General features: G+C 67.0%; 55 protein-coding genes (2 of these 55 running past the window's edge). 30 read left to right on the top strand and 25 right to left on the bottom strand.

Features of this window, described 5'->3' with window-relative positions:
* A protein-coding gene (locus ACQVDU_RS06520; protein ID WP_443476583.1) for a zinc-dependent alcohol dehydrogenase crosses the window boundary here: on the bottom strand, positions 1–287 show its 5' portion. 700 nt of this gene lie to the left of the window's left edge; 287 of the gene's 987 nt are visible here — the first part of the coding sequence; the start codon lies at positions 285–287; its stop codon lies off the left edge, out of view.
* Positions 288–402: 115 nt separating this feature from the next.
* Between ACQVDU_RS06520 and ACQVDU_RS06515 the strand changes: the two genes are divergently transcribed.
* The 10 genes from ACQVDU_RS06515 to ACQVDU_RS06470 all read left to right on the top strand — a co-directional run bounded on the left by ACQVDU_RS06515 (position 403) and on the right by ACQVDU_RS06470 (position 9,839).
* Positions 403–1,236, top strand: a complete 834-nt coding sequence (locus ACQVDU_RS06515) for a hypothetical protein (protein WP_443476582.1) — start codon at positions 403–405, stop codon at positions 1,234–1,236.
* Positions 1,233–1,520 carry a hypothetical protein gene (locus ACQVDU_RS06510; RefSeq protein ID WP_228177426.1) on the top strand — a complete coding sequence of 96 codons (288 nt, stop codon included), beginning with the start codon at positions 1,233–1,235 and terminating at the stop codon, positions 1,518–1,520. Before ACQVDU_RS06515 ends, ACQVDU_RS06510 begins: the two co-directional genes overlap by 4 nt.
* Positions 1,517–3,289 carry a thiamine pyrophosphate-binding protein gene (locus tag ACQVDU_RS06505; protein WP_443476581.1) on the top strand — a complete coding sequence of 591 codons (1,773 nt, stop codon included), beginning with the start codon at positions 1,517–1,519 and terminating at the stop codon, positions 3,287–3,289. The genes ACQVDU_RS06510 and ACQVDU_RS06505 overlap by 4 nt, the downstream gene beginning before the upstream one ends.
* Positions 3,290–3,343: 54 nt before the next feature.
* On the top strand, positions 3,344–4,231 hold the full coding sequence (locus ACQVDU_RS06500; RefSeq protein WP_443476580.1) for a MarR family winged helix-turn-helix transcriptional regulator: 888 nt from the start codon (positions 3,344–3,346) through the stop codon (positions 4,229–4,231).
* Positions 4,232–4,425: 194 nt separating this feature from the next.
* A complete protein-coding gene (locus ACQVDU_RS06495; protein WP_228177423.1) occupies positions 4,426–5,583 on the top strand; it encodes a sugar ABC transporter substrate-binding protein in 1,158 nt (385 codons plus the stop codon).
* Complete coding sequence (locus tag ACQVDU_RS06490) at positions 5,580–7,133, top strand: sugar ABC transporter ATP-binding protein (protein ID WP_443476579.1); 1,554 nt, start codon at positions 5,580–5,582, stop codon at positions 7,131–7,133. The genes ACQVDU_RS06495 and ACQVDU_RS06490 overlap by 4 nt, the downstream gene beginning before the upstream one ends.
* A gap of 5 nt (positions 7,134–7,138) precedes the next feature.
* Positions 7,139–8,176, top strand: coding sequence for an ABC transporter permease (locus ACQVDU_RS06485; RefSeq protein ID WP_443476578.1), 1,038 nt, complete (start codon positions 7,139–7,141; stop codon positions 8,174–8,176).
* On the top strand, positions 8,173–8,730 hold the full coding sequence (locus ACQVDU_RS06480; protein WP_443476577.1) for a VOC family protein: 558 nt from the start codon (positions 8,173–8,175) through the stop codon (positions 8,728–8,730). Before ACQVDU_RS06485 ends, ACQVDU_RS06480 begins: the two co-directional genes overlap by 4 nt.
* The gene (locus ACQVDU_RS06475; protein WP_443476576.1) at positions 8,727–9,512 is read left to right on the top strand and encodes an SDR family NAD(P)-dependent oxidoreductase; all 786 of its coding nucleotides are present in this window, start codon (positions 8,727–8,729) and stop codon (positions 9,510–9,512) included. Before ACQVDU_RS06480 ends, ACQVDU_RS06475 begins: the two co-directional genes overlap by 4 nt.
* An 18-nt stretch (positions 9,513–9,530) precedes the next feature.
* Positions 9,531–9,839 carry a putative quinol monooxygenase gene (locus tag ACQVDU_RS06470; protein WP_443476575.1) on the top strand — a complete coding sequence of 103 codons (309 nt, stop codon included), beginning with the start codon at positions 9,531–9,533 and terminating at the stop codon, positions 9,837–9,839.
* 99 nt (positions 9,840–9,938) lie between these two features.
* On the opposite strand, the gene ACQVDU_RS06465 is transcribed toward ACQVDU_RS06470, so the two are convergent.
* A complete protein-coding gene (locus ACQVDU_RS06465; RefSeq protein ID WP_443476757.1) occupies positions 9,939–10,553 on the bottom strand; it encodes an IclR family transcriptional regulator in 615 nt (204 codons plus the stop codon).
* A gap of 39 nt (positions 10,554–10,592) precedes the next feature.
* Between ACQVDU_RS06465 and ACQVDU_RS06460 the strand changes: the two genes are divergently transcribed.
* Positions 10,593–11,396 carry an SDR family NAD(P)-dependent oxidoreductase gene (locus ACQVDU_RS06460; protein ID WP_228177417.1) on the top strand — a complete coding sequence of 268 codons (804 nt, stop codon included), beginning with the start codon at positions 10,593–10,595 and terminating at the stop codon, positions 11,394–11,396.
* Positions 11,386–12,189: an SDR family NAD(P)-dependent oxidoreductase gene (locus ACQVDU_RS06455; protein ID WP_228177416.1), complete on the top strand. Its 804-nt coding sequence runs from the start codon at positions 11,386–11,388 to the stop codon at positions 12,187–12,189. The genes ACQVDU_RS06460 and ACQVDU_RS06455 overlap by 11 nt, the downstream gene beginning before the upstream one ends.
* Before the next feature lie 181 nt (positions 12,190–12,370).
* On the opposite strand, the gene ACQVDU_RS06450 is transcribed toward ACQVDU_RS06455, so the two are convergent.
* Positions 12,371–13,177 (bottom strand): ABC transporter permease, encoded by an 807-nt coding sequence (locus tag ACQVDU_RS06450; RefSeq protein WP_443476756.1) that lies wholly within the window; start codon positions 13,175–13,177, stop codon positions 12,371–12,373.
* 50 nt (positions 13,178–13,227) lie between these two features.
* On the bottom strand, positions 13,228–14,205 hold the full coding sequence (locus ACQVDU_RS06445) for an ATP-binding cassette domain-containing protein (protein ID WP_443476574.1): 978 nt from the start codon (positions 14,203–14,205) through the stop codon (positions 13,228–13,230).
* A gap of 83 nt (positions 14,206–14,288) precedes the next feature.
* Between ACQVDU_RS06445 and ACQVDU_RS06440 the strand changes: the two genes are divergently transcribed.
* The 3 genes from ACQVDU_RS06440 (at position 14,289) to ACQVDU_RS06430 (ending at position 16,218) form a co-directional block, all read left to right on the top strand.
* Positions 14,289–15,161, top strand: a complete 873-nt coding sequence (locus ACQVDU_RS06440; RefSeq protein ID WP_292709461.1) for a GTP-binding protein LepA — start codon at positions 14,289–14,291, stop codon at positions 15,159–15,161.
* A 205-nt stretch (positions 15,162–15,366) separates the two neighbouring features.
* Positions 15,367–15,582 (top strand): hypothetical protein, encoded by a 216-nt coding sequence (locus ACQVDU_RS06435; protein WP_443476573.1) that lies wholly within the window; start codon positions 15,367–15,369, stop codon positions 15,580–15,582.
* A gap of 6 nt (positions 15,583–15,588) precedes the next feature.
* Positions 15,589–16,218 (top strand): LLM class flavin-dependent oxidoreductase, encoded by a 630-nt coding sequence (locus ACQVDU_RS06430; protein ID WP_443476572.1) that lies wholly within the window; start codon positions 15,589–15,591, stop codon positions 16,216–16,218.
* A 143-nt stretch (positions 16,219–16,361) separates the two neighbouring features.
* Here ACQVDU_RS06430 and ACQVDU_RS06425 read toward each other — a convergent pair whose 3' ends face one another.
* The 3 genes from ACQVDU_RS06425 to ACQVDU_RS06415 form a co-directional block, all read right to left on the bottom strand.
* Positions 16,362–17,387 carry a methionine synthase gene (locus tag ACQVDU_RS06425; protein ID WP_331790802.1) on the bottom strand — a complete coding sequence of 342 codons (1,026 nt, stop codon included), beginning with the start codon at positions 17,385–17,387 and terminating at the stop codon, positions 16,362–16,364.
* A complete protein-coding gene (locus ACQVDU_RS06420; RefSeq protein WP_331791050.1) occupies positions 17,384–18,403 on the bottom strand; it encodes a putative oxygenase MesX in 1,020 nt (339 codons plus the stop codon). The genes ACQVDU_RS06425 and ACQVDU_RS06420 overlap by 4 nt, the downstream gene beginning before the upstream one ends.
* A 184-nt stretch (positions 18,404–18,587) precedes the next feature.
* Positions 18,588–19,850, bottom strand: a complete 1,263-nt coding sequence (locus ACQVDU_RS06415; RefSeq protein WP_443476755.1) for an alpha-hydroxy acid oxidase — start codon at positions 19,848–19,850, stop codon at positions 18,588–18,590.
* 266 nt (positions 19,851–20,116) lie between these two features.
* Between ACQVDU_RS06415 and ACQVDU_RS06410 the strand changes: the two genes are divergently transcribed.
* The 4 genes from ACQVDU_RS06410 (at position 20,117) to ACQVDU_RS06395 (ending at position 23,246) form a co-directional block, all read left to right on the top strand.
* A complete protein-coding gene (locus ACQVDU_RS06410) occupies positions 20,117–21,154 on the top strand; it encodes an FUSC family protein (RefSeq protein ID WP_331790796.1) in 1,038 nt (345 codons plus the stop codon).
* Between the two features lie 26 nt (positions 21,155–21,180).
* On the top strand, positions 21,181–22,509 hold the full coding sequence (locus ACQVDU_RS06405) for an MFS transporter (RefSeq protein WP_443476571.1): 1,329 nt from the start codon (positions 21,181–21,183) through the stop codon (positions 22,507–22,509).
* A gap of 61 nt (positions 22,510–22,570) precedes the next feature.
* On the top strand, positions 22,571–22,795 hold the full coding sequence (locus tag ACQVDU_RS06400) for a three-helix bundle dimerization domain-containing protein (protein ID WP_300590457.1): 225 nt from the start codon (positions 22,571–22,573) through the stop codon (positions 22,793–22,795).
* A gap of 46 nt (positions 22,796–22,841) precedes the next feature.
* The gene (locus ACQVDU_RS06395; protein ID WP_292709475.1) at positions 22,842–23,246 is read left to right on the top strand and encodes an HsmA family protein; all 405 of its coding nucleotides are present in this window, start codon (positions 22,842–22,844) and stop codon (positions 23,244–23,246) included.
* A gap of 3 nt (positions 23,247–23,249) precedes the next feature.
* On the opposite strand, the gene ACQVDU_RS06390 is transcribed toward ACQVDU_RS06395, so the two are convergent.
* From ACQVDU_RS06390 to ACQVDU_RS06365, 6 genes are all read right to left on the bottom strand, one after another.
* Entirely contained in the window at positions 23,250–23,567 is a 318-nt protein-coding gene (locus tag ACQVDU_RS06390; RefSeq protein WP_292709477.1) for a YbjQ family protein, read from the bottom strand.
* Between the two features lie 54 nt (positions 23,568–23,621).
* Entirely contained in the window at positions 23,622–24,023 is a 402-nt protein-coding gene (locus ACQVDU_RS06385; protein ID WP_443476570.1) for a hypothetical protein, read from the bottom strand.
* A gap of 99 nt (positions 24,024–24,122) precedes the next feature.
* A complete protein-coding gene (locus tag ACQVDU_RS06380; RefSeq protein WP_443476754.1) occupies positions 24,123–26,393 on the bottom strand; it encodes a beta-xylosidase/alpha-l-arabinosidase in 2,271 nt (756 codons plus the stop codon).
* A 110-nt stretch (positions 26,394–26,503) separates the two neighbouring features.
* Positions 26,504–27,373: a carbohydrate ABC transporter permease gene (locus ACQVDU_RS06375; RefSeq protein ID WP_443476569.1), complete on the bottom strand. Its 870-nt coding sequence runs from the start codon at positions 27,371–27,373 to the stop codon at positions 26,504–26,506.
* Positions 27,370–28,383 (bottom strand): carbohydrate ABC transporter permease, encoded by a 1,014-nt coding sequence (locus ACQVDU_RS06370; protein ID WP_300593144.1) that lies wholly within the window; start codon positions 28,381–28,383, stop codon positions 27,370–27,372. The genes ACQVDU_RS06375 and ACQVDU_RS06370 overlap by 4 nt, the downstream gene beginning before the upstream one ends.
* 2 nt (positions 28,384–28,385) lie before the next feature.
* Positions 28,386–29,672 (bottom strand): ABC transporter substrate-binding protein, encoded by a 1,287-nt coding sequence (locus ACQVDU_RS06365; protein WP_300593141.1) that lies wholly within the window; start codon positions 29,670–29,672, stop codon positions 28,386–28,388.
* A 193-nt stretch (positions 29,673–29,865) separates the two neighbouring features.
* Here ACQVDU_RS06365 and ACQVDU_RS06360 point away from each other — a divergent pair, with 193 nt between their 5' ends.
* Complete coding sequence (locus ACQVDU_RS06360; protein WP_300593138.1) at positions 29,866–30,882, top strand: LacI family DNA-binding transcriptional regulator; 1,017 nt, start codon at positions 29,866–29,868, stop codon at positions 30,880–30,882.
* On the opposite strand, the gene ACQVDU_RS06355 is transcribed toward ACQVDU_RS06360, so the two are convergent.
* The 4 genes from ACQVDU_RS06355 to ACQVDU_RS06340 form a co-directional block, all read right to left on the bottom strand.
* On the bottom strand, positions 30,868–31,212 hold the full coding sequence (locus ACQVDU_RS06355) for a DUF202 domain-containing protein (RefSeq protein ID WP_300593136.1): 345 nt from the start codon (positions 31,210–31,212) through the stop codon (positions 30,868–30,870). The genes ACQVDU_RS06360 and ACQVDU_RS06355 overlap by 15 nt on opposite strands.
* A 10-nt stretch (positions 31,213–31,222) precedes the next feature.
* The gene (locus ACQVDU_RS06350) at positions 31,223–31,582 is read right to left on the bottom strand and encodes a YidH family protein (protein ID WP_300593133.1); all 360 of its coding nucleotides are present in this window, start codon (positions 31,580–31,582) and stop codon (positions 31,223–31,225) included.
* 53 nt (positions 31,583–31,635) lie between these two features.
* On the bottom strand, positions 31,636–32,037 hold the full coding sequence (locus ACQVDU_RS06345) for a DUF4259 domain-containing protein (RefSeq protein ID WP_300593130.1): 402 nt from the start codon (positions 32,035–32,037) through the stop codon (positions 31,636–31,638).
* A 120-nt stretch (positions 32,038–32,157) separates the two neighbouring features.
* On the bottom strand, positions 32,158–34,185 hold the full coding sequence (locus ACQVDU_RS06340) for an ATP-binding protein (protein WP_300593127.1): 2,028 nt from the start codon (positions 34,183–34,185) through the stop codon (positions 32,158–32,160).
* A 98-nt stretch (positions 34,186–34,283) separates the two neighbouring features.
* Between ACQVDU_RS06340 and ACQVDU_RS06335 the strand changes: the two genes are divergently transcribed.
* Positions 34,284–34,673: a response regulator transcription factor gene (locus ACQVDU_RS06335; protein WP_300593124.1), complete on the top strand. Its 390-nt coding sequence runs from the start codon at positions 34,284–34,286 to the stop codon at positions 34,671–34,673.
* On the opposite strand, the gene ACQVDU_RS06330 is transcribed toward ACQVDU_RS06335, so the two are convergent.
* The gene (locus ACQVDU_RS06330) at positions 34,627–35,823 is read right to left on the bottom strand and encodes an ROK family transcriptional regulator (protein WP_300593121.1); all 1,197 of its coding nucleotides are present in this window, start codon (positions 35,821–35,823) and stop codon (positions 34,627–34,629) included. The two genes, ACQVDU_RS06335 and ACQVDU_RS06330, sit on opposite strands and share 47 nt — an antisense overlap.
* Before the next feature lie 91 nt (positions 35,824–35,914).
* On the opposite strand from ACQVDU_RS06330, the gene xylA reads away from it, so the two are divergent.
* Positions 35,915–37,102: a xylose isomerase gene (gene xylA, locus ACQVDU_RS06325; RefSeq protein ID WP_300593119.1), complete on the top strand. Its 1,188-nt coding sequence runs from the start codon at positions 35,915–35,917 to the stop codon at positions 37,100–37,102.
* Positions 37,103–37,106: 4 nt separating this feature from the next.
* Positions 37,107–38,426 (top strand): xylulokinase, encoded by a 1,320-nt coding sequence (locus ACQVDU_RS06320; RefSeq protein ID WP_300593116.1) that lies wholly within the window; start codon positions 37,107–37,109, stop codon positions 38,424–38,426.
* On the opposite strand, the gene ACQVDU_RS06315 is transcribed toward ACQVDU_RS06320, so the two are convergent.
* Genes ACQVDU_RS06315 through ACQVDU_RS06305 form a run of 3 tightly spaced genes read right to left on the bottom strand, consistent with a single transcriptional unit; the run spans position 38,399 to position 41,617 of the window.
* Positions 38,399–39,571: an MFS transporter gene (locus ACQVDU_RS06315; protein WP_300593114.1), complete on the bottom strand. Its 1,173-nt coding sequence runs from the start codon at positions 39,569–39,571 to the stop codon at positions 38,399–38,401. The genes ACQVDU_RS06320 and ACQVDU_RS06315 overlap by 28 nt on opposite strands.
* The gene (locus ACQVDU_RS06310; RefSeq protein ID WP_443476568.1) at positions 39,568–40,836 is read right to left on the bottom strand and encodes an aminotransferase class III-fold pyridoxal phosphate-dependent enzyme; all 1,269 of its coding nucleotides are present in this window, start codon (positions 40,834–40,836) and stop codon (positions 39,568–39,570) included. The genes ACQVDU_RS06315 and ACQVDU_RS06310 overlap by 4 nt, the downstream gene beginning before the upstream one ends.
* A 4-nt stretch (positions 40,837–40,840) precedes the next feature.
* Positions 40,841–41,617, bottom strand: a complete 777-nt coding sequence (locus ACQVDU_RS06305; RefSeq protein WP_300594297.1) for a hypothetical protein — start codon at positions 41,615–41,617, stop codon at positions 40,841–40,843.
* A 233-nt stretch (positions 41,618–41,850) separates the two neighbouring features.
* Here ACQVDU_RS06305 and ACQVDU_RS06300 point away from each other — a divergent pair, with 233 nt between their 5' ends.
* The 6 genes from ACQVDU_RS06300 (at position 41,851) to ACQVDU_RS06275 (ending at position 50,869) form a co-directional block, all read left to right on the top strand.
* On the top strand, positions 41,851–42,555 hold the full coding sequence (locus ACQVDU_RS06300; protein WP_443476753.1) for a GTP pyrophosphokinase: 705 nt from the start codon (positions 41,851–41,853) through the stop codon (positions 42,553–42,555).
* Positions 42,556–42,672: 117 nt separating this feature from the next.
* Positions 42,673–44,883 (top strand): glycogen debranching protein GlgX, encoded by a 2,211-nt coding sequence (gene glgX, locus ACQVDU_RS06295; RefSeq protein ID WP_443476567.1) that lies wholly within the window; start codon positions 42,673–42,675, stop codon positions 44,881–44,883.
* Positions 44,884–44,885: 2 nt separating this feature from the next.
* Positions 44,886–47,342 (top strand): malto-oligosyltrehalose synthase, encoded by a 2,457-nt coding sequence (gene treY / locus ACQVDU_RS06290; RefSeq protein WP_443476566.1) that lies wholly within the window; start codon positions 44,886–44,888, stop codon positions 47,340–47,342.
* Positions 47,339–49,138, top strand: a complete 1,800-nt coding sequence (treZ, locus tag ACQVDU_RS06285) for a malto-oligosyltrehalose trehalohydrolase (RefSeq protein WP_443476565.1) — start codon at positions 47,339–47,341, stop codon at positions 49,136–49,138. Before treY ends, treZ begins: the two co-directional genes overlap by 4 nt.
* A 35-nt stretch (positions 49,139–49,173) precedes the next feature.
* Positions 49,174–50,364 (top strand): cation:proton antiporter, encoded by a 1,191-nt coding sequence (locus tag ACQVDU_RS06280; protein ID WP_443476564.1) that lies wholly within the window; start codon positions 49,174–49,176, stop codon positions 50,362–50,364.
* Positions 50,365–50,368: 4 nt separating this feature from the next.
* Positions 50,369–50,869, top strand: a complete 501-nt coding sequence (locus tag ACQVDU_RS06275) for a glutaminase (RefSeq protein ID WP_300590656.1) — start codon at positions 50,369–50,371, stop codon at positions 50,867–50,869.
* Between the two features lie 9 nt (positions 50,870–50,878).
* Here the strand turns inward: ACQVDU_RS06275 and ACQVDU_RS06270 are convergent, their stop codons facing one another.
* Positions 50,879–51,538 (bottom strand): LysR family substrate-binding domain-containing protein, encoded by a 660-nt coding sequence (locus tag ACQVDU_RS06270; protein ID WP_300590657.1) that lies wholly within the window; start codon positions 51,536–51,538, stop codon positions 50,879–50,881.
* Between the two features lie 86 nt (positions 51,539–51,624).
* The gene (locus ACQVDU_RS06265) at positions 51,625–52,032 is read right to left on the bottom strand and encodes a transferase (protein ID WP_443476752.1); all 408 of its coding nucleotides are present in this window, start codon (positions 52,030–52,032) and stop codon (positions 51,625–51,627) included.
* A 189-nt stretch (positions 52,033–52,221) separates the two neighbouring features.
* On the opposite strand from ACQVDU_RS06265, the gene ACQVDU_RS06260 reads away from it, so the two are divergent.
* The gene (locus ACQVDU_RS06260) at positions 52,222–52,923 is read left to right on the top strand and encodes a YitT family protein (protein WP_300590659.1); all 702 of its coding nucleotides are present in this window, start codon (positions 52,222–52,224) and stop codon (positions 52,921–52,923) included.
* Positions 52,924–52,952: 29 nt separating this feature from the next.
* Here ACQVDU_RS06260 and ACQVDU_RS06255 read toward each other — a convergent pair whose 3' ends face one another.
* On the bottom strand, positions 52,953–53,726 hold the full coding sequence (locus ACQVDU_RS06255; protein WP_443476563.1) for a DNA-formamidopyrimidine glycosylase family protein: 774 nt from the start codon (positions 53,724–53,726) through the stop codon (positions 52,953–52,955).
* A protein-coding gene (locus ACQVDU_RS06250; RefSeq protein WP_443476562.1) for an Lhr family ATP-dependent helicase crosses the window boundary here: on the bottom strand, positions 53,719–55,599 show its final stretch. Its footprint extends 2,880 nt past the window's final position; 1,881 of the gene's 4,761 nt are visible here — the last part of the coding sequence; its start codon lies beyond the right edge, outside the window — the gene reads right to left on this strand; it ends in the stop codon at positions 53,719–53,721. Before ACQVDU_RS06250 ends, ACQVDU_RS06255 begins: the two co-directional genes overlap by 8 nt.

Raw genomic sequence — 55,599 nt, 5'->3', positions numbered from 1 at the left:
ATGTGGCCTGTCACGCACTCGCCGACGACCCGGTCGCCGATGGAGAAGCGGTCTGAGCCGGGTCCGACGGCCGTCACGACGCCGACCCATTCATGTCCGGGCACGATCGGGTAGTTCACGGGAGCCCAGGAGTCGAAGTCTCCGTCGAGGAGCTCCGTGTCGGATCTGCAGATCCCGAACCAGAGTGGTCGGACGTGGACGGACCCGGATGGCGGCTCGGTGGCCAGGGGGACATCTCGCAACGCCACCGCGTGCGTGCCCTGGTCGATCACTATTGCCTTCGGCATCGTATGCTCCCTTGCTGTTCGCGCCGGCCACATCGCCGGGCTATGAATTCGCTGCTGTACAAACTAAACGGAGAAACGTACTCTTACAACCGGAAACTTTACGAAGGGAGTACACGTGGCAGCGCTGACAGGGGTCTTCGGGGTTCCACACACCCCTGCCTTTCCCAAGTTGGTCGACGATGGCGTCGGCCCAGCGGCAGAGATCCGCGAGATGTACGCGCGGGTGCGTGCTCGCGTCGAGGCGGCGGAACCGAATGTGGTGATAGTGGTCGCCGACGACCACCTGAACACCTTCTTCCTGGACAACTTCCCCTCGATCGGGATAGGCATCGGAGCCGAAACCTGGGGGCCCAATGACGGCACCGATGGGCTACCTCCCCGCAGCATTCCATCCGACCCCGACTTCGCGAGCCACCTCCTCGCCGAGCTCATCGGACGTGGTTTCGAGCCGTCCGTCGTGCAGGACTTCGCGATCGATCACGCCATGGTGGTGCCGATTCACTTCCTTCTCGGCGATCCGACGATTCCGGTCGTCCCGCTGTGGATCAACGAGCTTGTCCCGCCGATCCCCACATCTGAGCGTGCCTACGAGCTCGGACGCTGCCTTCGTGCCGCGATCGAGAGCTACGACCATGAGCGAAACGTCGTCGTGATCGGCTCGGGCAGCTTCTCACTGGAGGTCGGAGGGGTGCACATCGCACCGGATCAGAACTACGGCGTACCCGATCCGGAATGGACCGAGACGGTTGTCGATCACATGAAGACGGCGCGTGCGGCCGAACTCGTAGCCCGCGCGACGCCGGAGCGACTCCACCGCGCCGGCAACGTCGGAGGAGAGCTGCTCGCCTGGCTCGTGGCATGGGCCGCCGCCGGCGGAGGAGCACCCGAATCGATCACTGTCCAACCGCAGTTCGGCCACGCCTACGCCTCGTGGGAGGTGCTCTCATGAGCGCGTACGAAGGCTCGCGATTCCTCCACGAACTCTCGGTCGACCCGAGTCTTCGGGAGCTTGCGCGAGTGTCACCGCGACGGGCGCTGGCCGGGTACGGGCTCACCGATCGCGAGACGGATCTCTTCCTCGCGGGAGAGGTGGGCGAGCTCTACCGGCTAGGCGTCAATGACTTCCTGCTCCACAACGCGCAACGTTTCGGTCTGTTCGGGCTCGATATGTCATCGTTCTCTGCGCGGATGCGTGCCGTCGCCACGTCCGCTGCGGATGGAGGGAACGCGTGAGCGAACTCGGCGCCCTGCCCTCGCCCGAGTGGGGCAGCGATGCGATCGCCGCGTTCCTGCGAGAGACCGGAGTCGAGTACATCGCACTGAATCCGGGTGCGAGCTATCGCGGGCTCCACGATTCGCTCGTGAACTATCTCGGCGACAGTGGCCCGACGATGCTCATGACGCTCCACGAAGAGCACGCCGTTGCCATCGCGCACGGATATGCGAAGCTCAGTGGACGCCCGCTCGCGGTCGCACTCCATAGCAATGTCGGGCTCATGCACGCCGCGATGGCGATCTACAACGCGTACGCGGACCGTGTTCCGATGCTCATTCTCGGGGCGGCCGGCCCGGCCGACGCCGACCGGCGGCGGCCCTGGATCGACTGGCTCCACACAACCGCCGACCAGCCGGCGATCGTTCGGAACTACGTGAAATGGGACGACTCGCCGCTCTCCGTGGCGGCAACGCTCTCGTCGCTGTCGAGGGCGTGGGAACTGACGTCGGCACCACCGCAGGCTCCGACGTATGTCGTGCTCGATGTGTCGGTTCAAGAAGAGCGGATCACGGAGCAGCCGAAGCAACCGAGGGTGTTCGAACGCGCGGGCTGGGCCCGACCCGTGGCGGCGCAGGACGCTGTGAAAGAGGCGATGGGCCTGCTTCGCGGGGCGCAGCGCCCGGTCATCCTGAGCGGCCGCTCGGGGGCGGGTGCCCAAGAGTATGCCGATCGCGTGCGGCTGGCTGAGATGCTGGGCGCGCGGGTGGTCACCGACCTGAAGGCGAACTCCAGTTTCCCCACGCGACACCCGCTTCATGTCAGCGGCGCAGGGTTCTTCCTTTCTCCGGAGGCGATCGAGGCCCTCGGCGAAGCCGACGTCGTGGTGGCGCTCGACTGGATCGATCTCGCAGGCGCGTTGCGGCAGGCTCCGGCCCGAGCGGCGCGGGCCGTGGTTGCCGTCACGCTGGACCCATATCTCCACAACGGGTGGTCCAAGGACCACGGTGATTGGCCGGCGGTTGATGTCTGGCTCCCTGCGGTCGCTGAGGACGGCGTGCGTCAGCTGATCGAAGCGGCCGATGATGACCCCGTCTCGTCCGGGGCGGTGATCAGTCCCCGTCTTCCTCAGGAGTCGAGCGGGGGAGCCGAGTCGCGTCCTCCACGCGACCAGATACCGCTTGCCGAGTTGGCGGACGCGCTGCGCTCAACGGTCGCCGCCGACGAGGTCGTCCTCGCCCGACTCCCTTTGGGGTGGGACAGTGCATGGTGGGACTTCTCCTCACCCACCGACTACCTGGGCTACGACGGCGGGGGTGGAATCGGATCCGGTCCGGGAATGGCCGTCGGTGCCGCGCTGGCGGCTCGACATGACGAACGGATGGTGGTCGCCGTGCTGGGCGACGGAGACTTCCTGATGGGAGCCACAGCCGTCTGGACAGGTGTGAAGTACGGCGCAGCAGCACTTGTCGTCGTCGCGAACAACCGCTCCTACTTCAACGATGAGGTCCACCAGGAGAAGGTCGCGCATCATCGAGATCGCGACCCGTCGCGAAAGTGGGTGGGACAGCGGATCGACGATCCAGCGCCGGATATCGCGATGATAGCCCGGGCGCAGGGAGCGATCGGGCTCGGGCCGGTGATCGACCCCGCACAGCTTCGGCCAGTTCTCGAGGAGGCTGCCGCCCTCGTGAGAAATGGGGCGCTCGTCGTCGTCGACGTGCGTGTGGGCGCGGGCTACTCCGAGCTCATGGCGGGAGGTTTGGTGCGCGAGGTCACACCCGGGTAGCGTGTGTCGGGCCCGTGCAGTGGCGGGCATCCGAGAGGAGCGGCTGGAGGTTCCGTGAGCTTCGGTGGTCGGCCCCTCCCCGTCGAACAGGCGCCGGGGTTCGCCCTGCGAGTGGCGGAGCAGTTCCGTATCGCCACGTGGAAGAGCGTCGTCGGCGATTTTCCCACCACGCCTCAGCTCGCGCTGTTGTTGGCCATCTCGGAGAGTGGTTCCTCGCACCAGCAGGAGCTGGGTGATCGGATCGGGGTCGACAAGGCCACGTTGACGTCCCTCATGGTGATGCTCGATGAGCGCGGACTGATTCGCCGGGGCACGGATCCGCGGGACGGTCGGCGTCGTCTGGTCGAGTTCACGGTCGACCTTCAGCACCTGATCGACGGCGCGATGCTCGGCGCCGCACGAGTCGACGAGGAACTCCTCCGTCCTCTCTCCGAGTCCGAGTCGGACGAAGTCGCTGAGATCTGGGGCGCGGTTGCTGCGGGCAACGAGTTGGATGGGACGGCACTCGCGAGCGACTCACCCGATTCGAAGCTCCAGTCGACCCCGGGCTGGCGGCTGCGGCGGGTTCGGCAGATCCATTCCCGCCTGTGGTCGGCATTCGTTCCCGCGCTGACGCCTCCGCAGTACGCAGCCCTCGATGTCCTGTACTACTCCGGGCCGCTCGAGGTGCTGGCGACAGCGCGGCTGGCCGGTCTCGAGGTGTCCAACGGTGCGCGAATCCTGCACCGCGCTGCTCGGAAGAGTCTCGTTTCCCGCTCCCGGGTCCGGGGCGACGCCCGTCGTATCCAGCTTGAGCTGACGGATGAGGGACGCCGCGTGCTTCTGGATGCGACAGCCGGTGTGCGTCTCGTGCAGGAGACGCTGATGCGACCCATCCCCGACGCCGGAGCGCGACGTTTTCATGAGCTCACAGCGCGCGTAGCGCGGCTGGATCCCCAATGACAATCCTTTCTTCGCGGTTCACGTAGACGGACCGAGCGGGCTGTGCTAGCTTCACAGCACGGGTGCGACTGACTATCCACCATGCAGAGCAATTTTCTTTTCGCCAGATGATTGCATCCCGAACGAATTGCAGCTGCAGGGAACTTCCGGACAGATAGTTGCATCCCGAACGAATCGATTACGAAGGAGTAATGATGCACACAGCACGACCTCGTCGGATGGTCGCCCTCGTGGCGGCCGGCGTCGCCGGCGCCCTCATCCTCGGCGGATGTGCCTCGAGCACGGACGACGGCGGCGAATCCAACACTGCCGATCGAGCGGCCGGGCTCGCCCATGCCCAAGAGCAGATCGCGCCCTATCTCGAACGGGCCGTGAGCATGCCCGACCTCGAGCCGCCGATCCCGGTGGATCAGCCGCTGGCAGAGCTGCCCACGGGCAAGAAGTTCGCGTACGTCGAGTGCAACGTGCCCGAGTGCGCGGTGGTCGGGGCGCAGATGAAGGTCGTCATCGAGGAGCTCGGCGGCGAGTTCATCTCGTTCAAGCAGGGGACGGATACCCAGAGCACCGCCGAGGCATTCCAGGCCGCGTTCGACTCGCGTCCCGACGTCCTCATCCAGGATGCGATCGAGCCGCAGACCTGGAACGCGCAGCTCACGCAGTTCAAGGACGCGGGGATCCCCGTCGTCTCATGGACGATCCCCAACGACCCTCCCGCAGAGGGCATCTCGGCGGTGTTCAACGGCGGAGACACCTTCCGTCTCGTGGGCCGGATCATGGCCGACTATGTCATCGCCGAGTCCGACGGTGAGGCCAACGCCGTGATCTTCTTCCCGCCGGAGTACACCGTCTTCAGCGGGCTTGCGGAGGACTTCGTCGACGAGATCCAGACCCAGTGCCCGGACTGCACCGTCGAGGCGGTGTCGGCTCCCGCGTCGGAGATCGGTTCTCAGCTGCCGAACCGCGTCGTGAGCTACGTCCAGGCGAACCCCGACACTGATTGGGTCGTCGGAGCGTTCGGATCGGTCCTCATCGGGGTTCCACAGGCGCTCGCTGCGGCGGGAATCGAGGGGATCGACACGCTGTCGCAGGCCGGTGGGCAGGTCAACTTCCAGTACATCGCGGACGGACTTCAGACCGCTGATCTGTCGAACGATCTGAACCAGGAGGCATGGATCGCCGCCGACATCGCAGCCAAGCTCGCCACGGGCCAGGCGGTCGACGAGGTGACGATCAACTCGCGGTCTGCGCAGAAGTTCATCACGCGCGAGAACCTCGACTTCGCGCCCGAAGACGGTTTCGCCTCGTACCCCGGATACCAGGAGTACTTCCTCGGCCTCTGGGGGCTCGAGTGAGGGGAACCCACCAGGGAGCGGACGTCCTGCTGGACGTCCGCTCCCTCTCCAAGACTTTCACGGCGACCAAGGCGCTCGACGACATCGACATCTCGATCCGCCCGGGTGAGATCGTCGCCCTGTGCGGGCAGAACGGCTCGGGAAAGTCGACGCTCATCAAGATCCTCGCGGGCTTCCATGACCCGGACCCTGGGTCGACGATCACTATCCAGGGTCAGCCGTTCGACCCGAGGCGCAGCACGACGGGCAGGATCCACTTCATCCATCAGGATCTTGCGCTGGTCGACACGCTCTCGGCCATCGAGAACCTCGCACTCTCCCGCCATGTCTCTCGGCCCTTGCTCCTCCCGAGCCAGGTTCGCGCCGAGACCGAGCGCACTGAGCGTGTGCTGCGCCGCCTCGATGTCGATGTGCCGCTCAACGTTCCCGTCGCACAGCTGACCCAGGCGGAGCGGACCATGATCGCGATCGCCCGGGCGATCGACGGGTGGAAGCGCGACGACAACATCCTTGTGCTGGACGAGCCGACGGCGTCTCTCCACGAGGGCGAGGCGCGGGCGCTCTTCCGCGCCGTGCGCTCGCTCGCAGACAAGGGGGCCGGTGTCCTCTTCGTCTCGCACCGGCTCGACGAAGTGATCGCGCTCGCCGACCGCGCGGTGATCTTCCGAGACGGACGCGTCGTCGCGGCTCTCGAGAGCGATGAGCTGGAGCCGGACGCGATCGTCTCCGCCATGATCGGTGAGCGACCCCAGCCGCTCGAGCGAACGCGCGAGCGCTCGGGCGAGGTGGTGCTCTCGCTGCGCGAGCTTGCGGGAGAGCGGGTGAACGGCGTCTCGCTGGAGGTCAAGGCGGGAGAGATTCTCGGCGTGAGTGGGCTCATAGGTTCGGGGGTCGAAACGCTCGGCGCGATCGCTTCGGGCGCTCGACACCGGTCACGGGGAGAGGTCGTCCTCAACGGCAAGCCGCTCCCCTCGGGCGACATCTCCGTGAGCATCCGACGCGGCTACGCGTGGGCGCCGGCGGAGCGTCAGCGTATGGGTGCGGTGATGACCCAGACGATCCGCGAGAACGTCTCTCTGCCCAAGCTTTCCCCCATCACAGGTCCGTTCGCCGACGTGCGGGTGCGAGAAGAACGCGCCGACGTCGACCGATGGATCGGGAAGCTTCAGGTCACCCCTGCCGACGCTGAGCTCTACATGACGCAGCTCAGCGGGGGGAACCAGCAGAAGGTCGTGCTCGCGAAGTGGTTGCGTACCGATCCATCTGTTCTCTGGCTCGACGAACCGACCCAGGGTGTCGACGTGGGGGCGAAGGCAGCGATCCATCAACTCGTGGCGGATGCCGCATCCGAGGGCAAGGCGATCGTGGTCGCCTCCACCGACAACTCCGAGCTCGTCGCGCTCTGCGACCGCGTCCTGGTCATGGACGCCGGTCGGGTCGTGGCGGAGCTCTCCGGAGAGCAGCTCACCGAGGAGCAGCTGCTCACAGAGTCCATCCGGCAGCACGGCGCATCGGCTGGTCCGGCCGCAAGAGGGGAAAAGACAGCATGATCGACATGGACACGACGGCCAAGACGGAAGAGTCCGCGTCGCCGAGGGAGCGGCCGCAACGGCGGTGGCTGGAGGCGATCTCGTTCCAAAACGCCAGCGCGGTCTACATCGCCGTGATCCTGGTGATCGTCTTCGCCTTGTGGGTACCCGACACCTTCCTGACGGCGACCACCTGGAAGAGCCTGCTCGACACCCAAGTGATCACCGCCCTTGTCGCGATCGGCCTCTGCGTTCCGCTCGCCACAGGCGTCTTCGACCTTTCTATCGGTATGACGCTGGGCGTCGGGTCGGTCGTCTCCGCGTTCATGCTCGTGAAGGCGGGTCTGCCGACGCCGGTCGCGATCCTTATCGCGCTCGCCGTCGGGGCTCTCATCGGTCTGGCCAACGGTCTGATCGTCACGCTCCTCAACGTCGACAGCTTCATCACCACCCTCGGGATGACGGCGCTCCTCACCGCATTCGTCCAATGGATCACCAGTGGTCAGCAGATCCTCGGGCTGCCGTCGGACTTCCAGGCCCTCGCGGCCGGACAGCTCTTCGGTGTCACCTATCCCGTGTACATCCTCCTGGCCGTGGCGTTTCTGCTCTGGTATGTGCTGGAGCGCACGCCGCTCGGTCGGCAGTTCTATGCGACGGGAGGAAATGCGGAGGCCGCGCGTCTCGCGGGGGTCAAGACCAAACGCCGGATCGTGATGTCGTTCATGATCGGCTCGACTGTTGCGGCCGGAGCGGGTGTCCTGCTCGCTGGACGGCTCGGGACCGGTGACCCGACGATCGGCGGCGACTACCTTCTCCCCGCGTTCACCGCGGTCTTCCTGGGAGCCACCCAGTTCAAGCGGGGACGATTCAACATCTGGGGAACCCTCGTCGCGGTCTACGTCGTTGCACTCGGCGTGAAGGGAATTCTGCTTGCGGGCGCACCGACGTGGATGCCGTACCTGTTCAACGGCGCGGTGCTGATCATCGCGGTCGCGCTGAGCAAGGTTCAGACCAGTCGGCGCCTCCGGGGCCGTAAGCGCGCCGGGACGGAGGCGCAGGCATGAGCGAGTCACCGATCCCCGGCCTTCGCGCTGTCGACCACGTAGCCGTCACGGTGCCCGACCTTGAACAGGCGATCGACTTCTTCACCGAGGTCGTCGGTGGAGAGCACGTCTACACGACCGGTGAATTCGCAGACGACGCCGGCGACTGGATGTACACCAACATCAACGTGCATCCTCGCAGCAGGCTCCGCATCGGAATGGTGCGGCTCGGCGCCCACACCAACCTCGAGCTCATGGAGTATCGCGCTCCAGACCAGGAGAAGGATCATCCGCGTAACTCCGACATCGGCGCGAGCCACCTCTGCTTCTACGTCGACGACGTCGATGCGGCGGTGGAGTACTTCCAGGGAATCGAGGGTGTGCGTGTCCTCGGTGCTCCGACCGATGTCGGTGAAGGACAGCCGAATCACGGAGCCCGCTTCGTGTACGTGATCACGCCGTGGGGGTACCAACTCGAACTGATCAGCGTGCCGCACGGCATGGCCTACGAGAAGCCTGGTGCGGCGCGGCTTGCACAACCGGGAATGTGGAACAACAGAGAGGAGACCTCATGACGGGGTACGGATTGAAGGACAAGGTCGTTCTGATCACGGGCGGCGGCTCGGGAATCGGCTTGGCGACAGCGACAGCCTTCGCCGAGCAGGGAGCACGCGTCGCGGTCGCAGATCGGAATCCGGCGGCGGCAGCTGCGATCGCCGGCGATCACGCGGTCGACACGACGGAGCTCGATGTCACCGCCGACGGTGCGATCGCAGGGTGGGTCGACGCCGTTGCAGACAGGCTCGGTGGTGTCGATGTGCTCGTCAACAATGTGGGCCTCGCGCCTTTCCGCGAGAGCTTCCTCTCGGTGACGGACGAGGACTGGCGTTCGCTGCTCGATGTCAACTTCTTCGCCGCCGTCCGCGCATCCCGCGCCGCGATCCCGTACATGATCGAGCGCGGCGGTGGCGCGATCGTCAGCTTGGCAAGCGACGCAGCCACGCAGCCGGACCCGTTCTTCGTCGACTACGCCGTCTCGAAGGCAGCCGTGCTGAGTCTGTCCAAGTCTCTGTCGATGGAGTTCGGCCCGCGTGGCATCCGCTCGAACTGCGTCGCACCGGGGCCGACAGCGACTCCCGCTATGGACAGCTTTATATCGAGCCTGTCGACAGAGCTCGGCAAGGGGTTCGAGGAGACGAAGGAATACTTCGCCAAAGATATGCGGAAGCTTCCGCTGGGAAGGATGAACGACCCCGCTGACGTCGCCGCAGTCATCGTCTTCCTCGCGTCCGACCTCGCCCGGCAGGTCACCGGCGCGTCATACCGGGTCGATGCCGGCTCGCACGTCTATCTGTAGGAACGAAGGGAACACGACATGACGAAGGTTGCGAAGTACGTCGAGCTTCCGTTGCGCGCGGACAAGGTCGAGGAGTTCCGCGTCCTCCTGGAGGCGAACCGGCAACACACGAAGATCGAACCGGGAACTCTTGAGTGGGCCATCTACGCCGTCGACGGCAAGCCCTCCAGTGTCGCGATGTTCGAGGTATACGAGGATGAGTCAGCCTCTGCCGAGCACGACACATCGCCCGCGTTGGCGCCCATCCTGGAACGGCTCGGCGAGTTCCTCGACGGAGATCCCGTGATCGTCAACCTGCGCTACGAGCGAGGCAAGTACGACGACTGACCTGTATCTCGGGCGTTGTGTCGCCGGAGCGAGGGGCCCTCGTACACACGCGAGGTCCCCTCGCTCCGTGCATGACGGCAGCGGCCTGGGCGGCGGGGCCTACCGCAACGTCTCGGACAGCCGTCCCGCTGCGTCCATCAACTCGCCGGCGATGGACTTCGTTAGCGAGGTCGGCATCCGGTAGGACGGTGCCGAGACGTTTATCGCTATCCGCAGGCCCAGCTCATTGGGCACCATGACAGCGACGCCGGCCACACCCTCGTCGCCGCTCTCGCCTCTGCTCACGGCGTAGCCAACGCGGCGAACGCGGTCGAGCTGTGCGGCGAGCTGGGTCCGAGTTGCGACCGTCGCCGGTGTCAGTGCCTCCAGGGCTTCTCGGGGGTAGAGCGTTCGGAGCTGTTCCGTCGTCAGGCCGGCAAGGAGGGCCTTGCCGACGGCCGTCGCGTGGGCGGGATAGTCCTTGCCGATACGGGAGACCACACGCACCGGGGCCGCCGATTCCGTGGCGATGAGGTACCGGACGCGGGTACCCTCCAACGCTCCCAAGTGCGACGTTTCGCCGAGGGTCTCGCTCAGCTCGTCGACGATCGGTTGTGCCGATGCGACCAGGTCATTGCGTCGCCGCGCCGAGTAGGCCACCCGGGCAAGACTCGGCCCCGGCATGTAGGCCTTCGTGTGCGAGTCCTGGCGGATGAAGCCGCGCCATGCCAGCATCGCAAGAAGCCGGTGGGCGGTTGAACTCGCAACACCGAGATGACTGCTCACTTCGGTCGGTCGCACCTCGCCCAGCTCCTCGAGGAGGAGGAGGATCCGCTCGTCACCGGTGCGGCCTCAGGCATAGGCGCGGCAGTCACCGACCTGCTGCTGGCGAAGGGGCTGCGGGTCGTCGGTGCAGACATCACACCGCACGAAGCTCTCGGCGAGAATCACCTTCCCGTCAGCGTCGATCTGAGCACGGAGCGTGGTGCGGAGGACTTCGTCAACGCCGCCGCCGAGCGCTTCCAGGGAATCGACGCGCTCGTGAACTGTGTCGGAGTGCAGCTCAACCGGGAGGACGGATTCGAGACGATCGACGATGACGACTGGGCGAGATCCTACGAAATCAACTTCGCAACAGCGATGCGCTGCATCCGGGCGGTTCTTCCCGAGATGAAACGGCGCGGGGGAGGTGCGATCGTATCCATCAGCTCCCTCGCCGCGTCGGAGCCCCAGCCGCCCAACATCGACTACGCCGCCTTCAAGGCGGCCCTCACGACGGCGAGCAAGGCGCTCTCGCGCGAGGTGGCTCTCTCGGGCATCCGAGTGAACACGGTCTCCCCTGGGCCCGTCGACACACCACAGTTCCGTCGGTGGTTCGAAGGCAGTCACCCCGGCACTCCCGCAGATCTCGACGAGCGGATGCGGCGATACGCCGTGGACGAGCGGGGACTTCCCTTTGGCCGGCTCGGCACGGCGAGGGAGGTCGCCGCGGTGATCGCGTTCCTGCTCGGTGACGACGCGTCGAATGTGACAGGAGCGGACATCCGAGTCGATGGAGGAGCATCTCGTGGCCTATGAACGGCTGGAGGGCGGCGGAGCCCCACCCTCTGCCGCTCTGGTGACCGGTGGCGCTTCGGGAATCGGCGCGGCCACCGTCGCCGCGCTGAGAGCCGACGGGACCCGTGTGGCGGTGCTCGACCGGACGCAGCCGTCGCACGAGACCGACGGCGTGCGGTCGTTCATCGCGGACCTCGCAGACCCCGATGCGGCACGCGACGTCGTCGACACGATAGCTGCCGAGTGGGGGCGCCTTGATGTCCTCGTCAACTGTGCGGGCATCTCGGGTGCGATGCCCGTGCATGAGACAACGGACGATGCGTGGGCCCGGATGATCGATGTCAATCTGTCTGCGGCGTTTCGGACGAGTCGGGCCGCCCTCCCGCATCTCGCACGCACACGCGGCTGCATCATCAACGTCGTGTCCACGATCGCCCTTCGCGGCTATCCCGCCCAGGCGGCCTACGCCGCATCGAAGGCGGGTCTTGTGGGGCTCACCCGGCAGATGGCGGCGGATTACGGCGCGGACGGTGTGCGTGTCAACGCGGTCGCTCCGGGCGTCACCGATACGCCGTTGACGAGTTCCCGGTTCCTTTCCGATCCCGAATGGGTCGCCGACGTCGTCGGTCCGGTACCCCTCCAACGCGCCGCGCGAGTCGAGGACATCGCGGGCGCCATCCGCTTCCTCGCCAGCTCAGAGGCGGCCTACATCACCGGTCAAGTGCTCGCCGTCGACGGGGGAGTCTCCACGTCGTCGCTCTCTGCGGTGCCCCGTCGTCCGCAGTTCGCATCGTCTCTCACGGTGTCGCCGTAAGAGTGCTCGTCCTTGGGTGCGGTGATGCCAGTGATCATGTGCGCGTCAACCGCATCGCTTGTCTTCGTTGCCCGAGCAGGGCTCGCCGTCGCTGGTGCGACGCTGTCAGCGCGATCGACGGCTGGATCTGGGGGACTGACGACCAGCCACCGGGCCGCCATCGCGCGGTGGGAGCTGTGCGCTACCGGCTGAGAGTTGCGAAGCGGCGGATCGAGAGCGGCACGAACACGACGAGCATCGCCACAGCGAACAGCAGGACGTAGACGACTGGATGCTGAAGGGGCCAGGCATCCGTCGCGGCACTTCCCGCGGGAGCATTGCCGAACAGCTCTCGTGCCGCCTGGACGAGCGCAGACACCGGGTTCCACTCTGCGAACGCACGCAGTGGCCCGGGCAGGTTCTCGCTCGGGACGAACGCATTGGAGATGAAGGTCAGGGGGAAGAGGATCAGGAACGAGGCGTTGTTGATGACTTCGGGGCTGCGCACCACGAGCCCGAGGAACGCCATGACCCACGAGAACGCGTACGAGAACACCAGCAGCAGGGCGACCCCCGCGATGAAGTCCAGCGCCGATGACTCGACGCGCCAGCCGACGATGAGTCCCGTCAGCATCATCACGACCAGCGACAGCACGTTGATCACGAGGTCGCCGACCGTCCGTCCGATCAGCACCGCGGATCCGTTCATCGGGAGCGTGCGGAACCGGTCGATGATCCCGTCCTTGAGGTCTTGCGCCATCGCCGAGCCCGAGTATGTGGAACCGAACACGATGGTCTGAGCGAAGATCCCGGCCATCAGGAACGAGGTGTAGTTCTCGCCGGGCACGGTGATCGACGAACCGAACACGAACGTGAACAGCAGCACGAACATGATCGGTTGGATCAGCGTGAAGATCAGGATGTCGGGGACCCGAGTGATCTTCTTCAGGTTGCGCCAGGTCGCGATCGACCCATCCGAGACAAACCGGGTGAGCGGCGTTCCCGGCATCGGTGCCAGGGTCTCGCCGGGCCGTGCGGTCGCGGGGGTCACGTCAGCGTTCATGCTGCGTCCTCCTGGGCATCTGCCTGTTCGGCGGCATGACCCGTGAGCTGCAGGAACACGTCGTCCAGGGTGGGCCGGCGCATGCCGGCATCGTGCAGTTCGACCCCGGCCGCAGCAGTGTCGGTCATGATGCGCGAGAGCGCGTCTGCTCCGTTGCTGACCGGCACCACCAGGCCGCGGGTCCCGTCCGACGCGACCGGCCCCGAGCCGTAGCGCGAGAGGATCTCACGCATCGCGTCGGCGTCGCTTTCGCTCACGAGGCTCACCGCGATCCGCTGACCGCCGACCGACGACTTCAGCTCGTCGGCGGTGCCCTTCGCGATCACCCGCCCGTTGTCGATGATCGAGATCGAGTCGGCGAGGCGGTCGGCCTCCTCGAGGTATTGCGTGGTCAGGAGCACCGTCGTGCCGCCGGCGACGAGCGATTCGATCACGTCCCACAGTGCGAGCCTGCTGCGGGGGTCGAGGCCCGTCGTCGGTTCGTCGAGGAAGAGCACGGGCGGATTGATGACGAGCGCGCCGGCCAGGTCGATCCGGCGCCGCATCCCGCCCGAGAATCCTTTGACGGGCCGGTTCTGGGCATCCACGAGATCGAACAGCTCGATGAGTTCGCGCGCCCGCTGGGCTGAGCGGCGCCGCCCGAGGTGGTACAGCATCCCCACCATGAAGAGGTTCTCGAACCCGGTGAGGTTCTCGTCGACCGCCGCGTACTGACCGCTCGCGCCACTCATCCGACGGATCTGCTGCGGATCTGCGAGCACGTCGACACCGTCGATGCTCGCGGAACCGGCATCCGGTCGGATGAGGGTTGTCAGCACCTTGACCGTCGTCGTCTTCCCGGCGCCGTTCGGCCCGAGCAGCGCTGCGACGGTTCCCTCCGGCACTGACAGGTCGAGCCCGTCAAGCGCGCGGACAACCGGCGCACCCCGCGGATGGTACGTCTTGACGAGCCCGCTCGCCTCGATGAAAGCCATAGCACGGATGGTAACGGTGCCCGCAGACATCCGGGTGCCTGCCAACGGCCCCACGGGGGAGGACTGTCCCGCATGATGGATGCATGGCTGAGCCGGTGACGTCCCAGCGGATTCTCGAGCACGTCCAGCGGCTCGGCGAGGAGCATCCGCCGATCGAGCTCGATTCGGTCGACCGCGGCATCCGTGATCCGCATACCGTTGCCGATCGGTACGGGCATGTGATCGACTATCTCGCTCGTGTCGAACTCGAGGTCGACCGCAACGTCCTCGAGCTGCTCGTCCTGTTGCCCGATGTCAGCGAGGTCGACCGGATGTTCTACGCCGACGTGTGGCAGCCCCAAGAGATCCAGCATGGACTGATCCTCGATCGACTGCAGCAGGATCTCGGGTGCCCGGCGGCTGAGCCCGTGCTCGAGGTGTCGTACAAGATGCGGATCATGGGCGCTCTCGCGCACTTCTCTGCGATCCAAGACATCGCGCGGCTGCTGTATTACCTCACTGGCGCGAGCACCGAACGGCAGGCGGTGCTCGCCTACAACACGATCCACAGCGGGATGACAGGGCTCGGTGAGTCCGCGATTGCCGAGACGATCATCGCGCCCATCCGTCGGCAAGAACCCGGCCATTTCGCCTTCTATCGGATGAGCGCGACCGAGCTCGTGCACTCCGGGGCGCTGCGACCCTGGCAGCTCTACCTCGCCCGCGTCCTGCGCGAGAAGACCTACAACCTCGTCGGCACGAACGGACAGGACCGCTACCGCGCGCAGATGGGCGGCGTCGTCACAAGCCTCGGGTTCGACACCGACCTCGACAAGTACGCGCGCGAAGTCGGCCGCATCGAAGCGCAGCTACTGTGGGCGAACGAGCAGGGCATGGAGTTTCCGCCCTACGTCCTGCGGGCCCTCCGCGAGAGCATCGACCTCTACCGCGAGCGGGGCTTCGGCGACGCCGCGTGACGCGGCATCCGTGGTGGCATCCGCTGCCCGGGCCGACCTCTCGTGGGTAGGAATTCTCGCCGAGGTAGGGCGATGTGCATGCTCATCATCCTGCCTCGGCGATTGCTCCTACCTCCGTGAGGCATCGCACAAGACCACGGATGCCGATGGCGGCGTAACCTGACAGCGCGGCCGGATACGGCATCCGACCCGGGACGGAGCTGACATGCACTTCGGGCTGCACATCGCGGACTTCACCTTCGACTCGGGGCCGGCCGAGCTCGGCCAGACCCTCGCGCGGCACGTCAGGCATGCTGAGGATGCCGGCATCCAGCGGATCACCGTCATGGACCACTTCTGGCAGCTGCCCGGCATCGGCCCCGTCGAGCACGAGATGCTTGAGGCTTACGCGACCCTCGGGTTCCTTGCCGCGCACACGTAGAAAGCGATGCTGCACGTCCTGGTCACGGGCGTCATCTATCGGCATCCCGCCCTGCTTGCCAAGCAGGTGAGCACGCTCAATGTGCTCTCGGGTGGCCGGGTCGGACTCGGCATCGGCGCAGGCTGGAACGAGCAGGAGTGCGTCGGCCTCGGATTCCCGTTCTCGCCCGTCGCGCAGCGTTTCCGCGAACTCGAGGAGACGATCCAGATCTGCCAGCAGATGTGGTCGGACTCCGACGAGCCGTATGACGGGGCGATCTGGCAGCTCGGGCGCACGCTGAACTCGCCCCAGAACGTCACGAAGCCGATGCTGATGATCGGCGGCGGGGGAGAGAAGAAGACCCTCAAGCTCGTGGCGCAGTACGCGGATGCCTGCAACCTCAGCGCCCTCGCTGGAGTACCCACGGGCAAACTCGACGTGCTGCGGGCCCACTGCGACGATGTCGGGCGCGACTACGACACCGTCGAGAAGACGGCAATGATCGGCGTGAATCCCGAATCCACGGTGGACGGCGTCGCCGGCCAGGTGCGGGCGCTGGGGGAGGCGGGCTTCACGACGACGTACGTCTTCTCTGTCGGCATCCGTCAGCCCGAGAAGGTCGTCGATCTGATCGCCGGGGTCGCCGCGCGAGTGTAGCGGGCCGAGTCCACCGCACGCCCACCGCACGAAGGTAGGTGCTCTCGCCGAGGTAGGACGTTTCTGGTGCACATGGTCCTACCTCGGCGATTTCTCCTACGTCGGTGCGGTTTCGACGGATGCCGGAGCTCGGCTGCCTGAGTTCAGCCGCCGAGTTCCGATCGCACGATCGCCGCGCCCGCGGTGAGGGCGGCGAGCTTCCCGCGGGCGAGCGCGCGGGGAAGCGGTGCCATGCCGCAGTTCGTGGACGGATAGAGGTTCTCGGCATCCACGAACTGCAGCGCCCGCCGCAGCGTCTCGGCGACCTCCTCGGGGGTCTCCACCGTCGAGCTGGCGACATCGATCGCGCCCACCATCACCTTCTTGCCGCGGATGAGTTCCATGAGGTCCATCGGCACGTGGGAGTGGTGGCACTCGAGCGAAACGATCTCGATGCTCGATTCGCGGATGCGGGGGAAGATCCGCTCGTACTGGCGCCATTCCGACCCGAGCGAGGCCTTCCAGTCGGTGTTGGCCTTGATGCCGTAGCCGTAACAGACGTGCACCGCGGTCTCGCACGTGAGCCCCTCCGCCGCGCGCTCGAGCGCCGCGATTCCCCAGTCGTTCACATCGTCGAAGAAGACGTTGAACGCCGGCTCATCGAACTGGACGATGTCGACGCCGGCCGCGGCGAGTTCTTTCGCTTCTTGGTTGAGGATGCCGGCGAACTCCCATGCGAGCTCTTCGCGGCTGCCGTAATGGGCGTCGTAGAGCGTGTCGATCATCGTCATGGGGCCGGGCAGCGCCCACTTGAGGGGGCGGTCGGTGTGGGCGCGCACGAAGGCGGCATCCTCGACGAACACCGGCGCTTTGCGCGCGACGGGGCCGGCGACCGTCGGAACCGACGCGTCGTAACGGTCGCGGATGCGCACCGTCTCGCGGCGCTCGAAGTCGACGCCCGCGAGGTGTTCGATGAAGGTCGTCACGAAGTGCTGGCGGCTCTGCTCGCCGTCACTGACGATGTCGATTCCCGCGTGCTGTTGGTCCGAGAGCGCCAGCAGCAAAGCGTCTTGCTTACCTTCGGTGAGGATGTCGTCGTCCAGCCTCCAGGGCGACCAGAGCGTTTCGGGCTGCGCGAGCCATGCGGGCTTGGGCAGGCTGCCTGCGGTGGAGGTGGGAAGGAGCGTCACGCCTGGGCCTCCTCCAGCTCGCGGGCGGAGAACTGCGCCGACCACAGCTCGAGCGTCTCCCGGTGCGGATCGATGAAGTGCTCCTGGGCGAACCGGCCCTGCTCGACGGCGAGGCGGCTGCGCTCCTCGCGGTCGTACTCGATGCGTGTGAGCGAGTAGTCGCGCTGGCTCAGGCTCGGCTGGAACCGCGCCGGAGCTGAAGAGTTGGCGTTGTATATCTCGGGACGGTAGATCTTCTGAAAGCTCTCCATGGTGGCGATCGTGGAGATCAGTTCGAGGTCCGAGTAGTCGGTGAGCAGATCCCCGACGTGGTAGAACGCCAGCGGCGCAGCGCTGCGCGGCGGCATGAAGTAGCGGACCGTCATCCCCATCTTCGCGAAGTAGTCATCGGTCAGCGAGTACTCGTCTTGGCGGTACTCGACCCCCAGAACCGGATGCCGCGTGTCGGTGCGCTGGTAGGTCTTGGTGCTCGAAAGGCTCAGGCAGATGACGGGAGCCTTCGCGAAGTGCCGCGTGTAGGCATCCGACGCAACGAAGCTGCGGAACAAGTTCCCGTGCAGCACCCCGAAGTCATTGGGAACGCTGAACCCGGATCCGCTCGCATTATGCGCGGGGAGGACGACACTGAAGTCATAGTCGCGCACGTACGACGAGAAGTTGTTGCCGACGATGCCCGGAATGCGGGTACCTGAGCGGTGGTCGACGATCGTCGTCTCGAGAACCTCGATGATCGGGAAGCGCTCGCCGTCGCCGCCCCCGTCGAGGTCGATCGATACCGAGACGATGTCGAGGTCGACCGAGTAGCGGTCTGCGCTCTCGTTGTCGTCGGCGGCGAGCTCATTGAACCGGTTGTCGATCATCCGGATCGCGTTGCGGAGGTTCTCCCTGCGGTTCTCGCCGCGTGCGAGGTTTGCGAAGTTGGTGGTGGTACGCGTGTTGTCGAGGGGGCGGTAGTCCTCGTCGAAGCGGACGCGTTCGAGGGAGAAGACGGGGACGGGCGGAGACGTCAGACGCATGACAGACCGATCGTGTTCGGGCGAGCCAGGGCGGCCCGCTGAGTTGGCAGGGAGCCGCAGCGCGTGCCCGATGACGTGCTCGGGCGCGAGGCTTCGCGTCATGCTGCGATGTGTTCGAGCATCTCGGCTTCGCGCCCGAGGTGCAACTCGCCGCGTAACACAGTGACGGATTGGTGAGCGGTGGTCAGGCCTCGAGGGGAACGGATGCCGCGCCCGAACCCACCGGCACGAGGCGCGTCAACTGTGTGACGTGGCGGGGTTCGAGTTCGGCAAGGCTCGACACGCCGAGCAGGCGCATCGTGCGCTCGATCTCGGTGCGCAGGATCTCGATCGTGCGATCCACGCCCTGGCGGCCCCCGGCCATCAGGCCGTACAGGTACGCGCGACCGATGAGCGTGAACCTCGCGCCGAGGGCGACGGATGCCACGATATCGGCGCCGTTCATGATGCCGGTGTCGATCATGACCGTGGCATCCTTGCCGACCTCCCGCACGACCTTCGGCAACAGGTGGAAGGGGATGGGCGCGCGGTCGAGCTGCCGACCGCCATGATTGGAGAGGATGATGCCGTCGACGCCGTGGTCGATCAGGCGCACCGAGTCGGCGACGTTCTGCACACCCTTGATGACGATCTTGCCGGGCCAGAGATCGCGGATGACGGCGAGGTCGTCGTAGCTGATGGTCGGGTCCATGGCGGCATCCAGCAGCTCCCCGACGGTGCCGCCCGTCGACGAGAGCGAGGCGAACTCGAGCTTCGGCGTCGTGAGGAAGTCATACCACCACCAGGGCCGCGGAATCGCGTTGACGATCGTGCCGAGCGTCAGCTGCGGCGGGATCGAGAAGCCGTTGCGCTTGTCGCGCAGGCGCGCGCCGGCGACCGGGGTGTCGACGGTGAACATGAGGGTGTCGAAGCCGGATGCCGCAGCTCGCCGGGCCAGCGCGTAGGAGATCTCCCGGTCGCGCATGACGTACAGCTGGAACCAGTTGCGTCCGTGGGGGTTGGCGGCCTTGACCTCTTCGATCGAGGTCGTACCCAAGGTCGAGAGCGTGAACGGGATGCCCGCGGCTCCCGCCGCCGAGGCTCCCGCGATCTCGCCCTCGGTCTGCATGAGCCGGGTGAATCCGGTCGGGGCGATGCCGAAGGGAAGCGCCGACGCGCCCCCGAGGATCTCGACGGAGGTGTCGAGGTCGGGAGCGGGGGTCAGGATGTCGGGGTGGAACTCGATGTCCTCGAATGCGCGGCGGGCGCGCGAGAGCGACAGCTCGCCCTCCGCTGCACCATCGGTGTAGTCGAACGCGGCCTTCGGGGTGCGGCGCTTGGCGATCGTGCGCAGGTCGGCGATCGTCAGCGCGGACTGCAGGCGTCGCTTGCGTCCGTCGAACTCGGGCTTCTTGAACTTCATGAGCTCGAACAGCTCGGCCGGCTGGGGAAGCTGACGTTTCACCATGACGGTGTCCTTCCGTGTCATCGGATGCCCGAGGGCTGTGTGTCCTGACCACACGGTATCGCAGGTCGTCGAGGCTCCCGTCGATGAGTCCGGCAGCCCGCGGTAGAGATCGGACGCGCAGTGGTGGAACTGCTCCTCGAGCAGGATCGCGAGCATCAGCGACCCCGTCAGGTGAGGTTCACCCCGAGCTCGTCATCCGGGAATCCAGTCGAGCGACCCTGAGTATCTGAGCCGCATCGCGCGCATGCTCCCCTAACGTGGGCCGCATGAGCATGTCAGCAGCCCTTCGCACCGCCCAGCGCTCGTCGTTGCTCCAGGTCGTCAAGTCCGCCGTCGCCACCGTGCTCGCGTGGTTCCTGGCCGGGTGGCTGATCCCTGCCCAGCCCCCGGTGTTTGCCGCGATCGCCGCGCTCCTGGTGGTCCAGCCGAGCCTGAACCAGTCGTTCGGGAAGGCGCTTGAGCGCAGTGTCGGGGTCATCGTCGGGGTTGTGGTTGCCTCGGCCCTCGGCATCCTGCTCGGAACCTCTACCTGGGTCGTCGCGGTCGCTGTGGTCGTGGCGCTCGTGCTCGCGTGGGCCCTGCGGATGACGCCCGGCACCGGAAACCAGGTAGCCATCAGCGCGCTCCTCGTGCTCGCCCTGGGAACGGCAACACCCAACTACGCGCTTGATCGCATCATCGAGACGGTCATCGGCGCAGCGATCGGTTTCGTCATCAACGTCCTCATCGTTCCGCCGCTACCTGTCGAGCCGGCCCGCCGCGCCGTGCGCGCGCTCGCCGATGACCTCGCCGGAACCCTCGACCGCCTCGCCGATGCCCTGCAGCACTCGCAGAGCCAGGCGCAGCTGGACGATCTTCTCGCGCGGGCGCGAGCGATGCGAGCGAGCCGGGATGCCGCGGGTGCCGCGATCGCCGCGGCGCGAGACTCGCTGAGCTTGAACCCTCGTGCACCACGCCATCGCGCCGAGCTCGCTGCGCTCGACACTCTCGTCACGACGTTCACGCCGATCGTGACGCAGGCCGTGGGAATGACCCGCGCGTTCCACGAGCGCTACGACGACACCCTAACGGGCGAGCCTGCAATCGGTGCGATCGCCGAACAACTGCGCCGAGCGGCACACGATGTGCGATTCGCGCCTGATCGCGGCGCTGCTCCTCCGACTGCCGGCGTGGTCGAACCCGCCGCGCTGACCAGGCCCCTCGCCGTGACCGCTCCCTCGTCGGATCACTGGATCCTCGTGGGCTCGATGATGGTCGACCTTCTCCGCATCCATCATGCGCTCGTGGAGATCGAGATCGAGTGAGGCCGCCGGAGTACTAGCGTTATCAGGTGACTTCGGCTCGTCGTCCCCTTGCCGAAGGACCGAGCTGGCGAGGGTGGCTGATCTGGTCGGTGGCCGTTGCCGGATACGTTCTGGCCGTCACCAACCGCAGCTCTCTCAGTGCTGTCGGTGTAGACGCCGCTGATCGCTTTGGCGCCGATGCCTCCACGCTGTCGCTGTTCGCGGTCATCCAGCTCGGGGTGTATGGCGGCATGCAGATCCCGGTGGGAGTGCTGCTCGATCGCTTCGGGTCGCGCCCGATCATGACCGTCGGCATGGTGCTGATGGCGCTCGGTCAACTCGGGATGGCGATCTCTCCGAGCGTCGGTATCGCCCTTGTCGCCCGTGTTCTGCTGGGCGCGGGAGACGCGGCCATCTTCCCCGGCGTCATCCGCCTCATCGCCACCTGGTTTCCCGCGCAACGCGCACCGGTCATGGTGCAGCTGACCGGCATCGTCGGTCAGGCCGGGCAGCTGGTGGCGGTGATTCCCCTGGCGGCCTTGCTCCACGCCACGTCGTGGACGATCACGTTCGGGTCGATCGCGGGGCTCGGTCTCGTGTTCGCCATCCTCATCGCTCTGGTCGTACGCAACCATCCACCCGAACTGGAGCGGGATGTCTCGATCAATACCGACACGGGTGCGATCCGGGTCGTCACCTCGACCGTGGACACGGGGGTCGGCATCCGTGCCGCGTGGGCGCATCCCGGTACCCGACTCGCGTTTTGGTCACACTTCACCACCCCCTTCGCCGGCACGGCTTTCGTGCTGCTGTGGGGAATGCCGTTCCTCACCGTCGGCGAAGGGCGCACGGTCGCCGAAGCCGCCGGCATCCTGTCGCTGTACGTCGTGGTCGGGATGGCCCTCGGACCGATCATGGGCGGACTGTCGCAACGACTGCCCCAGCATCGATCGCGCGCCCTCGTGCTGCCGTCGGTCGCTGCTCAAGCTGTCGCGTGGGCGGTGGTGATCGCCTTTCCCGGGCCCGCGCCGCTCTGGCTGCTGTTCGCGCTCGCCGTCGCTCTCGCCATGGGGGGACCCGCGTCGCTGATCGCGTTCGACCATGCCCGCACCCACAACCCAGCACAGCGCTTGAGCACGGCGACAGGGGTCACCAACGCGGGCGGATTCCTCGCCGCGCTCATCGCGATCTACCTCATCGGTCTCGCGCTTGACCTGCAGGGCGCTGGGACACCCGACACCTACACGCTGCAGGCCTTCCGCATCGCGTTCCTCACGCAATTCCCGCTGTGGGCCATTGGGGCGTTCTTCATCGTGCGAGAGCGCCGGCGCACCCTCATCCGCCTCGGTCTCGTGAGCCCTCGAGCTCCGCGCTGAACAGGGCGTCCTCGCTGACGCAAGGGTGGAAATTCGACGCGAGCGCGCGCATCCTAGACGCGTGAGCGCGACGAACCCCCGCGATGAGTACGAGGCGCTGAACCACGCCGTGGACCGTCTCGTGCGCCGCATCCCCTGGGCCGACGAAGCGGGCGTCAGACTCATGGTCGCCGAGGAGGTGGCGGCTCTCGGTGATGCGCGGTTGCGGCACTTCATCCCCGCGATGGTGGAGGCTCGGGTGCTCCGGCGGCTCCGTGCGCCCGGACCGTTGGACATCGCCGTCTAGGCGACTTCAGCGTTCAGTATTACTGAAGGTTTGCTAGCATCGCGTCATGCTTGTTGCAGCCATCGTCATCATCACGCTTGCCCTCGTCTTCTACTCCATCGGCGTCTGGGCGGAGCGAATCCAGCGCACCCTGAAGTGGTGGCACGCCGCGTTCTTCGCAGGAGGCCTCGCCGCCGACACCACCGGGACTGTGCTGATGTCTCAGATCGCGGCAAGCCGTCGAGCGGATGGGGTCGCCGCGGGCGGGCTGGATCAGTTGATGGCGATCACCGGGCTCGCAGCCATCATCCTCATGGCGATCCACCTCGTGTGGGCCGTGATCGTCCTGATCCGAGACCGCGCTAACGAGAAAGCTGTCTTCCACCGATTCAGCATCGTGGTGTGGGCCATCTGGCTCGTGCCCTACGTGCTGGGCGCGGCCGGGGCGATGATCGGGGGCTCAGCGTCCTGATGCTCAGGAGATCGTGACGGCGGTGCCGTAGGCACACACCTCGACGCCGCCGCTGTCGCCGTAGTCGTTGGTCTCGAACCGGAAGGCCACGACGGCGTTCGCGCCCTTCGCCTCAGCCTCAGCCGACAACCGCGAGAGCGCCTCGATGCGGGTCTCGTGGAGCAACTCCGTGATGCCCTTGAGTTCGCCGCCTGCCAGAGCCTTGAATGATGCGCCGATGTTGGCGCCGATGTGCCGTGAACGTACGGTGAGCCCGAAGACTTCCCCGTGGACGGCGGTGATGGTGTGACCGGGGACGTCGTTGGTTGTGACGATCAACATGGCGTCAGTCTGCCAGCGGGGCGAGCCCGGGGGAAGAGCGCGCTTACGACGGGTCTAGTCCTGGCTCTCATCAGTCGGTACCGCCCGAACGAACGCGTCGACCTCGTCGGCCGGCATGTCGATTCCGGCCTGGCACAGCCGCTCCTGCAGAACCTCGCGGAGGCGGCGCCGGTTCGCCCGGGGGTGATCCATGCGCGTCTGCGCGAGAATGCCCGTCACCTCGTCGTGGACGCTCGGCGCGTTCATCGCCATCCTCGGTCGACTCTGGGTGGTCGGGTCTGTGGCATCGCGCGCGGCATCCGTCCCGACATCGCGACGCAGCCGTCGCCGCAACGCTCGCTCGGCACGCGGACTCTCGCGGTCATCGTGGAGTTGCGAGACGGGAGGCTGGGTGTCGCGATTGCCGCTGGCGCTGCTTGTGCGGGACGCGAGGGTCTTGTGGGTGGGGTTCGTCATAGCGAACTCCCTTCCGTGGGGTCGGCCTCCAGAATCGCTGCACACATCTGTCTGCGCCACCCGGTTGACAGAGCGCGGCTGACGCGTTCCGAGATGCCCTCAGCTGGTGGCCGACAGCTCCGACGAGGGCTGCGCCGCCGGCGACAGCGTCGACCGGGCCCGCGTGACTCGCCGATCGGAGAGAGCAACATCGTGCGCCTCGCCCACCAGCATCGTGGACCCGGATGCCGCGCGGTCGGATGCCGTCCCCACCCAGAGCTCGACCGTGCCGGGCTCGACCCGGCGGATCAGGTCTACTCCGGCGGCTGCGAATCGTCCACTCGGGACGTCGAACGTGACGATCGCGCTCTGTCCGGGTTCCAGCGCGACCCGCTCGAAGCCGATGAGTTGCGCGACCGGCCGCGTCGTCGACCGATACGGGGTGTGGGCGTAGAGCTGAACGACATCCGTGGCCCCGCGCTTCCCGATGTTGGTAACGGTGACGCTGACGCCGAGCTCGCCGCTCGTCGGTGCCGTCTCCGGCGCCGACAGATCGGTGTACTGGAAGCTCGTGTAGCTGAGACCGAACCCGAAAGGGCGAACGGGCGTGCTATTGGCAGTCGTGATCTCGGACGGCCCTCCCAGCAGGGGATGCAGGTAGCTGTAGGGCTGGGCGCCAGCCGACCGCGGCAGGGAGACCGGCAGTCGACCAGACGGCGAGACGTCACCGGCCAGGATGCGTGCCAGGGCGCGTCCACCTTCTTCGCCGGGGAAGAAGGCCTGCACGACAGCGCCGACGGCATCCGGTCCATCCAGTGCCCAGTCCAGGGCGTAGGGGCGCCCGCTCAGCACAACGAGCACCACAGGGGTCCCGGTTGAGGCGATCGCGGCGATGAGCTCCCGCTGGACGCCGGGCAGGTCCAGGCTGGAGACGTCGTTGCCCTCCCCCACCGTCCCGCGACCGAACAGGCCCGCGCTGTCTCCGACCACGACGACGGCGACATCGGCATCCTCGGCATCCGCAACGGCAGCTGCGAATCCGGACCGGTCATCGCCTTCGACGGCACACCCGGCCGAGAAGGTGATGTCGGCGGCCGCGAAGCGCTCACGGATGCCATCGAGGACACTGGGTGCGTCGAACCCGAGCGGGGTCTCTGGATGATGGGCGAGCACGTGGTTCGCAAACGAGTAGCACCCCATCAGTGCTGCATGCCCCGCCGCGTTCGGTCCGCTGACCGCGATCCGCAGACCCGGGGCTGCGCCCAGCGGCAGCAGCGCGTCATTTCGAAGCAGCACCACCGACTCCTCGGCAAGGCGCCGGGCGAGGTCCCGGTGGACGGGGGAGTCGAGGGCGACGGCCGTCGGGGGCGTCTCGAACTGCTCGTCCAGGAGCCCCAGCTCTTCCTTCTGCGAGAGCACGCGCAGGACGGCGCGGTCGACAAGGGCGACAAGCTCCGGATGCTGCACGATCAGCTCGCGAAGCGGTGCCGTGTACGCGTCACCGGTGGGCAGCTCGACATCCACGCCAGCGCGCAGCGCGAGAACGGCAGCCTCACCGCGATCGGCGGCCAGCTGGTGCATCGTGTGGAGGAAGGCGACCGAGAAGTAATCGGCGACGGTCACCCCGTCGAACCCCCAGCGACCGCGCAGCACGTCGGTGAGGTACGCGGGCGTGGCAGCAGCAGGGAGCCCATCGATCTCGGCATAGGAGTTCATGACCGACCGGGCTCCGCCCTCGATGACTGCCATCTCGAACGGTGGAAGGTAGACATCCGCCAGCTCGCGCGGCCCGGCGTGCACGGGCGCGTGGTTTCGTCCCGCCTGCGAACCCGAGTAACCGACGAAGTGCTTGAGTGTCGCGTGCACGCCCTGCGACTGCAGCCCGCGCACGTAGGCGGTGCCGATGACACCGACGACGTACGGGTCCTCCGAGATGCACTCATCCACTCGTCCCCAGCGCGGATCCCGCACGACATCGAGCACCGGGGCGAGCCCCTGATGGATGCCGAGCTCCCGCATCGACCCACCGATCACCGCCGCCATCTCGGCGACCAGGGTCGGGTCGAACGCGGCGCCCCAGGCAAGCGGCGTCGGGAAGGTGGCAGCCTGCCAGGCGGCCAATCCCGTCAGACACTCCTCGTGCACGATCGCCGGAATCCCCAGGCGCGAGGTCTCGCGAAGGCGCTTCTGCTCGCTCCACAGCCACTGCGCCCGCTCGATCGGATCGACGGGCCGAGTGCCATAGACACGGGTGAGGTGACCGATCCCGTGAGCCGAGGCATCCGTGTAGAGCGTAGAGGTGGCCATTTCGCCCTGTAACGGAGCGACGATGTCGTCGCCCTGGTCGACCCAGAATCCGACGAGCTGCGCGAGCTTCTCGTCGAGGGTCATCTCGCCGTGAAGCGATCGCACACGATCGCTGACGGGGGGAGTGGGTTCATCGAGCACGAGCACAGTTCCTTCGGTCAAGCGGGTACCGCGGCCGCGGTACCCGGGCGGGGTCAGCCCTTCACGGCTCCAGTGAGACCGCCGACGATGCGGCGTTCGAAGAGGCTGAAGAACACAAGCGCGGGAATCATCGACAGAGACGTGAAGGCGAGGACCTTCGCGGTGTCCACCGAGTATTGCGAGGAGAAGGATTGGACGCCTAGCGGCAGCGTGAACTGCGCCTCATTGTTGAGGATGAACAGCGGCAGCAGATACGCATTCCAGCTCCCGATGAACGCGAGGATGCCGACGGTGATCACCCCGGGCACTGCGAGCGGGATGATCATCCGCCAGAAGAACGACAGCCGTCCGCATCCGTCGATGTAGGCAGCTTCCTGGATCTCGTCCGGGATCGCGCGCAGGAACGGCACGAGGATGATGACGGTCGTCGGGAGCGCGAACGCAATCTGCGGCAGGATGACGCCGGGGAGAGTGTTCATGAGGCCGAGTGTGCGCACCACGATGTAGAGCGGGGTGATGGCGACGGTGATCGGGAACATCAGCCCTGCGGCGAAGAGGGCGTAGAGCGCTCCGCGTCCTCGGAAGGAGTACCTCGCGATCACATAGCTGGCCGCCAGACCCATCGCGACCGCTCCGATCGTCGTCGCGAGGGCGACGATGGTCGAATTGAGGACTTGACCCCAGAAGCGACCGCTCGTGGCGACGTCGATGTAGTTCTCGAGCACCCAGGGGCTCGGGAATCCCGCCGGGTCGACCGTGATCTGGGAGTTAGACCGGAAGCCGCCCAGGATGATGTAGATGACGGGGCCGAGCATCAGGGCGATGACGACCAGGGCGACGAAGTAGACGGTGGGTGAGCCCCAGGGGAGCGGGCTGCGCGTGCGCTGACGGGAGCGGCGTGCCGTGCGGGTCATGGTGCTCATCCGGCACCCCTCTCGGTGATCGCTCCGGCCGTATCGCGCCGCAGAACAAAGCGCTGGTATACGAGGGCCACCACGAGCGAGATCAGGAAGATGACGACGGCAACAGCGTTGCCGTAGCCGAAGTTGCCGGCGTTGCGGCCCGTGGCGACCATGTAGATCGCCATCGTGTTGGTGCCGGCGACAGAGGACACGTACTGGCCCCAGATGATGTAGACGAGGTCGAACAGCTGCAGTGCGCCGATGATCGAGAGGAACGCCCAAATGCGCAGGGTCGGTCCGAGCAGGGGCAGCGCGATCCTTCGCTGGATCTGCCAGTATGACGCGCCGTCGATCGCCGCAGCCTCGTACAGCTCCTCGGGGATGCCCTGGAGCCCGGCGAGGAACAGGATGACGGCGAAGCCGACATATTTCCAGGTCAGGATCCCCATGAGGGTCCAGATGGCGATCTGTGGGTCGGAGAGCCAGTCTTGGGTGAGGAATCCGAGCCCGAGCTTGTCGAGGAACCCGTTGGCTGCGCCGTTGGTCGCGAGCATGAGGCTGAAACCCGTGCCGACGACGACCTCGGCGATCACATACGGGACGAAGATCAGTACGCGGATGACTGACTGTCCGCGCATCCGGCGGTTCAACAGCAGAGCGAGCAGAATCGCGATGGGACCCTGCATGACCAGCGATGCCACGACGATGAAGCCGTTGTGGTAGAGCGCCTGCTGGAAGTTCGGGTCGCTGAAGATGACGAAGTAGTTCTGCAGGCCGACGAAATCCGTCGCCGGGCCGTAGCCCGACCAGCGGAAGAACCCATAGTAGGCGGCCATGATCACGGGCAGCAGCACGAACCCCAGGAAGAAGATCACGGCGGGGCCCGCCAGGATCAGGACCTCGAGTCGACCCGACCAGCCGAGGCCCCGTCGCCTGCGCGGCGTTGACGGGGGCGGCGTCTGGACGCCGCCCCCGTCGTGCTGCGCGAGATCGGAAGCGTCCTCAGCGGAGGACATCTCGCGAATTGACATGCTCAGCCCTGCGCGCCCGCCGTGTTGATGGTGGCCACGAAGTCCTCCGGCGTGGTTCCGCCGGCGAGCAGGTCGACGACCGCCACGTTCAGGGCGCTCCCGACGTTCTGGCCCAGGACCGTGTCGAGCCACTGCGAGACGAATGGGGCGTTGTTGTACGCCTCGAGGATCTGCTGCAGGTACGGCTCGGTGACCGCCTCCTGTGCGACGGTGTTCACCGGCGGCGACTGGAAGGCTTCGTAGTACGCGATCTGCTGGTCGGCGCTGGCAACGAAGTTCAGGAAGTCGGCGCATTCAGCGGGAGCCTGGGCGGAGCACGAGTATCCGTCGACGCCACCCATCATGGAGCCTGGCTCACCGTCTCCGCCGGAGATCTCCGGGAAGGGGAACCACGCGAGGTCAGGCAGTGGCTGCTCGTCGGGGGTGAGGGAGGCGATCACGCCCGGGTCCCACGCACCCATGAGTTCCATAGCCGCCTGCCGGTTGGCGATCAGGCCGGCCGAGCTTCCCGCGCCCTGCTGGGCGGGAGTGGTGAGGAAGCCCTCGTTGAAGGGGTTGATCGAGTTGAAGTCGGCAAGGTCCTCCGCTGCGCGCAGCCAGCACTCGTCAGAGAAGTCCTTCGAATCCCCCGTCGCCTCGATGACGGCCGGGCTGCACTCGCGCAACGCGAAGAAGTAGTACCAGTGCGCGGCAGGCCACGCATCCTTTGCTCCAAGTGCGATCGGGGCGATCCCGGTCGCCTTGAGTGCCTCGACAGCGGACTCGAGGTCTCCGATCGTCTCGGGTGTGCCGGTGATGCCCGCGTTGTCGAACGCGTCTTGGCTGTAGAAGAAGCCGCCGGGCAGCACCGAGAGAGGCATCGCCCAGACCTTGTCCTGGTAGGTCTCCGCGGCGAATGACCCCTCGGGGATCTCGCTCCTGATCTCATCGGAGATCAGGCCGGTCAGATCCATCAGCTGGCCGGCGTTGACCATAGCGGTCATCTTGCCGCCGCCTCGCTGCAGGAAGATGTCCGGCGGATCTCCCGCGTTCAGTGCGGTCTGTAGCTTGCCGTCCATGTCTTCGTTCTGCACGGACTGCATCTCGATCGTGACGCCCGGGTTGGCTTCTTCGAACGCTGCGATCGCGTCTATCCAGAATTGCTGTCCCGGACCGGTCGTGGAGTTCTGCCACAGCGACATCGTGACGGTTCCGTCGTCGGACTCGCCGCCGGAGCCACTGCATCCGCTGAGCGCGAGTGCGCCGACGGCCAAAGCGGCCGACGCTGTGAGTACTTTGCTGTACTTCATGTGATTCTCACCTGTTCTCTTCATTGAGGAGCGGCTCGTTCGTCGAGCCGCCGCTGCGTGGACACGGTGCATGTGGGCGAGCGTCCGTGTCTCGCGGCCCGTGGGGGGCGACGTGGGAACATTGTCGCCAGGTCGGTCAAGACATGTCAAACGTTTTCGAAAACCTTTTCAACATCCGCTAGGGTGACCATTCATGGCGAGACGTCCGACGATCACCGATATCGCAACCGCGGCGGGAGTGTCGGTGGCCACCGTCTCTAAGGCCGTCAACGGGCGTTACGGGGTGGCACCCGAGACCGTCGAGAAGGTCATGCGGGTGGTCGCCGAGATGGGTTACGAATCGAGTCTCGTTGCCAGCCGGATGCGCGGTGTGCGCACGGGTGTCGTCGGTGTTCTGGTCGCCGAGTTCGAGCCGTTCAGCGCCGAAGTCCTCAAGGGCGTGGGGGCTGCTGCGGAGTCACTAGAGCTCGACGTGCTCGCCTACAGCACAGCGCGGCGTGTACACGGAGCCGGATGGGAGAACACGTCGCTCGCGCGACTGGCGGGGAGCCTCATCGATGGTGCGATCATCGTGACACCCACCGTGGAGTCGATCGTCGCCGACATCCCGGTCGTCGCTATCGACCCACACGTTGGTCCGGGTGATGGCGTGCCGACCGTCGAGGCGGACAGCTTTGGCGGAGCTGTCTCGGCAGTCAAGTACCTGATCGAACTCGGGCACCGCCGCATCGGGTTCGTCGCCGGGCGACCAGACCTGCGCTCCTCGCGCGCCCGAGACGCTGGGTATCGCCGCGCGTTGGCCGATGCGGGGATCCCCTACGACGCCGACGTCGTGCGTGTCGGCTTCTATGAGCAGGATGCTGCGCGCACCGCTGCTCTGTCGCTGCTGGAGTCACCACGTCGCCCGACCGCCGTCTTCGCCGCCAACGACCTGTCGGCCATCGGCATCATCGAGGTCGCGCGGGAGATCGGGCTGGAGGTCCCGCGCGATCTGTCGGTGATCGGTTTCGACGACGTGCTGGAAGCGTCGCGGATGTCGCCGCCGCTGACCACCGTTCGTCAGCCCATGCGGCGCCTGGGAGCGGCGGCCATGTCGCTGTTGACGACTCTCATGAACGGCGAAGAACCGCCCGAGCGCCATGTCCGACTTGCTACGCAGCTCATCCCTCGCGCAACGACCGCCCCGCCGAGGTCGTCAGTAGAGCGGTAGTGCGACGAGCACGACGACTCCCAGCGCCCCGATGAGCGTCACGACCACCGCCAGCGTCATCAGGAGTGCGCCGTCAGGAACGAGGGTGTGATCCTGTGCCGCTACAGTCGCGAACGACACGCTCTCGTAGCGGCGGCGGGACCATGCCCACAGAACCACCGAGAAGATCACTCCGAGGATGCCGGGCACGATCCACCATCCGCTTCCCAGGGCAGCGGGCAACAGTCGCATCGCGACGACAGATCCGACCGCGATGCTCAGCGCGGTCCGCCGCCGGGCCAGTTCAGTCCGCTCGGGTTGGAGTCCTCGGTCGAAGAGGTCGCCGCTCACGCGTACCGCCTCAGGCGAAGAGGATCGCCAGCAGGATGAGTGCTGCCGATACCGTCACGGCAACGCCCGTGACGGCGCCCAGAAGCGAGCCGGGCAGGGGCGTACCCAGTCTCAGCGCCCGCTCGCTGCTTTGCCATCCGAGCCAAGCCAAAACGGGGGTGATCATGCCCACGACGATGAGCACGAGGCTCGCTGCCAACCGCAGGCCCGGGTGCAGGGCCAACCCGAGCACCTCGAGGGCGACGCCGCCCGCGATCAGCGCAAGCGCCGTGCGGATCCAGGCAAGGAATGTTCGTTCATTGGCTAGCGTGAATCGGACATCCGGCTCGGAGCCATGGCGGTAGACGGACTGCGGAAACCGCGATCTCATCGGTCCTCCCTGCTCGCTGACGAGTCACCACCCTAGCGCTCGATGAGGATCCCTCAGCCGCTGAGCGCGGCGCGAAGGTGCTCGATCGACTCATCCCAGCCCGGATCACCCGTCCCTGCCCAGTCTGCCGCCAGCTCGCTGCCGGGCCCGCAGGCGGCGACCAAAGCGGCGATCGCGAGAGCGACGGTGTCTTCGGTCGGGCGGCCCACGCGCGCGATGAACGAGTCGACTTCCTCGGTGTACGCGTCCCGCTGCGTCGCATGCCCGAGACCGTGCGCGACGACTTCGGCTGCGGCGACGGCGATGATCGCCGTGTCGTGATCGATCTCCTCGCCGTCCTCCAGGGCCTCCGTCAACGCTTCGTCGACGAAGCTCCAGTCCGACTCGTCTTCGAGTTCCCATGCCCAGTCAGCCGCGATATCGTTGCCGAACGGCTCACCACTCCACGCACCCATGGCCGGCACGATATTCGTGGCGGATGAACGGATGCCCCTCGTCGGGTGGCCCGGGTATGACCCCCGGGCAAAGGCTCGTGACGTCCCCTTCCTGCACGATTCCGGGGTCGCAGCCGGTGGTCAGGAGCTCATGCCGCTGGAGAGCTCGGGTGGTTCCGTGTCAGCGATCGGAAGAGTGATCTGCGCGCACGTGCCCGCCGGCTCTGCGCGAGCCAACTCAATCCGGCCGTCCATGGCCGACAGCAGCTCCTTGACGATCGCGAGGCCGAGACCTGTCCCCGGCACCCCGCGGCTCGTGCTCGAGGAGCTTCGATAGAACCGATCGAAGATGTGAGTCAGGTCCTCCTCGGCGATACCCTCGCCCTGGTCCGAGACCGTGACGACCACCTGATGCTCGGTACGGTACGCAACGATCGATATCGTCCCGCGATCCGGCGAGAACTTGATCGCGTTGGTGAGGATGTTGGTGAAAACGCGCGTCAGGTCGATCTCCCGGCCGTGAACGGGCAGATCTGCCTCGATCTCAGCGGCAACCCGAAGGTGACGTTGCTGGATACTGTGCTTCGCGTCTTCGACGCTGCGCTGCAGCGCGAGCCCTGCATCCGTGACGGGCAGAGCGTCAGCTGTCGCAGGCCCTCGGCTGAGCTTTGAGACCAGCAGCACATCGTCGATCACGCCGCGCAGCCGCGTCGCGTTTCGGAGGATCACGTCGACCTGTTCGCGTACGTTCGGGTCGTCGGTCGTGTCGCTGAGCTCTTCGGCGAATCCGAGGATCGATGTGATCGGGGTCCTCAACTCGTGCGTGACACTCGCGACGAAGTCGACCTTCTGCTGTGTGAGGGCCTGGAACGTTCGGCTCACCTGGCGTTCGCGCTCCAACCGCCACTCCATCTCGAGCTCCGCTTCACGAAGCGGCCGCAGGTCCTGCACCGAGACGAGGAGCACGCGGTTCAAGCCCGAGCGGTTTACGGCATCGATCGTAATGGTGGCCGGCGGGTTTCCCGTCGCGACCTCCTCCCAGTCCACGGTCACCGACACGTCGTAGGTGGCCTCGGCAAGCGACGGTCGCAGGAGCGCATCCTCGCGAAGGCGCCAGCGCCCCGTATCCGCGCGTTCGAACTCGCTGCGCAGCAGGACGACCGCCGAGGCGTTGACTTCCAGAACGGAGTACTTGCCTGGGCTGTCCTCTTGGAGGATCGCGAACCCGCTCTTGGACTGCCGGAACGCGTCGTGAAGCAGGTGCGATACCGCCATCTGTCTGTTCTCGAGTGCGCGTCTGTCGTTCTGCGAAGCCGAGATCGCGAGAGTGGTCGCGCCGAGGCAGATCGTGAAGACCTGGAGCGCCGTCGCTGTCGGAAGCTCTGAGCTGGCGGCGGCGTACGCTCCCCCGCCGATGACGGTCAGCTCCGCGGCTGTGCCAACGACCGCGAGAAGCTGCACGGCGACGAAGAACATGGGTTCGGCAACCGCTGCCCACGCCATGAGCGGCATGGCGAGGATCGGAAGGGCGACAGGTGTGCCGGGGAAGAATGCGATAGCCGTGGCGGCGAGCATGGCCACGGTGAGGACGACGCTGCGCCACCAGCGTGCGGATGCTGCGCGCGGGATGGCGATGAGCCCGAGCGGCGCGATCAGCACCATCGCCGAGAGATGCGACGCGCCGATCGTCCAGAAGGCGTCCACGAAGTTGCCGCCGCTGAACTCGCGGGCGACTCCCACGAACGCGCCGACGATGGCTGCTCCGCTGATTGCCCCGATGGCGAAACGACCGACATCCATCAGTGTTGTCAGCCGGGGTCGATCCTGTTCGCGCGAGACCGCTGTCGCAACCACCCACACTTCGACTGCGACCCCCAGTGACCCCAGAACGACCACCAAGAGCGGGCGGTCGGCAACCGCGGAGCCTAGGCCCGAGGCCAAACCCACCGCGATCACGGTGAGCCAGCGCCACCGGAGCGGCGATGCTGCCGCCGCGACTGCACCGACAGCCGCCGACGGCCACCACCACGCGAGGTTCATCTCGCCACGCTGTTCGAGAGCGAAGACGATGGCGAGCGCCCCGCTCAGCGCGACCAGCCCGAAGACGAGGGCTGCGCGCCAGAGGGGCGAGGCTTGACCGATGGTCGCCGCCACGCTTGGTCGCGTCATTCCGATCCCTTCTGACCTGCCCACCCCTTCGGACTAGCATGGCTCACAGCAAGGCCTTTCGCAGGTCTGGAGCAGTCTTTTGCGGAACGGAGGGTCGCGTGGCACGCATCATCGTCATTGATGACGACGCGGACATCGTCCGACTCGTCGCGATCAGGCTTGCGCGCGCAGGACACGATGTCGACGAGTATTACGACGGAACCGCTGGACTCGGGGCGATCCAGGCCTCGAAACCGGACCTCGCGGTTGTCGATTGGATGATGCCAGGTCTTGACGGCATCGCCGTAGCCCAGGCGGTTCGGTCAGATGACTCGCTCGCGACCCTGCCGCTGCTGCTTCTCACCGCCCGCTCCGACCCCGCCGAGCACGAGTACGCCCGCGGGCAAGGCTTTTCTGCCGTCGTGACCAAGCCCTTCACCAAGGTTGAGTTGCTCAGTGCGGTTAGTGCGCTGCTTCCGCCGGACGAGGACGATCCGAAAGCGGGCTGAGCGGATCTGCCAACAGGGCAGCAAAGGCTGCCTCGGCTGCGCCGATCAAGAGCCGGTCATCGGCGAGAACTGCGGCGCGGATGTCGACGTCTTCGGCGTTCGCGGGCATCGACTGCGCGCGAACGAGCTCGGTGAGCTGATCGGCTGCTCCCTCAGCGAGCATCGCCAGGAAGCCGCCGAGCACGATCGCGCGAGGGTTCAGGACGTTGACGGCGTTCGCTAGGGCTATCGCCAGGACCCTCCGTTGCCTGTCCGTTTCGGCTGCGACGGCGGGCTCATCGGATGTCGACAGCGCTGCCGCCAGCGTCGGGTCGTCAGCGCTTGTCAGGCCGACTGCCCGCAGGAGTCGCGAGCGACTGACCTCGTCTTCCAGGACGCCGTCGGGAGCTTGTTGATCGGTCGCGGCGGCGATGCCGGGGCGGTTCTGACCGAACTCGCCGGCGTAGCCCGACACGCCGCGCACCGGCATCCCGTGGACGATGAGACCGCCGCCGATACCGCTCGCGCCGCCGTTGAGGTAGACGACGTGATCGAGTCCGCGCGCCGCGCCGTACAGATGCTCGGCGATCGCCCCGAGCGTTGCGTCGTTGTCGACGGCTGTCGCCAGACCCGTCGCCTGGGCAACGAGTTCGCGGATCGGCGCATCGTGCCACTCGAGGTGTGGTGCGGTACGCACCAGTCCGTCGCGGGCGCGCACCAGCCCCGGAACGGCGACTCCGACTCCCACGATGTGGTGATCTGCGAGCTCCGTCTTCCGCCAGCTGGCGATCGTGTCGGCCACGAGGGTGGCGGTCTCGACAGGAGTGATGAGCTCGGAGCGCTCGATTCGAAGGCGAGCGGCTATCGACTGGTCGAGGGCGACTGCCGCGATCGTCACGGCATCTACCTCGGGGTTGACCGCTATCGCGACGACCCGTGGGTCGGCGGCGACGATGGGCGACGGTCGCCCGACACGCCGGGAAGGGTCGGGGGCGGTCTCGGTCACCAGGCCTGCTGTGCACAGTTCGGCCACGAGGTCGGCGATCGTGGACCGGTTGAGCCCGGTAGCGAGAGTCAACGCTGCCCGTGACCGGGGCCCCTCGAGATGGACCTGCCCGAGGATGCGTGCGAGATTGCGGGTTCTCACGCTGTCGTTTCCCGGCTCGAGCATGCGTTCACTGTAGGGGATAGCGGCAGCATCCGTCGTGGTATAGGTTGTTGCTCGCAACAATTATCCGTGTGCCTCGTGCAAAGGAGCAGTCATGCCCACCCCCACCCCCGCCGACAAGTTCTCCTTCGGCCTCTGGACCATCGGCTACAACGGGGCAGATCCGTTCGGTGGACCCACTCGGCCGGCGCTTGACGTCGTCCACGCCGTCGAGAAGCTCGCCGAGCTCGGGGCCTACGGCCTGACCTTCCACGACGACGACCTCTTCGCCTTCGGGTCCACGGATGCCGAACGCCAGACCCAGATCGACCGCCTCAAAGGCGCGCTGGCCGACACCGGTCTGATCATCCCCATGGTCACCACGAACCTCTTCTCGGCGCCCGTCTTCAAGGACGGTGGCTTCACCTCCAACGACCGTCAGGTGCGCCGATTCGCCCTGCGCAAGGTGCTGCGCAACCTCGACCTCGCCGCCGAGCTCGGCGCGAAGACCTTCGTCATGTGGGGCGGACGGGAAGGCGCCGAGTACGACGCCGCGAAAGACATCCGTGCCGCCCTCGAGCGCTACCGCGAGGCGGTGAACCTGCTCGGCGACTACGTCACCGACAAGGGTTACGACATCCGCTTCGCCATCGAGCCCAAGCCCAACGAGCCGCGCGGCGACATCCTGCTGCCCACCGTCGGTCACGCCCTCGCCTTCATCGAGTCGCTCGAGCGTCCGGAGCTGGTGGGCCTCAACCCCGAGGTCGGCCACGAGCAGATGGCGGGCCTGAACTTCGCCGCCGGTATCGCTCAGGCGCTGTACCACGGCAAGCTCTATCACATCGATCTCAACGGCCAGCGGGGCATCAAGTACGACCAGGATCTCGTGTTCGGCCACGGCGACCTGCACAACGCCTTCGCCCTGGTGGACCTGCTGGAGAACGGCGGCCCGAACGGCGGACCCGCTTACGAGGGGCCCCGCCACTTCGACTACAAGCCCAGCCGCACCGAGGACGAGACCGGGGTCTGGGACTCCGCCGCCGCCAACATGCGTACCTACCTCCTGCTCAAGGAGCGGGCGCAGGCATTCCGGGCCGACCCAGAGGTGCAGGAGGCGCTCGCCGCATCCCGCGTGCCCGAGCTGTCGGTGACGACCCTCGGCGAGGGCGAGTCCTACGACGATCTGCTCGCAGACCGGTCGGCCTACGAGGACTTCGACCCGGCGCAGTACTTCGGAGGCAAGGGCTTCGGTTTCGTGCGGCTCCAGCAGCTGGCCACCGAGCACCTCATGGGTGCACGCTGACCCGATGACACTGGTGATGGGCGTCGACTCGTCGACGCAGTCGTGCAAGGTTGTCATCACGGATGCCGAGAGCGGGGTGGTGGTCCGCGAGGGGCGGGCGCCACATCCGCCCGGCACCGAGGTCGACCCCCAGGCGTGGTGGGAAGCGCTGCAGAGCGCTATCGCGCAGGCCGGCGGGCTCGAGGATGTCGCTGCGTGGTCGATCGGTGGCCAGCAGCACGGCATGGTTGTGCTGGATGCCGATGGCCGCGTCATCCGGCCCGCACTGCTGTGGAACGACACCCGTTCCGCTGCTGCCGCGACCGACCTCATCGCCCAGTTCGGTGCTGCCGAGCTGGCCGAGCGAACGGGTCTCGTTCCGGTAGCCTCCTTCACCCTCACCAAGCTCCGGTGGTTGCGTGATCATGAGCCGCGCGCCGCGGCACTGGTTGCTGCAGTGGCGCTTCCGCACGACTGGCTCACGTGGCGTCTGCGCGGCTACGGTCCCGTTGACGAGTCCTCGCTCGGCCCCGTCCTCGATGAGCTTGTCACCGACCGCTCGGATGCCTCGGGAACGGGGTACTGGAGCCCCGACGCGTGGGCGCCTGGCGTGGACGGGTACGACCGGGAGTTGCTGCACGAGGGCCTGGGTCACGATGCTGTGTTGCCGCGGGTGCTGGGCCCGCGTGAGTGGGTGAGTGATGAGGCAGGCAGGCGCGTGGCTCCCGGTGCCGGCGACAACGCTGGCGCCGCACTCGGGGTCGGTGCCGGCACCGGTGACGTGGTGGTCTCGATCGGTACCAGCGGCACGGTCTTCGCCGTCAGTGAGCGGCGCACGATCGACTCTTCCGGCACGGTGGCAGGCTTCGCCGACGCCGACGGCCATTTCCTCCCGCTGGTCGCAACCCTCAACGCGGCGCGGGTTCTCGACGCCGTCGCTGGCCTCCTCGGCGTCGACCACGACGGTCTGAGCGAGCTCGCCCTGGCTGCCCCACCCGGCGCCGGGGGTCTCGTCTTGGTGCCGTACTTCGAGGGTGAGCGCACGCCGAACCTGCCCGATGCGACAGCTGCCCTCACCGGCATGACTCTTGCCTCCACGACGCGAGAGAATCTGGCCCGCGCTGCCGTGGAAGGGATGCTGTCGGGGCTCAGTGCAGGACTGGATGCCCTGCGCGCGCTGGGTGTGCCCCTGCGCCGTGCACTCCTCATCGGCGGCGGAGCGCAATCCGCCGCCGTCCGCGAGGTGGCGCCCCTGGTGTTCGGGATACCCGTGGAGGTACCGGCGCCCGGTGAGTACGTGGCTCTGGGAGCTGCAGCTCAGGCAGCCGGGGTGCTCTCGGCCTGAGATGCCTCACCGGTGCGGTGCAGCACGCGCAGCACCGGTGAGGATGCTGCCAACAGCAGTCCCGGGATGAGGAAGGCGGGTCCTAGCGCCGCGCCCGATGCCAGCAGCCCCAGGGCCACAGCGCCGATGATCGCGCCGCCGTAGTTGAAGAGGTTCACGCGCGCAATGACCTCGTCGCTGCGGGATGGAAGGAGCTCACCGGCGCGGCTGAAGGCGATCGGGACGAGTGCTCCCGCTGCTGCCCCCATGGCGGTGAAGCCGATGACCGCACCCGGGAGGGTGGGAAACAGCGCGACAATAAGCGCGCCGGCGGTTCCCAGGATGACTGCCCCGATGCCCACGCGCGTGCGTCCGATGCGCCGCACGAGCGGGTCGGTGGCAAGGCGCACCACCAGGACGGCAAGCAGATACCCGCCGTAGCCGAGCGGTGTCAGCCCCGGAGCCACCTGCAATCCATCGGCCAGGTAGAGCGTGCTCCAACTGGAGACAGCCGAGTCGACGATGAAGGCTGCGAACACGAGGGTTCCCACTGCCCAGATCGCCCGGCGGGGCAGCGGCGTGCGCGTGGCGTGATCGTCGTGCACGCGGTGCGCAGCCCGCTCGGGGTGGAAAGCGCGGATGCCCCACAGTGCGACTGCAGCCTGCGCCACAGCGGCGATGATCAGGGTCGTCATCGGGGGAAGACCCCCGGCGAGGATCGCTGAGGTCGCCAGCGTGGCCACGATTGCTGCTGTCGTGTATGCCGCATACAGGCGCCCGAAGATCGGGAACTTCGACGTGCGCTGGCTGAGGGCACCTTGCATGTTGGATGCTGCATCCACCGCACCCAGTCCCACGCCGTACACCCCCACCGCCGCTGCCAGCAGGGGAAGGGAATCGCTCACGCTGACCAGCACGAGGGCAGCAGCCTGCGCGAGCAGACCGGTGGCCAGAGCCTGCCGGCTTCCCCAGCGCACGGCGATGAGGTCAGCCAGCACCGACCCCGCTGCTGCCGCGATCGCGGTGCTCAGCAGGAGGATCGACACCATGGTGTCATCGATGCCGACCCGGTGTTTGAGGGCAGGCAGTGCCGTGACGACGGTGGCGTACCCGAGGCCCTGCGCGCCGTAGGCGGCGAAGACCGCGGCCCGCCGCACCCCACTCATGCGGCGCCCTCGGCGAGGATGACGCGGAACGCCTCGTCAGCCACGTCCAGGGTGCGGGCGATGTCGGACTCGGTGAGTGCCGCGTTGATGAAGTGGTTGTGGTGCGAGGTGAGAAAGACGCCGCGACGCACGCACTCGGCGATCCAGCGCTGGTGGAGCATGAGCGAGGGATCGTCGGCAAGTCGGAGGTAGAACAGGGCGGGCTCTCCCGAGGCGACAAGAGTCAGGTCGTGGGAGGCTGCGACATCCACCAGGCCGGTCGTAAGAAAGGTCCCGAGCTCGCGGAACAGGCGCGGGGCGTCCAGCGTCTTGAGCTTGCTGATCGTGGCGATTCCCGCCGCGAACGGCACCGCGCTCATCCAGTAGCTGCCGGTGTAGGTGATGCTGCTCACCGCCTCCTTCAGACTGTCTTTGCCGCACAGCGCCGAGACGTTGTAGCCATTGGCGATGGCCTTGCAGAAACAGATGAGGTCAGCCTCGAAACCATAGAAGTGGTCGCTCCCGGCAAGGTCGAGCCGCCAGCCCGCGCGCACGTCGTCGCAGATAAGGACTACCCCGAACTCGTCGCACAGTGCCCGCACCTGCCGCCAGTATCCCTGGGCGGGCAGCTCGTTGTCGAAGAAGTTGCCGTGCTTGTAGGGCTGGGCGATGAGGGCGGCGATCTCGCCGCGGTGCTCGGTGAACACGCGGCGCATCGCGGCGACGTCGTTCCACGGCACCTCGATGTTGCCCTGCACGTCGGTGTCGAGCACGCCAGGGTAGTCGAGCTTCTGCGTCCACGGTGCGACGCCGTGGTAGTAGCCCTCGATGAACACGATGCGCCGCCGGCCGGTCGCCGCCCGCGCGGTCATGATCGCGAGGGTCGTGGCGTCTCCGCCGTTCTTGGCGAAAAATGCCCAGTCTGCCGAGGCGACGGTGTCGACGAGCAGTTCGGCGAAGTCGACCATGATCGAGGAGGGAATCGAGACGACATCCTCCTTCGCGGCCTGCGCCCGAGCTGCGGCGGCGACATCAGGATCGCCATAGCCGAGGACATTGGGGCCGTAGCCGCACATGTAGTCGATGAACTCGTTGCCATCGACATCCCAGAACCGAGTGCCCTCCGCGCGCTCCGAGAAGAGGGGGAAGGCGGTGCGGGGGATGAAGCATCCTTCGCTCGGGCCGAGGTGTCCGGGAACTCCCGCGGGGATCACGCGGACAGCTCTGTCGAAGATCTCCTGGCTCTTGGCGTAGGAGTTCGGTGCCGTCAGGGTGGGGGTGGTCATGCTGTCACGCTCCGAGGTAGGTGCCGACACGGTCGAGGATGCGGCTGGTGTTGTCGATGAGAGGGATGAAGCCGCGCATCTGCAGGCGTCCATCGCAGACGCAGGCCAGCGCGCTCTCGCGGCCCGAGAGGATGCCGCCTGCCACGTCGAGGTCGGCAAAGCGCAGCGCCGCGCGCGGTGCATCGCTGTGGTCGGGGTCGACGCGCACGCGGTGGCCCTGGACTTCGAAGCGGTAGCGGATGTCGTCACCCACCTCGAAATCGAGATCGCCGTCGGGCATGTGGGCTGCCGAGAACTTGCCACTGAGGTCTTCGTTGGCGACGACCGCGATCGCGTGGGCCGCGACATCGAGCGTGAGCAGAGTGCTGCGCTCGGCGAACACCGGATCGGCGAAGTCATCCTCGCTCGGGCGAAGCATCCGGGCCAGCATCTCGGTCAGCGGCGTGAACACGCGCGTGAGGAAGCGGATGCCGGCGGGACCTGCGACCGGGATCGGCTGCGCCGTGCCCGCGATGACGGCGTTGAGGTGCGCGGCCGAGCGGAACATCAGGGTGGGACCGCGCCCCTCGCGCTCGGTGAGTGAGGTGATCCCGCTCCGCTCGAATCGGTAGTGCGCGCGCAGGCCGCCTGGCGCGGACAGCGAGAGTGTGGTCGGCCTGCTCGTCTCGCGGGCCAGCAGACGCGCAGCATCCGGGGAGAGCTCGATCAGACGGGGGAGCGCGCCCAGGACGGCGTGCAGGTTGATGGCCGCGAGGACCCGTTCATCAATGTGCGTGAGCATCGTGTTCCTTCGGTTCGGCTGGGAGGAGTCCGACCAAAGTTGGACGTTTGACCAACTTTGGTTATCGAACCAGGCCCGCACCCCGAGAACCAAGCGCGCGGCGATGATTTTACGAGAGCGAAACGCGCGGACTTCTCGCTGTGACGCGCCGCCAACCCTCAGACCGGATGCCAGGCTCACAGCGATCTCGTACCCGCGCTTCGTAGGTTGAGGGCATGAGTCACGCGTCGGCCATGCACCCTGCGACCCCGCAACTCCCAGACCTCGCTTCCGATGAAGTAACCGTCTCGCTCTCGCAACTGCGCGCGGCCCGGGATGAGGTACAGCGATTCCTCCTGCCGTACCAGTTCGGGCTCAAGGAGATCGAGACGAAGGTCGAGATCCTCCGCGACGAGTTTCTGCAGCTGCACGACTACAACCCGATCGAGCACATCTCCAGTCGCGTGAAATCCGCGGACAGTCTCGTCGCCAAAGTCGGACGCAAAGGCATCGACGGGGACTTCGACTCGATCCGGGAGCACATCACCGATATCGCGGGAGTCCGGGTCACGTGCAGCTTCGTGGCAGACACCTATCGCCTGTTTGACCTGCTCACCCAGCAGGACGACATCGAGGTGTACTCGGTCAAGGACTACATCGCCGATCCGAAACCCAACGGATACAAGAGCCTGCACGCGATCGTGCGGGTTCCCGTGTTCCTTTCCACCGGCCGCGTCGATGTCCCGGTCGAGGTCCAGTTCCGCACGATCGCGATGGATTTCTGGGCGAGCCTGGAGCACAAGATCTACTACAAGTTCGAACGGCAGGTGCCCGAGAGTCTCCTCGCGGAGCTGAAGGATGCCGCGGCCAGCGCCGCAGAGCTGGATGAACGGATGCAGCGCCTGCACCGGCAGGTGCACGGCATCCGCCCCGCCCCGCCGCGCACGCTTGAGGTCTGACCCTCGCCATCACGCAGGGCCAGGGGCGCGCCCTATCAGGGACGCACTCTCCTGAGCAACCACCCCCATCTCGAAACCCCGCTCGACTAGGGTGGAATCCCACCGGGAAGGGGTGCCGTGCAAACATGGCCAGGGTCGGCGTATCCGTTGGGTGCGACCTTCGATGGGAACGGAACCAACTTCGCCCTCTTCAGTGAGGGTGCTGAGCGCGTCGAGCTCTGCCTGTTCGGTGAGCGGGGGCGTGAGACACGCGTCGACATGCTCGAGGTCGATGCCTACGTTTGGCACGCGTACCTCCCGAACATCGCACCGGGCCAGCGCTACGGCTACCGCGTGCACGGCGAGTATGACCCCGCCAGCGGCAAGCGATTCAACCCCAACAAGCTGCTCCTGGACCCCTATGCCAAAGCTGTCGACGGGCAGGTGACCTGGGGGCAGTCGGTCTTCGGATACACCTTCGGCGACCCAGACTCCCGCAACGACGACGACTCCGCGGCCGAGATGATGAAGGGCGTCGTCATCAACCCCTTCTTCGACTGGGGGGGTGATCGACCGCTCCGCATCCCCTACTCGGAGTCCTTCATCTACGAAGCCCACGTCAAGGGACTGACGATGCGGCATCCCGATATTCCGGATGAGATCCGCGGGACCTACAGTGCGATCGCGCATCCGCTGATCATCGAGCACCTGAAGCGGCTCGGCGTCACGGCGATCGAGCTGCTTCCGGTGCACCAGTTCATCAACGACTCGATGCTGGAAGAGAAAGGCCTCTCGAACTACTGGGGCTACAACACCATCGCCTTCCTCGCGCCACAGAACACGTACGCGTCCTCAGGCCAGCGCGGGCAGCAGGTGCAGGAGTTCAAGGGGATGGTGCGGGCCCTGCACGAGGCCGGTATCGAGGTCATCCTGGATGTCGTCTACAACCACACCGCCGAGGGCAACCACCTGGGACCCACGCTCTCGTTCCGCGGCATCGACAACGAGGCGTACTACCGACTCGAAAATGACGACAAGCGGTACTACACCGACTACACCGGCACAGGCAACAGCCTGAACGTCGGCAACCCGCACGCGCTGCAGCTGATCATGGACTCGCTGCGGTACTGGGTGCTCGAGATGCATGTCGACGGATTCCGTTTCGACCTCGCCGCGACCCTCGCCCGAGAGTTCTATGACGTCGACCGGCTCGCCACCTTCTTCGAGCTCGTGCAGCAAGATCCGGTGGTCAGTCAGGTCAAGCTCATCGCCGAGCCCTGGGATGTCGGCCCCGGCGGCTACCAGGTCGGGAACTTCCCCCCGCAGTGGACCGAGTGGAACGGCAAGTACCGCGACACCGTCCGCGACTTCTGGCGAGGCGAGCCGCAGGCGCTCGGTGAGTTCGCGTCGCGGCTGACCGGCTCGAGCGACCTGTATGCGCACTCGGGGCGCTGGCCGGTGGCATCCATCAACTTCGTCACGGCGCACGACGGGTTCACCCTGCGCGACCTCGTCTCGTACGAACACAAGCACAACGACGCCAACGGTGAGGATGGCCGCGACGGCGCCGACGACAACCGGTCGATGAACTTCGGTGTCGAGGGCCCGACCGATGATCCCGAGATCAATGAGCTGCGCGAGCGGATGCAGCGCAACTTCATCGCCACCCTGCTGCTGTCGCAGGGTGTGCCGATGCTGCTGCACGGCGATGAGCTCGGCCGCACGCAGCGAGGGAACAACAACGGCTACGCGCAGGACAACGACATCACCTGGATCGACTGGGAGCACGTCGACGCGAGCCTGATCGACTTCACCGCCGCGTTGGCCCGGCTGCGCCGCGATCACCCCACGTTCCGGCGTCGTCGCTTCTTCGATGGCCGCCCGGTGCGCCGTGAAGAGGTCGAGCGGATCCCCGACATCGTGTGGCTGCGCCCAGACGGCACGCAGATGCAGCCGGAAGATTGGGACTCCGGGTTCGGGCGGTCGATCGGGGTGTTCCTCAACGGCAATGGCATCCGTGAACGGGATCGCCGTGGCGAACCGATTACCGACGCGCACTTCCTCATCCTGTTCAACGCCGGCGACGAGCCGGTTGAGTTCACGCTGCCGGATGTCGATTTCAGCCCCAACTGGGATGTGCTGGTCGACACGGCGGGAACCCTCGCGAACACTGAGCCGGTCCATCCCGGGGCTGCGCTGGAGCTCGCAGCGAAGTCGGTGGTCGTGCTGTGCGAGCACGTCGAAGAAGAGGTCGAGGTCGACAGATTCGTCGCCGCGTCGCTGGCCACCGGAACAGTCCAGATGGACGAAGTCCCGGGGGCTGCCCCCAAGGAAGAACTGCCGAGGTAGTGATGCATCCCACGTCGACGTACCGCCTGCAGATCCGCGCCGCGTTCGACCTGGATGCCGCCGCCGGCGTGACCGGCTACCTGCGTGATCTGGGCGTTGGGTGGGCCTATCTCTCGCCGTTGCTGAAGTCGACCCCGGGATCCGACCACGGCTATGACGTCGTCGACCCGACGCGGGTTGATCCTGCTCGCGGCGGAGCGGAGGGTCTGGCACGTTTTGCCGCGGCCGCGCGGGCGGCCGGGCTCGGCATCCTCATCGATACGGTCCCCAACCACATGGGGATCGCGGTGCCAGTCGAAAACCCCTGGTGGTGGGACGTGCTGCTTCGGGGCAGAAGCTCGCGGTATGCGGCAGCGTTCGACATCGACTGGGAGTTCGGTGGCGGCAAGGTGAGGGTTCCCGTGCTCGGATCGGAGGCCGACGAGGTCATCGATGCGATGGAAATTCGGGTTGATCCGAAGCCCACGGCCCGGGCTCCGTACGGCATGGCGCGGTACTTCGACCACGAGTTCCCGCTCGCCGAGGCGACTGCACCGGCGGAGGCGACGTCGTACCCGGATGCCGTTCGCCAGGTTCTCGCCCGCCAGCACTTCGAGCTCATGTTCTGGCAGCTCGAGGCATCCGAGCTGAACTATCGGCGCTTCTTCGCGGTCTCGACCCTTGCCGGAGCCCGCGTCGAGGACCCTGTCGTGTTCGACGAGGCCCACGAAGAGGTGGCGCGGTGGTTCCGGGACGGGCTGGCCGATGGCCTGCGCATCGATCACCCCGACGGGCTCGTCGATCCCGGCGGCTACCTCGAACGACTTGGCGCCCTCACCGGCCGCCGCTACACGCTGGTCGAGAAGATCCTCGAGCACAGTGCGACGCCGCATCCGGAGCTCCTGCCGGCCTCGTGGGACACCGACGGCACCACCGGGTACGACGCCATGGCCGAGATCGACCGCGTCCTCATCGACCCCGACGGCGAGGGGGCGCTCGACGCGCTCGATGAGCGGCTGCGCAGCGCTACCGGCCTGCCGCCCGCGCAGCCCTGGCCCGATCTGATCCACGACACCAAGCGGATGATCGCCGACACGATTCAGCGCAGCGAGATTGCCCGACTCGTGCGGTGCTTGCCTGAGCAGGTCCCGGATGCCGATGATGCTCTGGCCGAGATCCTCGCCTGCTTCCCCGTTTACCGCTCCTACCTTCCCGCGGGACGGGAGGCGCTCGACGAAGCGCTCGCTGAGGCATCCGTTCGGCGCCCCGACCTCGCCGAGACGATCGGTGCGCTCTCGCCGTTCCTGGCCGACCCGACGCTCGAGGTCGCTCGCCGCTTCCAGCAGACGACGGGCCCCGTGATGGCCAAGGGCGTCGAAGACACCGCGTTCTATCGCGCCACGCGCCTGGGCACCCTCACCGAGGTCGGTGGGGATCCGTCGGTTTTCTCGCTGACTGTGGAGGGCTTCCACGAAGCCGTCGCCCGCCGGCAGGCGCAGCGCCCTCGGTCCATGACGTCGCTCTCGACGCACGACACCAAGCGCGGCGAGGATGTGCGTGCTCGCCTCTCGGTGCTCGCCGAGATCCCGCATCGCTGGGCCGCTGTGCTCGAAGAGCTGCGGGCCCTCGCCTCGACGGGGCATGGGCCGTTCGATTCCCTGCTGTGGCAGGCGATCATCGGCTCATGGCCCGCGACCCCCGAGCGCCTGCATGCCTATGCCGAGAAGGCAGCGCGGGAAGCGGCAGAGGTGACGACCTGGTGGAACCCGGATGCCGACTTCGAGCGCCGGATGCACGCCGTCGTGGATGCCGCGTACGGTCCCGCGCGGGAGCTGGTTGAGGCTTTCGTCGACGAGGTCGCGCAGCCGGGCTGGAGCAACTCGCTGTCGGCGAAGCTCGTGCAGTTGGCAGGTCCCGGGGTTCCCGACGTGTACCAGGGCTCGGAGCTGTGGGAGACCTCACTGGTAGACCCCGACAACCGTCGCGCCGTCGACTTCGCACAGCGCGCAGCGATGCTGGCGGACCTCGACCGTGCTGCGACTGAGGGGAATGTTCCGGCGATCGATGCCTCGGGAGCCGCGAAGCTCCTCGTTACCTCCCGCGTGCTGCGGATGCGCCGAGACCGGCCCGAGCTGTTCACGCGCTACCTGCCCGTCGAGCTGCTGGGTTCGGTATCCGGGCACGCGATAGCTTTCGACCGGGGCGGGGCGATCGCCATTGCGACCCGGCTGCCGGTGGGACTGGCGGCACGCGGCGGCTGGGGCGACACCCGGATGCTGATTCCAGGCGGCACCTGGACCGATGCGCTGACGGGCCGGGCGTATCCCGGCGGAGAGTTGCCGCTGGCGGAGGTGCTGAGCGCGCTGCCTGTCGCGCTCCTGACACGTCAGACACCCGACCCGCGCCGAGACACTGAGCGTGACGGGGTGTCTCACGCAGGATCCGGCGTCTCGGGTCTCAGCGAAGCGGAGGAAGCATGATCGAGGTCTGGGCGCCCCGAGCGGAGCGAGTACGGATGCGTCGGCAGGGGCATCCGGATCTGGAGATGGCCGCGGGCGAGCGCGGGTGGTGGACGGCTGACGTTGAGCTTGTGGACGGCGATGAATACGGCTTCGTCCTCGGTGACGCCGACGCGCTACGCCCCGATCCGCGGTCGCGTCGGCAGCCGCGGGGGGTGCACGAGGCATCCGCCTTCTTTGATGCCGGCGCGTTCGCGTGGACCGACGGGGCCTGGACAGGGCGGCAGCTGGCCGGGGGTCTGATCTACGAGCTGCACGTCGGTACCTTCACGCCAGAGGGCACGCTGGATGCCGCGATCGAGCGGTTCGATCACCTCGTCTCCCTGGGCGTCACCCACGTAGAGCTGTTGCCGGTCAACGGCTTCAACGGCGTCTGGAACTGGGGCTACGACGGCGTGCTCTGGTACACCGTCCACGAGGCTTACGGCGGCCCCGCCGCCTACCAGCGGTTCGTGGACGCCGCCCACGCCGCGGGCCTCGCGGTCATACAGGACGTCGTCTACAACCACCTCGGCCCCAGCGGAAACTATCTGCCCGAGTTCGGTCCGTACCTTCGGGATGCGGCGCGCAACACGTGGGGCCTGTCGGTGAACCTCGACGCGCGCGAAGTGCGTGATTTCATCGTCGAGAACACGCTCCTGTGGCTGCGCGACTACCACGTCGACGGACTGCGACTGGATGCCGTACACGCCCTGCACGATGAGAGCCCGACCCACATCCTGCAGGAGATCGCCGAAGCCGCCGACGCGCTCTCGGCGCACCAGGGTCGCCCGCTGACCCTCATCGCGGAGTCCGATCTGAACGACCCGACCCTGATCCTGCCGCGGGAAGCCGGCGGCTACGGACTGACGGCACAGTGGAGCGACGACTACCACCATGCACTCCACGTCGCGGTCAGCGGCGAGACCGTCGGCTACTACGAGGACTTCGGGGCGCTCGGGGCTCTCCCGAAGGTGTGGACCGAGGGGTTCTTCCACAACGGCACCTACTCGTCGTTCCGCGGGCGGGATCACGGTTTCCCTATTCCGCCGACAGTCCCCACCTGGCGTCTGGTGACGTTCGGGCAAGACCATGATCAGATCGGCAATCGCGCCACCGGTGACAGGCTCAGCGAGACCCTGTCCACCGACCGGCTCGCCGTGGCCGCGCTCCTGACGCTCACTACTCCCGGGACGCCGATGCTGTTCATGGGGGAGGAGTGGGGAGCATCCACGCCGTGGCAGTTCTTCACGTCGCATCCGGAGCCTGAGCTCGGCGAGGCCACCGCGAAAGGTCGCATCGAGGAGTTCGCGCGGATGGGCTGGGACCCCGCGATCGTGCCCGACCCGCAGGATCCCGAGACCTTCCACCGCTCGAAGCTCGACTGGGCTGAGGCATCCACATCGCCGGAGGTGGGGGTCGACCACGCGCGCCTGCTCCAGCTCTATCGTGACCTTGCCGCCCTGCGGCGCGAGCGGTCCGAGCTGACAGCCCCCGCCTTCGCTGACTGCGACGCGCTCGCGGGGAGCGGCCCCGATGGGGAGGACCCGCGGGCGCGGTGGTTTGTCCTTCAGCGGGGGGCGTTGTCCGTTCTCGTGAACCTCACCGGGGCATCCCACACCTTCGCGGTCGCGCCGGATGCCGTCATCCTGCTGCACACGGGAGGCACGGGAGCAGCGACTGTCATCGCCGAGGCATCCACCTCCGACTCAACCGGCGCGGCATCCGTCCTGACCCTCGCCCCCGACACCGCCGCGATCGTCGCGCCCGCCCGCTGACCCGCAGATGACCTCCCGCTCGCTATCGTGAGGGGATGGCCGCGAACCTCCTGATCGTCCCGCTGCTGGCGGCGCTCGCACCGCTGCTGACCCGGGTGATCGGGCGGTGGTTCGCGGTGCCGATCGTCGTGTTCGAGCTGATCCTCGGCATCCTCGTTGGGCCCTCGGTGCTGGCGTGGGTTGAGCCGATCGAGTTCCTCGCGACCCTCGCCCAGTTCGGCCTGGCGATGCTGTTCTTCGTCGCCGGGTCGGAACTCGACTTCGCCGCGTTTCGCGGGCGCACGGGCCGCAACGCCGCGGTCGGATGGCTTCTCTCGCTGGGGATCGGCATCCTGATCGGTCTGCTCGTCGGGCCGTTGGGGGCGGCGATCATCATCGGCATCGCGCTGTCATCGACGGCGCTGGGGACGATCCTTCCGATCCTTCGTGACGCCGGCGAACTGAAGACTCCGTTCGGCAAGGCGGTCGCGGCAGTCGGTGCGGTGGGCGAGTTCGGTCCGCTCGTCGCGATCTCGGTCTTCCTCGGCGGACGCGATCCGGGGGCGGCCTCGATCGTGCTCGCCGCCTTCCTGGTGGTCGCCGGGTTCGCGATCTGGTTAGCCTTCCGCCTCCCGCACGGCATGATGCACCGCGTCGTGAGTGCGACATTGCACACGTCGGGCCAGTACGCGATCCGTGTGGTGTTCCTGATCCTCGGAGGGTTGCTCGCGCTGAGTATCGCGCTCGACCTCGACATCCTGCTGGGCGCGTTCACGGCCGGTATCGTGTGGCAGCTCATGATGCGTGATGCGTCTGAGGAGAACCGAGAGGCTGTCGAAAGCAAGATCGAGGGCATCGCGTTCGGATTCCTCGTGCCCATCTTCTTCATCTACACCGGCGTCACCTTCGACCTCGCGGCGCTGCTCGAAAGCCCCGCCCTGCTGTTGTTCGTGCCGGTCGTGCTGCTGGCGCTCCTGGTCGTGCGCGGACTTCCGTCGATGCTCGTCGCGCCGCCCGGATCCAGTGTTCGAGACCGGGTTGCGCTCGGCCTGCTGGGCGCGACGGGGCTGCCGATCATCGTTGCCGTCACCGCGATCGGCGTCGACGAGAACCTCCTCACGTCGGCGCAGGCCGCGCTGTTCGTCACCGGCGGCATGCTGTCGGTGCTCATCTACCCGCTCGTCGGGATGCTCTTGCGGGGTGAGCGCGTCAGCCGCGTGCCCGCAGAGCTGGATGACGCGGCCTAGACCCGTGCAACCAGCTGACCTTCCCGGCCTTCTCTCGTGGGCGCGAGCCGAACTCGCGGGCGCACCCCGAGAGTTGCTCGGCGAGGTCGTGACACCACGGATGCTGGGTATCCCGCGCTCGCCACGGGTCGTCCTCCGCGACGAGGTGTGGCACCTCGGCGTCCTCCTGCTCGGGTCGGAGCACCTCTACGCAACCGGCGAGATCGTGCGATCCCGTGAGCCTGCCCGCCGCGGATACACCGCGGAGTCCCAGCGTGCCCGGGCGGGACTGGCCGAAGCGGCGTTTCGGGGCGGCATCCTGCCTGGCGTAGCTGTGCATCTTGGATGGCAACGGCTCGATGTTTCACTGATCGGCGAAGTGGCATCCGTGGATGTCGGGCCCCTGGCCGTAATCGACGGTCAGCTCCGGGTGCGCTGGAGCACCGCTGGCGGGTTCATGGATGCCGAGAGCTACGTTCGCGAGCGCGTCGAGCTTGCGCGGCATCCACCCCAGGGTGCCACCTGAGCCGTCTGGCTACGAGCGGGAGGAATTGACGCTGCGACCGCGCACGATGCCGACGAACGCCTCGACCTCGGGCGTCGTGCGCTCGGCTACCCACGCCAGCGCGACGCTCGAGACGGGGCCGCCCGAGAGGGGCCGGTACGCAACGTCTTTGCGGTGATGCAGCCGCGCGAGTGACATCGGGACGATCAGGATGCCGACACCCGTGGCAGCCAGTTCGACAGCCGCCTTCGTGTCTGCCGGGGCCGCGAAACGGGGTGCGATCGTTCCCGGGACTGCCGGCTGCAGGACGTCATCCTCCGGGACGATGAGCACCTCGCCCGCCAGGTCCTCGGGGGCAAGCTCCTCCGCCACCGACAGGCTCGAGTCACTCGAGAACACCACGACCGGCACCTCGTCGTAGAGCGAAATGGCGTGAAGGTCGGTCTTGTCGATCGGGAGTCGAACGAGGGCTGCGTCAACGGCTCCTGCCAGCAACTGATCGCGCTGCGAAGTCGGAGCGATCTCTTCGAGCTCGAGCCGCGTGCGCGGCATCCGCTCTCGCCAGAGCGAGATCCACTTTCCCGGGGTCGCCCCGGGTACAGCGCCGAGACGGAATACCTCAGCTGGCGGCGGGCCTGAGTGCGCCTGCGGCGCATCCCGTGATCGGGAAGATCGGTCGCGCCTGGCCATTCCGTCAGGCTACCGCGACGGCGCCAGGCGCCACGGCAGCAGTCGGCTCGATTCAGGCGGCGAGGCGAAGGCCGCGCGGGGCCGGGTCAGGCCGCGAGGCGAAGGCCGCGACGGTCGGTGGCGACCCGCTCGTTCTCTCCGACGGTCTCGTCGTCACCGAGCAATGAGCCGACGGCGACGCGCGCGTGAGCGCCGATGACGGTGCGGATGCCGATCTTCGAGCCGGCGCCGACCGCCGCTCCCGGGCCGATGTGCGCGTGCGGCGCAACCACGACCTCCGGACCGATCAACGCATCCGACTCGATCCACACACCGCGGCCGATCCGGGCGCCCGCAGCGATCTGAACTCCCGGTTCGACATACGCCCCGGCCTCGACGATCGCGGTCGGATGCACCTTGGCCCCGTGCGCGATGAGTCCTCGGCCATTGGCGTGTTTGCGATACCGCAGTGTCTCGCCGTGGTCGTTCTCGATGTCGACGTAGTTCTTGCCCACGATCTCCTCCACGGGGCCGTTCGGCCCCAGTACGATCCCCAACGCCGTGGTACGGAGATTCATTCCCCTGCATCCGCTTGCCGCTGAATTCTCTGTAGCGGCAATGGTGCCGGATCTCGGGTTCGTCGTCTCCCGGCTTGACATCTCTTCGGAACGGTCCCGACATCGGATTGGCAGAGAATGGAAGGCATGCCAACCGACGATCTCGGCGACGCGCATGACACGACTTCGGAGACCCCGGATCAGTCCTCGCACCCTGCTCCAGAGGCCACCCGCACCCTCGTATTCGACGAACGTGCCACCGCACACTCGCCGGCGGAGGACGTGCTCGGCATCCTCACCGGTACCTTCACCGCATCACTGGGGCTCTACCTGTTGCAGTCCTCGGAGGCCGTTACCGGCGGCACGGCAGGACTCGCGCTGCTGATCCAGTACGCATCCGGGTTGCCGTTCTGGATGCTGTTCCTGCTCATCAATCTGCCCTTCGCCGTGCTGGCGGTGTGGCAGCGCGGCTGGAGCTTCACGATCCGAACTGTCATTGCGATCGCCATGGTCTCGGGCTGGTCGGTGGTGCACCACGCACTCTTCTCCATCGATGACCTCAACCCGATCTACGGGACCCTCGGCGGGAACCTTCTGGCCGGAGTGGGTCTGCTGATCTTGTTCCGACACCGAGCGAGCCTCGGTGGGATCAACATCGTCGCGCTCATCGTGCAGGACCGGTGGGGGTTCCGCGCCGGATGGACCCAGATGATCTTCGATGTCATCATCGTTGCCGCGGCGCTGCTGGTGGTGCCGTGGCCCAACGTGGTGCTGAGCGGTCTGGGCGCTGTCGTACTGAACCTCGTGCTGGCGATGAACCACCGCCCGGGACGGTACATCGGGCACTGAGAGCGCGGCCGCCGCCGGCGTCGTGCGCGTCAGGTTTGGCAGCGCGGGCACCAGAAGACGTTCCGTTCCCGCGTGGCGTCGGCGCCCAGTGCGCTGGCGAGAATCGGCGTTCCGCATCGACGGCATGGCCTTCTCTCGCGGCCGTACACCCACATCCGCTCTCCCCTCCGGTCGACGCCCGTGAACGTGCGCTCGACGCGGTCGCGGTTCGCGCGGATCATTCGCGTGCCGACCTCCAGCAGGCCACGCGCGTCGACCTGCGTGCCCGGAGCCGCGGGGTGGATGCCGCGCACGAACAGCATCTCGTTCGCGTACACGTTTCCAAACCCTGCGACGTTGCGTTGGTCGAGCACTGCGACGTGGATCTCCCGCGGGTCCGCACCCACCCGCCTGGCCGCTTCGTCGAGGTCCCAGCCGTCGCTGAGGGGGTCGGACCCGAGGTAGCCGACGAGCTCGTTCTCGCGATCCGTGGGAACAAGGGCGATCTCGGCGAGGTCGAAACCGACAGCTTCGGCATCCGTCGTTCCGACGATTGCCCGTGCTCGAAAAGCCGGCGCCCGCCAACGCTCACCGGGGCGGTACACGTGCCATTCGCCCTCCATCTTGAGGTGCGAGTGCAGCGTCCATGGCCCGATGCGTGCGAGCAGGTGCTTTCCGCGCGGCACGACCGCGTGGACCTGTTCTCCTGTGAGGTCAGCGGTAGCCAACTGCGGCACCCGCAGGTCGAATCGCGTCACTGTGCCGCCCGCGAGTGCCGCATCCAGCATTCGCGCTGCACGAAAGACGGTGTCGCCCTCAGGCATGCGGCGACCCCGACGCCTTACGCAGAGTGAGGCCGCGCGGGGTTTCGACGAAGCCTGCTTCGCGCAGCGCCCGGGCGAACGCCGTTCCGAAGATCGGGTCACCGTTCACCTGCTCGACGGTCAGGGTATCGAGGTGCCGCGTGCGGGCCGTCGCTGCGAGGTCGGCTGTCGCTGCCGTCACCGCTTCGTCGTCGGCGCTGAAGACGAGGGCCGACTTGCCACCGCGCTCGAGGTACAGCACGAGCTCGCCGTCGACGAGCGTCACGAGAGCTCCCGCCTTGCGACCCGGGCGATGTCCGACGCCCTCGAGGCTCGGCCAAGCGAGAGCGGCACCGTACGCATTCGCGGGGTCGGTGGCAGCGAGGGTGATCGCCGTGCGGGGGGCGGGGTCGGTGACCGCCGAGAACTCACGCAAGCGGTCGACGGTCGCGGATGCCGCGAACTGGGCCCCGCCGAGCCTTTCGACGAGGTATCCCCGTCGACAGTGGCCGGCGCGTTCGGCATCCGCGAGGGTGCGGTACACCTGCGCAAAGCCGCCCGGGACCGCCTCGCTTTGGACAGGGCCGCGGGTAACGACCCCGTAGCGGTCGAGGAGGATGCCGGCGATCGCGGCAGCGCGGACCGTGGCGTCTGGCACGGGCTCGGGAAGAAGCGACCACCGGCCGCTCGCTCGCGCACCGCTCCCGCCAGCGCCCCCGCGCGAGCTGTTCGCGGCCGGGCGGGGGATCGTGGCAGAGATGGCCGACCCGCGGAACATCCGCGCACGGGGGGCACGCCGTGCGCTGCGGTGCGCCTGGGACCCACCGGAGAGCAGCCCGCGCACCGGCGCGAACGTGTCATTCGTGACCCGGCCCGCCCACGCCAGCGCCCAGAGCGCCTCGATGACCGACTGCTCGTTCGCGGCGTCAGTGAGGGCGCGAATCTGCCCCGCGAAGTAAGCCCCGCCGCCGGCGAGAGCATCAAGGATGCGTGCCTCGAGCGACTCGGCGGCGATGTCGTCGTCGGCTCGAGTGGGAAGGCTCAAGGCGACGGTGTCGGCGGGATGCAGCGCGATCCAGCCGTCGCGCCCGGGGAGGGCCCCGTGCCCCGACCAGATGACCTCTCCCGTGGCGGTGAGCTCGTCAAGCAGCGCCGCACGATAGTCGCGAACGCGGCTCGGCAGGATGAGCGACTCCCAGGCGCTTGCGGGAATCGGAACCCCGGCGAGTTGCTCGATCACCGCGAGCACGCCGTCGATGCCCTCGAGCGGCCGGGTCAGGTGCTGCCAGGCGGGCAGGAACCGGGCGAGCGCAGCCTGTGGCACGGGTTCGATGCTTCCTCGGATCGCCGCGAGCGAGCGCATCCGCAGCCGGCGCAGCACCTCGGAGTCGCACCATTCGTTCTCGCCGCCGTCGAGCGCAGACGAGGCGGGCAGGAAGTATCCGCTCGTGATGCGACCCTGCGCCTCGAGCCGCTGCAGTGTCAGCCGTGCGACCGCGGTCCCGATGCCCAGGCGTTCGGCGACAGCATCCGTCGTGAACGGTCCGTGGGTGCGGGCGTGACGGGCTACCAGGTCACCGAGGGGATCGGCGACCGGTTCGAGGAACGCGACGGGGATGCCGACGGGCAGCGGAATGCCGAGGGCGTCGCGCAGGCGACCGGTGTCTTCGATGGCTGCCACCCGTTCGACGCCGGCGATCGTGATCCCGATCGCGCGCCGGCTGGCGACGAGTGCGTCGAGGTGGGTGGATGCTTCGGGAACCGGGGCGGCGGGTCCGGGCCCCTCGACGTCAGCAGCTTCCGTCTCGGTGGGGGTACCGGGTGCCGCCTGCAGCCTCTCGGCTACTTCTGGCGCAGACAGCGGTCCGAGCAGACGCAGCAGGTCGGCCACGCC

It is taken from the genome of Microbacterium sp. F2 (assembly GCF_052274505.1).
GTDB lineage: Bacteria > Actinomycetota > Actinomycetes > Actinomycetales > Microbacteriaceae > Microbacterium.
This window is presented reverse-complemented; position numbering and strand designations above follow the sequence as displayed.

What these genes read in the sequence shown, in the direction of transcription:
- ACQVDU_RS06315 (WP_300593114.1), bottom strand. Translation starts at nt 39,571, where the DNA reads ATGAGTGGGGTGCGGCGGGCCGCGGTCTTCGCCGCCTACGGCGCGCAG.
- ACQVDU_RS06310 (WP_443476568.1), bottom strand. Translation starts at nt 40,836, where the DNA reads ATGACCACCCCCACCCTGACGGCACCGAACTCCTACGCCAAGAGCCAG.
- ACQVDU_RS06390 (WP_292709477.1), bottom strand. Translation starts at nt 23,567, where the DNA reads ATGTTGATCGTCACAACCAACGACGTCCCCGGTCACACCATCACCGCC.
- ACQVDU_RS06475 (WP_443476576.1), top strand. Translation starts at nt 8,727, where the DNA reads ATGACGGGGTACGGATTGAAGGACAAGGTCGTTCTGATCACGGGCGGC.
- ACQVDU_RS06300 (WP_443476753.1), top strand. Translation starts at nt 41,851, where the DNA reads ATGCACCCTGCGACCCCGCAACTCCCAGACCTCGCTTCCGATGAAGTA.
- xylA (WP_300593119.1), top strand. Translation starts at nt 35,915, where the DNA reads ATGCCCACCCCCACCCCCGCCGACAAGTTCTCCTTCGGCCTCTGGACC.
- ACQVDU_RS06340 (WP_300593127.1), bottom strand. Translation starts at nt 34,185, where the DNA reads ATGACGCGACCAAGCGTGGCGGCGACCATCGGTCAAGCCTCGCCCCTC.
- ACQVDU_RS06430 (WP_443476572.1), top strand. Translation starts at nt 15,589, where the DNA reads ATGCTGCACGTCCTGGTCACGGGCGTCATCTATCGGCATCCCGCCCTG.
- ACQVDU_RS06365 (WP_300593141.1), bottom strand. Translation starts at nt 29,672, where the DNA reads ATGAAGTACAGCAAAGTACTCACAGCGTCGGCCGCTTTGGCCGTCGGC.
- ACQVDU_RS06415 (WP_443476755.1), bottom strand. Translation starts at nt 19,850, where the DNA reads ATGGTGAAACGTCAGCTTCCCCAGCCGGCCGAGCTGTTCGAGCTCATG.
- ACQVDU_RS06465 (WP_443476757.1), bottom strand. Translation starts at nt 10,553, where the DNA reads ATGCTGGCATGGCGCGGCTTCATCCGCCAGGACTCGCACACGAAGGCC.
- ACQVDU_RS06485 (WP_443476578.1), top strand. Translation starts at nt 7,139, where the DNA reads ATGGACACGACGGCCAAGACGGAAGAGTCCGCGTCGCCGAGGGAGCGG.
- ACQVDU_RS06260 (WP_300590659.1), top strand. Translation starts at nt 52,222, where the DNA reads ATGCCAACCGACGATCTCGGCGACGCGCATGACACGACTTCGGAGACC.
- ACQVDU_RS06345 (WP_300593130.1), bottom strand. Translation starts at nt 32,037, where the DNA reads ATGGGTGCGTGGAGTGGTGAGCCGTTCGGCAACGATATCGCGGCTGAC.
- ACQVDU_RS06360 (WP_300593138.1), top strand. Translation starts at nt 29,866, where the DNA reads ATGGCGAGACGTCCGACGATCACCGATATCGCAACCGCGGCGGGAGTG.
- treY (WP_443476566.1), top strand. Translation starts at nt 44,886, where the DNA reads ATGCATCCCACGTCGACGTACCGCCTGCAGATCCGCGCCGCGTTCGAC.
- ACQVDU_RS06495 (WP_228177423.1), top strand. Translation starts at nt 4,426, where the DNA reads ATGCACACAGCACGACCTCGTCGGATGGTCGCCCTCGTGGCGGCCGGC.
- ACQVDU_RS06510 (WP_228177426.1), top strand. Translation starts at nt 1,233, where the DNA reads ATGAGCGCGTACGAAGGCTCGCGATTCCTCCACGAACTCTCGGTCGAC.
- ACQVDU_RS06320 (WP_300593116.1), top strand. Translation starts at nt 37,107, where the DNA reads ATGACACTGGTGATGGGCGTCGACTCGTCGACGCAGTCGTGCAAGGTT.
- ACQVDU_RS06420 (WP_331791050.1), bottom strand. Translation starts at nt 18,403, where the DNA reads ATGCGTCTGACGTCTCCGCCCGTCCCCGTCTTCTCCCTCGAACGCGTC.
- ACQVDU_RS06270 (WP_300590657.1), bottom strand. Translation starts at nt 51,538, where the DNA reads ATGGCCAGGCGCGACCGATCTTCCCGATCACGGGATGCGCCGCAGGCG.
- ACQVDU_RS06445 (WP_443476574.1), bottom strand. Translation starts at nt 14,205, where the DNA reads ATGGCTTTCATCGAGGCGAGCGGGCTCGTCAAGACGTACCATCCGCGG.
- ACQVDU_RS06370 (WP_300593144.1), bottom strand. Translation starts at nt 28,383, where the DNA reads ATGTCAATTCGCGAGATGTCCTCCGCTGAGGACGCTTCCGATCTCGCG.
- treZ (WP_443476565.1), top strand. Translation starts at nt 47,339, where the DNA reads ATGATCGAGGTCTGGGCGCCCCGAGCGGAGCGAGTACGGATGCGTCGG.
- ACQVDU_RS06470 (WP_443476575.1), top strand. Translation starts at nt 9,531, where the DNA reads ATGACGAAGGTTGCGAAGTACGTCGAGCTTCCGTTGCGCGCGGACAAG.
- ACQVDU_RS06410 (WP_331790796.1), top strand. Translation starts at nt 20,117, where the DNA reads ATGAGCATGTCAGCAGCCCTTCGCACCGCCCAGCGCTCGTCGTTGCTC.
- ACQVDU_RS06440 (WP_292709461.1), top strand. Translation starts at nt 14,289, where the DNA reads ATGGCTGAGCCGGTGACGTCCCAGCGGATTCTCGAGCACGTCCAGCGG.
- ACQVDU_RS06350 (WP_300593133.1), bottom strand. Translation starts at nt 31,582, where the DNA reads ATGAGATCGCGGTTTCCGCAGTCCGTCTACCGCCATGGCTCCGAGCCG.
- ACQVDU_RS06330 (WP_300593121.1), bottom strand. Translation starts at nt 35,823, where the DNA reads ATGCTCGAGCCGGGAAACGACAGCGTGAGAACCCGCAATCTCGCACGC.
- ACQVDU_RS06460 (WP_228177417.1), top strand. Translation starts at nt 10,593, where the DNA reads ATGACTGCTCACTTCGGTCGGTCGCACCTCGCCCAGCTCCTCGAGGAG.
- ACQVDU_RS06255 (WP_443476563.1), bottom strand. Translation starts at nt 53,726, where the DNA reads ATGCCTGAGGGCGACACCGTCTTTCGTGCAGCGCGAATGCTGGATGCG.
- ACQVDU_RS06480 (WP_443476577.1), top strand. Translation starts at nt 8,173, where the DNA reads ATGAGCGAGTCACCGATCCCCGGCCTTCGCGCTGTCGACCACGTAGCC.
- ACQVDU_RS06375 (WP_443476569.1), bottom strand. Translation starts at nt 27,373, where the DNA reads ATGAGCACCATGACCCGCACGGCACGCCGCTCCCGTCAGCGCACGCGC.
- ACQVDU_RS06380 (WP_443476754.1), bottom strand. Translation starts at nt 26,393, where the DNA reads ATGACCCTCGACGAGAAGCTCGCGCAGCTCGTCGGATTCTGGGTCGAC.
- ACQVDU_RS06305 (WP_300594297.1), bottom strand. Translation starts at nt 41,617, where the DNA reads ATGCTCACGCACATTGATGAACGGGTCCTCGCGGCCATCAACCTGCAC.
- ACQVDU_RS06395 (WP_292709475.1), top strand. Translation starts at nt 22,842, where the DNA reads ATGCTTGTTGCAGCCATCGTCATCATCACGCTTGCCCTCGTCTTCTAC.
- ACQVDU_RS06435 (WP_443476573.1), top strand. Translation starts at nt 15,367, where the DNA reads ATGCACTTCGGGCTGCACATCGCGGACTTCACCTTCGACTCGGGGCCG.
- ACQVDU_RS06280 (WP_443476564.1), top strand. Translation starts at nt 49,174, where the DNA reads ATGGCCGCGAACCTCCTGATCGTCCCGCTGCTGGCGGCGCTCGCACCG.
- ACQVDU_RS06450 (WP_443476756.1), bottom strand. Translation starts at nt 13,177, where the DNA reads ATGCCGGGAACGCCGCTCACCCGGTTTGTCTCGGATGGGTCGATCGCG.
- ACQVDU_RS06385 (WP_443476570.1), bottom strand. Translation starts at nt 24,023, where the DNA reads ATGACGAACCCCACCCACAAGACCCTCGCGTCCCGCACAAGCAGCGCC.